This window comes from Pseudoalteromonas pernae, from assembly GCF_039831865.1.
In the GTDB taxonomy this organism is placed as follows: domain Bacteria; phylum Pseudomonadota; class Gammaproteobacteria; order Enterobacterales; family Alteromonadaceae; genus Pseudoalteromonas; species Pseudoalteromonas pernae.
Genome location: NZ_JBDODM010000006.1, coordinates 115344 through 173014 on the forward strand (window position 1 = coordinate 115344; position 57671 = coordinate 173014).

Annotated in this window: 58 protein-coding genes (1 of these 58 only partly in view); 29 read left to right on the forward strand and 29 right to left on the reverse strand. The window is 44.6% G+C overall.

What is annotated here, in order from left to right; all coding sequences use genetic code 11:
* Nucleotides 1–79: 79 nt before the first annotated feature.
* Complete coding sequence (locus V1358_RS14530) at nt 80–328, forward strand: TIGR03643 family protein (RefSeq protein ID WP_347393995.1); 249 nt, start codon at nt 80–82, stop codon at nt 326–328.
* 1 nt (nt 329) lies between these two features.
* Here V1358_RS14530 and V1358_RS14535 read toward each other — a convergent pair whose 3' ends face one another.
* From V1358_RS14535 to V1358_RS14550, 4 genes are read right to left on the reverse strand one after another with little or no spacing between them, the layout of a single operon-like run.
* The gene (locus V1358_RS14535) at nt 330–1133 is read right to left on the reverse strand and encodes a DUF1338 domain-containing protein (RefSeq protein ID WP_347389949.1); all 804 of its coding nucleotides are present in this window, start codon (nt 1131–1133) and stop codon (nt 330–332) included.
* A gap of 39 nt (nt 1134–1172) precedes the next feature.
* Nucleotides 1173–2633, reverse strand: coding sequence for a succinylglutamate-semialdehyde dehydrogenase (gene astD, locus V1358_RS14540; protein ID WP_347393996.1), 1461 nt, complete (start codon nt 2631–2633; stop codon nt 1173–1175).
* 9 nt (nt 2634–2642) lie between these two features.
* Nucleotides 2643–3677, reverse strand: a complete 1035-nt coding sequence (gene astA, locus V1358_RS14545; protein ID WP_347389947.1) for an arginine N-succinyltransferase — start codon at nt 3675–3677, stop codon at nt 2643–2645.
* Between the two features lie 24 nt (nt 3678–3701).
* Nucleotides 3702–4910: an aspartate aminotransferase family protein gene (locus V1358_RS14550; RefSeq protein WP_347389946.1), complete on the reverse strand. Its 1209-nt coding sequence runs from the start codon at nt 4908–4910 to the stop codon at nt 3702–3704.
* Nucleotides 4911–5071: 161 nt separating this feature from the next.
* Between V1358_RS14550 and V1358_RS14555 the strand changes: the two genes are divergently transcribed.
* Nucleotides 5072–5500, forward strand: coding sequence for an Lrp/AsnC family transcriptional regulator (locus V1358_RS14555; protein WP_347389945.1), 429 nt, complete (start codon nt 5072–5074; stop codon nt 5498–5500).
* A gap of 36 nt (nt 5501–5536) precedes the next feature.
* On the opposite strand, the gene V1358_RS14560 is transcribed toward V1358_RS14555, so the two are convergent.
* From V1358_RS14560 to V1358_RS14570, 3 genes are all read right to left on the reverse strand, one after another.
* Nucleotides 5537–6409, reverse strand: coding sequence for a mechanosensitive ion channel family protein (locus V1358_RS14560; protein WP_347389944.1), 873 nt, complete (start codon nt 6407–6409; stop codon nt 5537–5539).
* A gap of 85 nt (nt 6410–6494) precedes the next feature.
* Nucleotides 6495–7415: a hypothetical protein gene (locus tag V1358_RS14565; protein WP_347393997.1), complete on the reverse strand. Its 921-nt coding sequence runs from the start codon at nt 7413–7415 to the stop codon at nt 6495–6497.
* Nucleotides 7416–7532: 117 nt separating this feature from the next.
* Complete coding sequence (locus V1358_RS14570) at nt 7533–9695, reverse strand: M3 family metallopeptidase (RefSeq protein ID WP_347393998.1); 2163 nt, start codon at nt 9693–9695, stop codon at nt 7533–7535.
* Between the two features lie 414 nt (nt 9696–10109).
* Here V1358_RS14570 and V1358_RS14575 point away from each other — a divergent pair, with 414 nt between their 5' ends.
* The 7 genes from V1358_RS14575 (at nt 10110) to V1358_RS14605 (ending at nt 16903) form a co-directional block, all read left to right on the forward strand.
* Nucleotides 10110–11321, forward strand: a complete 1212-nt coding sequence (locus V1358_RS14575) for an EAL and HDOD domain-containing protein (protein ID WP_347389941.1) — start codon at nt 10110–10112, stop codon at nt 11319–11321.
* A 120-nt stretch (nt 11322–11441) separates the two neighbouring features.
* A complete protein-coding gene (locus V1358_RS14580) occupies nt 11442–12605 on the forward strand; it encodes a DUF418 domain-containing protein (RefSeq protein WP_347393999.1) in 1164 nt (387 codons plus the stop codon).
* Between the two features lie 48 nt (nt 12606–12653).
* Nucleotides 12654–13745: an ABC transporter substrate-binding protein gene (locus V1358_RS14585; protein ID WP_347394000.1), complete on the forward strand. Its 1092-nt coding sequence runs from the start codon at nt 12654–12656 to the stop codon at nt 13743–13745.
* A gap of 103 nt (nt 13746–13848) precedes the next feature.
* Nucleotides 13849–14943, forward strand: coding sequence for a 23S rRNA pseudouridine(2604) synthase RluF (gene rluF, locus V1358_RS14590; protein ID WP_347394001.1), 1095 nt, complete (start codon nt 13849–13851; stop codon nt 14941–14943).
* Nucleotides 14940–15524, forward strand: a complete 585-nt coding sequence (locus V1358_RS14595; RefSeq protein WP_347394002.1) for a GDSL-type esterase/lipase family protein — start codon at nt 14940–14942, stop codon at nt 15522–15524. The genes rluF and V1358_RS14595 overlap by 4 nt, the downstream gene beginning before the upstream one ends.
* Nucleotides 15525–15704: 180 nt before the next feature.
* Nucleotides 15705–16583, forward strand: coding sequence for a polyphosphate kinase 2 (gene ppk2, locus V1358_RS14600; protein ID WP_347394003.1), 879 nt, complete (start codon nt 15705–15707; stop codon nt 16581–16583).
* Nucleotides 16584–16597: 14 nt separating this feature from the next.
* Nucleotides 16598–16903 (forward strand): hypothetical protein, encoded by a 306-nt coding sequence (locus V1358_RS14605; protein WP_347389935.1) that lies wholly within the window; start codon nt 16598–16600, stop codon nt 16901–16903.
* Nucleotides 16904–16953: 50 nt separating this feature from the next.
* On the opposite strand, the gene V1358_RS14610 is transcribed toward V1358_RS14605, so the two are convergent.
* Entirely contained in the window at nt 16954–20016 is a 3063-nt protein-coding gene (locus V1358_RS14610; protein ID WP_347394004.1) for an efflux RND transporter permease subunit, read from the reverse strand.
* The gene (locus V1358_RS14615; RefSeq protein ID WP_347394005.1) at nt 20017–21105 is read right to left on the reverse strand and encodes an efflux RND transporter periplasmic adaptor subunit; all 1089 of its coding nucleotides are present in this window, start codon (nt 21103–21105) and stop codon (nt 20017–20019) included.
* 117 nt (nt 21106–21222) lie between these two features.
* Here V1358_RS14615 and V1358_RS14620 point away from each other — a divergent pair, with 117 nt between their 5' ends.
* The 3 genes from V1358_RS14620 (at nt 21223) to V1358_RS14630 (ending at nt 22929) form a co-directional block, all read left to right on the forward strand.
* The gene (locus tag V1358_RS14620) at nt 21223–22107 is read left to right on the forward strand and encodes a LysR family transcriptional regulator (RefSeq protein WP_347389932.1); all 885 of its coding nucleotides are present in this window, start codon (nt 21223–21225) and stop codon (nt 22105–22107) included.
* Complete coding sequence (locus tag V1358_RS14625; protein ID WP_347394006.1) at nt 22100–22402, forward strand: MGMT family protein; 303 nt, start codon at nt 22100–22102, stop codon at nt 22400–22402. Before V1358_RS14620 ends, V1358_RS14625 begins: the two co-directional genes overlap by 8 nt.
* Before the next feature lie 269 nt (nt 22403–22671).
* Nucleotides 22672–22929 (forward strand): hypothetical protein, encoded by a 258-nt coding sequence (locus V1358_RS14630; protein ID WP_347394007.1) that lies wholly within the window; start codon nt 22672–22674, stop codon nt 22927–22929.
* A gap of 204 nt (nt 22930–23133) precedes the next feature.
* Here V1358_RS14630 and trhA read toward each other — a convergent pair whose 3' ends face one another.
* Complete coding sequence (gene trhA, locus V1358_RS14635) at nt 23134–23760, reverse strand: PAQR family membrane homeostasis protein TrhA (protein ID WP_347389929.1); 627 nt, start codon at nt 23758–23760, stop codon at nt 23134–23136.
* A gap of 272 nt (nt 23761–24032) precedes the next feature.
* On the opposite strand from trhA, the gene V1358_RS14640 reads away from it, so the two are divergent.
* The 14 genes from V1358_RS14640 (at nt 24033) to V1358_RS14705 (ending at nt 34765) form a co-directional block, all read left to right on the forward strand.
* Nucleotides 24033–24311 (forward strand): hypothetical protein, encoded by a 279-nt coding sequence (locus V1358_RS14640; RefSeq protein ID WP_347389928.1) that lies wholly within the window; start codon nt 24033–24035, stop codon nt 24309–24311.
* A gap of 532 nt (nt 24312–24843) precedes the next feature.
* Nucleotides 24844–25401 carry a sigma-70 family RNA polymerase sigma factor gene (locus tag V1358_RS14645; RefSeq protein WP_347389927.1) on the forward strand — a complete coding sequence of 186 codons (558 nt, stop codon included), beginning with the start codon at nt 24844–24846 and terminating at the stop codon, nt 25399–25401.
* Complete coding sequence (locus V1358_RS14650; RefSeq protein ID WP_347389926.1) at nt 25394–26053, forward strand: ChrR family anti-sigma-E factor; 660 nt, start codon at nt 25394–25396, stop codon at nt 26051–26053. Before V1358_RS14645 ends, V1358_RS14650 begins: the two co-directional genes overlap by 8 nt.
* Entirely contained in the window at nt 26053–27003 is a 951-nt protein-coding gene (locus V1358_RS14655; protein ID WP_347389925.1) for a YbgA family protein, read from the forward strand. Before V1358_RS14650 ends, V1358_RS14655 begins: the two co-directional genes overlap by 1 nt.
* Nucleotides 27003–28394: a deoxyribodipyrimidine photo-lyase gene (gene phrB, locus V1358_RS14660; protein WP_347394008.1), complete on the forward strand. Its 1392-nt coding sequence runs from the start codon at nt 27003–27005 to the stop codon at nt 28392–28394. The genes V1358_RS14655 and phrB overlap by 1 nt, the downstream gene beginning before the upstream one ends.
* Entirely contained in the window at nt 28387–28815 is a 429-nt protein-coding gene (locus V1358_RS14665; RefSeq protein WP_347389923.1) for a nuclear transport factor 2 family protein, read from the forward strand. Before phrB ends, V1358_RS14665 begins: the two co-directional genes overlap by 8 nt.
* Complete coding sequence (locus V1358_RS14670; protein ID WP_347389922.1) at nt 28812–29519, forward strand: SDR family NAD(P)-dependent oxidoreductase; 708 nt, start codon at nt 28812–28814, stop codon at nt 29517–29519. Before V1358_RS14665 ends, V1358_RS14670 begins: the two co-directional genes overlap by 4 nt.
* Nucleotides 29516–30772, forward strand: a complete 1257-nt coding sequence (locus V1358_RS14675; protein WP_347394009.1) for an NAD(P)/FAD-dependent oxidoreductase — start codon at nt 29516–29518, stop codon at nt 30770–30772. Before V1358_RS14670 ends, V1358_RS14675 begins: the two co-directional genes overlap by 4 nt.
* Nucleotides 30773–30830: 58 nt before the next feature.
* Complete coding sequence (locus V1358_RS14680) at nt 30831–31544, forward strand: DUF1365 domain-containing protein (RefSeq protein ID WP_347394066.1); 714 nt, start codon at nt 30831–30833, stop codon at nt 31542–31544.
* The gene (locus V1358_RS14685; RefSeq protein WP_347394010.1) at nt 31544–32809 is read left to right on the forward strand and encodes a class I SAM-dependent methyltransferase; all 1266 of its coding nucleotides are present in this window, start codon (nt 31544–31546) and stop codon (nt 32807–32809) included. Before V1358_RS14680 ends, V1358_RS14685 begins: the two co-directional genes overlap by 1 nt.
* On the forward strand, nt 32781–33287 hold the full coding sequence (locus V1358_RS14690) for a DUF2878 domain-containing protein (protein WP_347389919.1): 507 nt from the start codon (nt 32781–32783) through the stop codon (nt 33285–33287). Before V1358_RS14685 ends, V1358_RS14690 begins: the two co-directional genes overlap by 29 nt.
* Before the next feature lie 62 nt (nt 33288–33349).
* Nucleotides 33350–33853 carry a chalcone isomerase family protein gene (locus tag V1358_RS14695; RefSeq protein WP_347394011.1) on the forward strand — a complete coding sequence of 168 codons (504 nt, stop codon included), beginning with the start codon at nt 33350–33352 and terminating at the stop codon, nt 33851–33853.
* Nucleotides 33850–34368 (forward strand): DUF3833 domain-containing protein, encoded by a 519-nt coding sequence (locus V1358_RS14700; RefSeq protein WP_347394012.1) that lies wholly within the window; start codon nt 33850–33852, stop codon nt 34366–34368. Before V1358_RS14695 ends, V1358_RS14700 begins: the two co-directional genes overlap by 4 nt.
* A gap of 121 nt (nt 34369–34489) precedes the next feature.
* A complete protein-coding gene (locus V1358_RS14705; protein ID WP_347389916.1) occupies nt 34490–34765 on the forward strand; it encodes an HU family DNA-binding protein in 276 nt (91 codons plus the stop codon).
* A 310-nt stretch (nt 34766–35075) separates the two neighbouring features.
* Here V1358_RS14705 and ilvN read toward each other — a convergent pair whose 3' ends face one another.
* From ilvN to V1358_RS14745, 8 genes are all read right to left on the reverse strand, one after another.
* The gene (ilvN, locus tag V1358_RS14710; protein ID WP_347389915.1) at nt 35076–35576 is read right to left on the reverse strand and encodes an acetolactate synthase small subunit; all 501 of its coding nucleotides are present in this window, start codon (nt 35574–35576) and stop codon (nt 35076–35078) included.
* On the reverse strand, nt 35576–37300 hold the full coding sequence (locus V1358_RS14715) for an acetolactate synthase 3 large subunit (protein WP_347394013.1): 1725 nt from the start codon (nt 37298–37300) through the stop codon (nt 35576–35578). The genes ilvN and V1358_RS14715 overlap by 1 nt, the downstream gene beginning before the upstream one ends.
* A gap of 358 nt (nt 37301–37658) precedes the next feature.
* Entirely contained in the window at nt 37659–38666 is a 1008-nt protein-coding gene (locus V1358_RS14720; RefSeq protein ID WP_347389913.1) for an isocitrate dehydrogenase, read from the reverse strand.
* A 213-nt stretch (nt 38667–38879) separates the two neighbouring features.
* Nucleotides 38880–40586 (reverse strand): hypothetical protein, encoded by a 1707-nt coding sequence (locus tag V1358_RS14725; RefSeq protein ID WP_347394014.1) that lies wholly within the window; start codon nt 40584–40586, stop codon nt 38880–38882.
* Nucleotides 40561–40953 (reverse strand): DUF3192 domain-containing protein, encoded by a 393-nt coding sequence (locus V1358_RS14730; protein WP_347389911.1) that lies wholly within the window; start codon nt 40951–40953, stop codon nt 40561–40563. Before V1358_RS14730 ends, V1358_RS14725 begins: the two co-directional genes overlap by 26 nt.
* 59 nt (nt 40954–41012) lie before the next feature.
* Nucleotides 41013–41816 (reverse strand): 5'-3' exonuclease H3TH domain-containing protein, encoded by an 804-nt coding sequence (locus tag V1358_RS14735; protein WP_347394015.1) that lies wholly within the window; start codon nt 41814–41816, stop codon nt 41013–41015.
* Nucleotides 41816–43159, reverse strand: coding sequence for a nucleotide 5'-monophosphate nucleosidase PpnN (ppnN, locus tag V1358_RS14740; RefSeq protein ID WP_347394016.1), 1344 nt, complete (start codon nt 43157–43159; stop codon nt 41816–41818). Before ppnN ends, V1358_RS14735 begins: the two co-directional genes overlap by 1 nt.
* Nucleotides 43160–43184: 25 nt before the next feature.
* Nucleotides 43185–44720 carry a GGDEF domain-containing protein gene (locus V1358_RS14745; RefSeq protein ID WP_347394017.1) on the reverse strand — a complete coding sequence of 512 codons (1536 nt, stop codon included), beginning with the start codon at nt 44718–44720 and terminating at the stop codon, nt 43185–43187.
* Nucleotides 44721–44894: 174 nt separating this feature from the next.
* Here V1358_RS14745 and V1358_RS14750 point away from each other — a divergent pair, with 174 nt between their 5' ends.
* A complete protein-coding gene (locus V1358_RS14750) occupies nt 44895–46664 on the forward strand; it encodes a M61 family metallopeptidase (RefSeq protein ID WP_347394067.1) in 1770 nt (589 codons plus the stop codon).
* 32 nt (nt 46665–46696) lie between these two features.
* On the opposite strand, the gene V1358_RS14755 is transcribed toward V1358_RS14750, so the two are convergent.
* The gene (locus V1358_RS14755) at nt 46697–47482 is read right to left on the reverse strand and encodes a glycosyltransferase family 25 protein (protein WP_347394018.1); all 786 of its coding nucleotides are present in this window, start codon (nt 47480–47482) and stop codon (nt 46697–46699) included.
* Nucleotides 47483–47670: 188 nt separating this feature from the next.
* Here V1358_RS14755 and V1358_RS14760 point away from each other — a divergent pair, with 188 nt between their 5' ends.
* The gene (locus V1358_RS14760; protein ID WP_347394019.1) at nt 47671–48648 is read left to right on the forward strand and encodes a GGDEF domain-containing protein; all 978 of its coding nucleotides are present in this window, start codon (nt 47671–47673) and stop codon (nt 48646–48648) included.
* A gap of 501 nt (nt 48649–49149) precedes the next feature.
* Here V1358_RS14760 and V1358_RS14765 read toward each other — a convergent pair.
* The 9 genes from V1358_RS14765 to hisG form a co-directional block, all read right to left on the reverse strand.
* Entirely contained in the window at nt 49150–49653 is a 504-nt protein-coding gene (locus V1358_RS14765; RefSeq protein ID WP_347394020.1) for a hypothetical protein, read from the reverse strand.
* Between the two features lie 84 nt (nt 49654–49737).
* Nucleotides 49738–50346 carry a bifunctional phosphoribosyl-AMP cyclohydrolase/phosphoribosyl-ATP diphosphatase HisIE gene (hisIE, locus tag V1358_RS14770; RefSeq protein ID WP_347394021.1) on the reverse strand — a complete coding sequence of 203 codons (609 nt, stop codon included), beginning with the start codon at nt 50344–50346 and terminating at the stop codon, nt 49738–49740.
* Nucleotides 50337–51116 (reverse strand): imidazole glycerol phosphate synthase subunit HisF, encoded by a 780-nt coding sequence (hisF, locus tag V1358_RS14775; RefSeq protein WP_347394022.1) that lies wholly within the window; start codon nt 51114–51116, stop codon nt 50337–50339. The genes hisIE and hisF overlap by 10 nt, the downstream gene beginning before the upstream one ends.
* Nucleotides 51098–51832, reverse strand: a complete 735-nt coding sequence (gene hisA / locus V1358_RS14780; RefSeq protein WP_347394023.1) for a 1-(5-phosphoribosyl)-5-[(5-phosphoribosylamino)methylideneamino]imidazole-4-carboxamide isomerase — start codon at nt 51830–51832, stop codon at nt 51098–51100. The genes hisF and hisA overlap by 19 nt, the downstream gene beginning before the upstream one ends.
* A gap of 9 nt (nt 51833–51841) precedes the next feature.
* Nucleotides 51842–52432, reverse strand: a complete 591-nt coding sequence (hisH, locus tag V1358_RS14785) for an imidazole glycerol phosphate synthase subunit HisH (RefSeq protein WP_347394024.1) — start codon at nt 52430–52432, stop codon at nt 51842–51844.
* On the reverse strand, nt 52429–53490 hold the full coding sequence (hisB, locus tag V1358_RS14790; protein WP_347394025.1) for a bifunctional histidinol-phosphatase/imidazoleglycerol-phosphate dehydratase HisB: 1062 nt from the start codon (nt 53488–53490) through the stop codon (nt 52429–52431). The genes hisH and hisB overlap by 4 nt, the downstream gene beginning before the upstream one ends.
* Nucleotides 53491–53515: 25 nt before the next feature.
* Nucleotides 53516–54607, reverse strand: coding sequence for a histidinol-phosphate transaminase (gene hisC / locus V1358_RS14795; protein ID WP_347394068.1), 1092 nt, complete (start codon nt 54605–54607; stop codon nt 53516–53518).
* An 11-nt stretch (nt 54608–54618) separates the two neighbouring features.
* On the reverse strand, nt 54619–55914 hold the full coding sequence (gene hisD, locus V1358_RS14800; protein ID WP_347389899.1) for a histidinol dehydrogenase: 1296 nt from the start codon (nt 55912–55914) through the stop codon (nt 54619–54621).
* 7 nt (nt 55915–55921) lie between these two features.
* A complete protein-coding gene (gene hisG / locus V1358_RS14805; RefSeq protein WP_347389898.1) occupies nt 55922–56821 on the reverse strand; it encodes an ATP phosphoribosyltransferase in 900 nt (299 codons plus the stop codon).
* A gap of 347 nt (nt 56822–57168) precedes the next feature.
* Here hisG and V1358_RS14810 point away from each other — a divergent pair, with 347 nt between their 5' ends.
* The gene (locus tag V1358_RS14810; RefSeq protein WP_347389897.1) at nt 57169–57381 is read left to right on the forward strand and encodes a hypothetical protein; all 213 of its coding nucleotides are present in this window, start codon (nt 57169–57171) and stop codon (nt 57379–57381) included.
* 6 nt (nt 57382–57387) lie between these two features.
* On the opposite strand, the gene V1358_RS14815 is transcribed toward V1358_RS14810, so the two are convergent.
* Nucleotides 57388–57671: the 3' portion of a hypothetical protein gene (locus tag V1358_RS14815; RefSeq protein ID WP_347389896.1), read on the reverse strand. The gene runs 118 nt beyond the window's last position; only the last 284 of its 402 coding nucleotides appear in the window; the start codon falls outside the window, past its right edge; it ends in the stop codon at nt 57388–57390.

Genomic DNA, 57671 nt, shown 5'->3' on the forward strand with positions numbered 1-57671 from the left:
TTAAAAAGTAAAGTTGAGTTGCCCTGTGATCGCTTCATCACATAGTACGTTTAACTATCAAAACGCTTGAGAGATGAATATGTTAAATGAAAGTGATAAGTCTCGTGTAATTGAAATGGCATGGGAAGATAGAACGCCTTTTGAAGCCATTGAACATTTGTATGGTCTAGATGAAAAAGCGGTCATTGCCTTGATGCGCAATGAACTCAAAGAGTCGAGCTTTTGCTTGTGGCGTAAAAGGATGTCGGGAAGAAAAACCAAACATCAGGCCTTGCGTAGCCCCGATATAATTCGGGGTTACTGCAAGACCCAATACAAACACAGATAAATTATCGTGCGTTTGTGCTTTCAAAGATTTTATCAGCAGATGCTGCTACAAACCCTGTGTAGATCTCTCCATCAGGCTTTAAATAGCGCAGTGCAAATTCATAGAAGCAGCTAGGAACGGCGTATTCGCCATCGCTAAATGCGACCTTTGCATCGTCTGCAAGGGTAGATGATTGCTCAAGTAGCACCTCTGGTGAACCTTTGATCTCACCGCCAGACGTGTTCAGGGCAAAACCTGCATCTTTAAGCTTTTGGTTCACTTGTTCGATAGTATCGAACTGAGCTAGGTGGTTAATGCTCACTGTGAAGTGGTTGGCGCGATAACCCCAAGCTGCCATCCAAGCAGCGTATTCACTCTCTTCTAGCAATGTTTTATACATCTCATGGCTCACTTGCCAGTGTGTACCTGAGTATAAAAAATTGTCTGCAGTCACCGCATCTTCGTCAATTTGCTCAACCATTTGGTGAACGACTTTTTGCAGCTCTTCAGAGCATTTTTCAACTAACAGCTCAGAGATAAATACTTTAGGTTGAGTTGGATCTGAGTGCTCGTAGTGCTTCGCGTACAGCTTTTTCGCTTCAAAATGGTACTCACCACATTCTTTGTAGCCTACAGCTAAAAAATGAGCTGCTAGTTTCTCTAAACCCACTTTTGGTAGGTTGAAAGTACGCAAGGCAATATGATCGTTGATCACATCGTCTTGTTGTGTCGAACCCAAAAGCTCATGAACTTTTACCGCTGATGGGGTTACTTCAAGGTAGTTGTCCCAAAGCTTTTCAAATAGTGTGTTTACATCGTTGTGCATGTTTGTTCCTTAACGCGTAGTTGCGTGAATTATTCTTTATTAAAGCATTAAGCCCGGCGCTAATTTTTCTGGTAACGTGCTTTTTGGAGCTTCTACAGAAGCAACAGGGTAGGCACAGTAATCTGCTGCGTAATACGCACTGGCGCGGTGGTTGCCGCTGGCACCGATACCACCGAATGGCGCTGCACTTGAAGCGCCAGTGATTGGACGGTTCCAATTCACAATGCCTGCGCGGATACGCTTTAAAAAGTAATCATAATCTTGTTGTGAATCACCAAGTAGACCTGCAGAAAGACCGAACGAAGTATTGTTTGCTTCATTGATTGCTGCATCGAAGTCACTATAACGATACACCTTCAGAAGCGGGCCGAAGTGTTCTTCATCGGCCATGGTGATGTTTGATACATCGACGATACCCGGCGTAACAAAACCCGTACTTTCATCAAGATGCTTCATTTCTAATAAAGAAGTAGCGCCTTGATTGATAAGTTGCTCGTACGCGTTGCGCATGCCTGCCGCCGCTTTAGCACTGATCATTGCACCCATAAATGGTTGCTCTGGCGCGAAGCTGTCGCCAATTTTGATGTTTTTGGTTACTTCAATTAGGCGCGCGAGAATCGCATCACCTTGCTCACCGGTTTCAATAAACAAACGACGTGCACATGTACAACGCTGACCTGAAGTAATAAAGGCTGACTGCACGATATCGTGAACTGTGGCATCGATATCACTCACACCTTTGATGATCAACGGATTGTTACCACCCATCTCAAGAGCAAGGATCTTACCAGGATGACCACCAAATTGTTGATGCAGTAAATGACCTGTTTGCGAGCTACCGGTAAAGAATAGGCCATCAATATCTTGGTGCGAAGCCAGTGCTTTGCCTGTTTCAATCTCACCTTGCACTAGGTTTATCACACCCGCAGGAAGGCCAGCTTTTACCCATAGTTCAAGCGTGTGTTGCGCCACTTTTGGCGTCAGCTCAGATGGTTTGAATACCACAGTGTTACCCGCAAGGATTGCTGGAACAATGTGTCCATTTGGCAGATGGCCAGGGAAGTTGTAGGGGCCAAATACGGCTACTACACCATGAGGTTTATGACGAATAAAGGCTTGCGCGCCTGGCATTGGATTTTCAACTGTGCCCGTGCGCTCGTTATACGCTTTGATTGAAATGGCGATTTTGCCTGTCATTGCGCCTACTTCGGTGCGTGTTTCCCAAACTGGTTTGCCCGTCTCTTCAGCAATGGTCACAGCTAGGGCTTCGGCATTTTCTTTAAGCTGTTCTACAAAGCGCTCTAACAGTGCGATACGTTCTTCAAGACTGGTTTGCGCCCAAGAAAATTGTGCCGCGCGTGCACTTTTAACCGCAGCATCAACTTGTTCAGCGCTGGCACCTTGTCCTTGCCAAATTTGTTCGTTCTTGCTTGGATTAATAGAAGTAAATGTTGGGCCAAGACCTGCGACCCATTCGTTATTGATTAATTGCACTTGCATAACCATTCCTTAACGACTAGATAATGCGAAAAAACGAACCGAATCACCTTGTGATACACCAAGGATTTGGGCTGTTTGCGCATTTAAATAAAGTTGATGTTTGATGTCACAGTACTGCACTGCATCAGAGAAGATTGCTCGAAAATCTTTGACCTTGTCATTACAAATGGCCCAAGTTGTGCCTTGTGGGCGCAAATCTTCTTTGATTAAAACCGGACATACCTTTGATTGACGCACTGTGGCGATGTTACCAAGTTTGGCTTCTATGGTTGGGCCTGCGTCGAATAAGTCGACATAACCACGATGTTCAAAGCCTTCGCGTTGCAACAAGCGCAGCGCTGGTGCGGTATTTTCATGTACTTCACCGATCACCGCTTGTGCTTGAGGGCTCAATAGGCTCACGTATATCGGGTATTTCGGCATCAGCTCACTGATAAAGGTTTTATCCCCTAAACCAACAAGGTGATCCGCTTGCGGAAACTCGATAGAGAAAAAGTGCTTTTGCAGCCACTGCCAAAACGGTGAATGACCGTCTTGGTCACTGACACCGCGCATTTCTGCGATGATGGTGTCACTAAAGCGGTCACTGTGTTCAGCCATAAAGAGAAAGCGAATGCGAGATAGAAAACGCCCAGTTAATCCGCGGCGGTAATCCTCCCGTAAGAACAAAGTGCATATTTCAGAGCAGCCCGTGTAGTCATTACACATAGACAGTGTTTCTACTGTGTTGTATACGTCTAGGCTAGGGCTGTGGTGTACTGAGGTTGATACGCGGTAATGGTACAGAGGAACACTCAAACCAACCGCCGCTTCTATACCTGTGGTACCGACTATCTCGCCTGATTCGGTATCTTCTAATACAAATAAATAGCCTTCGTCGCCGGGGCCTTTGACTGACTTAGCAAAGCTGGCTTGCGCTCGTGCAATTTTTGCTTGTAGAAGGTCGTCATCGACAGGCAAGGAGGTAAATCCATGCCCAGACTCGATGGCGATTTGCTTTAACGCGGCGAAGTCATCGCCGCATATTGGTCGTAAAACTAGCATGATTAATATCGCCGCTAGCAGCGATTATTGCGCTGCAACAACCTGAGCAACCGCTTTTTCAAAGCGGGCTAGACCTTCTTTGATATCGGCTTCAGGAATAACTAAAGAAGGAGTGAAGCGAACCACATCCATACCCGCAACTAGGCTCATAAGACCATTGTCGATTGAAGCGTTAAGGAAATCGCGTGCTTTACCCTTATAGTTATCGTTTAATACCGCACCTAAAAGCAGGCCTTTACCGCGTACTTCACTGAAAACATTGTATTTATCATTAATCGCAGTCAGTCCATCACGGAATAGTTGTTCACGGACTTTAACGCCCTCTAGCACCGCTGGTGTGTTTACAGTATCAAACGCAGCTTCTGCAACAGCACATGCAAGTGGGTTACCACCATAAGTTGAACCATGCGTGCCAGGCTTGAGGTGCTCGGCAATTTCTGTTGTTGTTAGCATGGCACCAATAGGGAAACCACCGCCAAGTGCTTTTGCTGTGCTCAGGATATCAGGTGTAACACCTAAACCTTGGTATGCGTATAAATGACCTAAACGGCCCACACCTGTTTGTACTTCATCAAAAATAAGCAGGGCATTGTGTTTGTCACAAAGCTCACGTACTGCTTGAACAAATTCAGCGGTAGGCGCAATGATGCCGCCTTCGCCTTGCAGTGGCTCCATCATTACCGCACAGGTGTTGTCATCAATGAGTGACTTGAAAGTCTCGATATCATTGTAATCACAATGAACGATATCACCTGGCTTTGGACCAAAACCATCAGAATAAGCTGCTTGACCGCCAACGGTAACAGTGAAGAAAGTACGGCCGTGGAAACCTTTGTTAAAGGCAATAATTTTTGATTTCTGTGCGCCGAATTTATCAAGAGCCCAACGACGAGCTAGTTTAAGCGCTGCTTCGTTTGCTTCTGCACCTGAGTTAGCGTAATACACTTTGTCAGCAAACGTTGCGTCAGTAAGTTTCTTAGCTAAACGAAGAGCAGGCTCGTTAGTCATGACATTAGATAAGTGCCAAAGCTTTTCGCCTTGCTCTTTAAGTGCCGTAACCAAAGCTGGATGACAATGGCCAAGGCAATTTACTGCGATACCGCCAGCAAAATCGATAAACTCTGTACCGTTTTGGTCCCACACGCGAGAGCCTTCACCTTTCACAGGGATCACTTCTGATGGGTTGTAGTTAGGTACCATTACTTCATTAAATAGTTCGCGGTTTACTTGCATGACACACCTTCAATATGAGAGTTAGGAGACCTTTTCACTGCGGCTCCTAATTATAGTAGATTGTTATGCCACTATAGTGACGCCTTTGTGTATAAAATTGCAGTGTCATATTGATAAATTTGCGTATAATGAGCATCAAATTGACGAAAACGGTTATCAAAATGATTAGTTCGCAAGACGAAAAGCTGTTGGCGATGCTCAGAACTAATGCCAGAGCCAGTGTCTCTGACTTAGCAAGAGCGCTCGATTTATCCCGTTCAACGGTGCAAAGTAGAATGCAAAAGTTGGAAGAAACAGGTGTTATTAAAGGCTACAGTGTAGAATATGGTGATGCATATTTGTCGTCCATGGTGTCGGCGCACGTATCTATAAAGGTTAAGCAAAAACTGACGACCAAAACCAACATTGAACTCAAACATATTGATGCAATCACTGAACTTTATGCAATTAGTGGTGAGTACGATCTTATTGCCGTAGTGCAGGCACAAAGTCTAGAAAAGCTGAGTCATTTATTGGATGACATTGGCAATTTAGATGGGGTAGAAAGAACCACGTCTTCGGTGATTTTGGAAACCAAGTTTAAACGATAAAAGAGCGTATCATCGCTCTTTTATCGTACGCGTTAATTAGTCTCGCTTAAGCAGTAATTCGCCGTTCAAATGTATGTCGCGTTGCGGGAAGGCTATTACTACATTGTGCTGTGCGAACATTTTGCAAATGGCAAAGCGAATGTCACTTTTTACTTTACGCACATTGGACTCAGCTTCAGCGTTTACCCAAAATACTGCTTCAAATATCAAGGCACTGTCTCCGAAGTCTGCAAAAATCACTGTTGGGGCCGGGTCTTGCAATATCGCTGAGTTATTTCGCAGGACCTCTGACAATAACTTCTCCACTTGCTCAACATCACTGCCATAAGCAACACCCACACGCACAAAGGTGCGGGCCATGGTGTCCATCAATGTCCAGTTGATCACCGTGTTTTCGAGTAGTTGACTGTTGGGTACGAGCAGGTGCACGCCATCGTTGCGGCGGATGCGTGTGGAGCGAGTGTTAATCGTTTCTACCACACCTTTGGCGTCAGCAACTTCTAAGAAATCCCCAATGCGAATAGGGCGCTCCCATATCAGGATCCAACCACTGATAAAATTATTAATGATGTTTTGAGCACCAAAGCCAACACCGATTGCCACTGCACCGGAGACAAAGGCAAAAGCCGTAAGTGGAATATTAAGCACTTCTAGTGTGGTGAAGGTAATAATGATGATACACAGCACCAGATAAATACGTTTAAACAGCAGCGCAGCATCAGGTCCGATGCGCTTACTAACGATCCGCTTGTGGATGAGCTTACCGACGTAACGCACCAACAACCACACAAACAAAATAAGCAGTGGAATTTGAATCAGTTTAGCAACGGTGAAATCCGAGCCACCATAACTAAATACAACGGTTTCAAGTGCCTGACTCAGGCGCTCTAAAACAGGGCTTTCAATCAAGGTAGGTGTCCTTAAACGAAGAGTAATTATTAAAGTTGTTATACATCAACTATATATCAAATTACTGCGAATGTGAGCAGTCAGATCACTGGTCCACGGTTTTGAGCTCTACTTTTTGTAAAACTTGTTCGTCGAGTTTAAACACATACACATTGCGGCCGATGCCTTTAAATTCCTCGTCGGCAATCACAACTGTATTGTTGTCATAAAAGGTCACCGCTTCTTTTTGTGTGACTATACCTAAATTGATTTTTTGTACATTGCCAGAGAAAAAGTCATCCCCTTGCCAAGAATCAAACAACCATAAATCCGTGCTATCTAATAACGCCAGTTTGCTTCTGTCTGGACTCATAGCACTGGAGGTGATCCAGCACAGCTTTTCTGCTGTGGTGCAAGTTTCAAATGAACTGATAAAGTGGGCTTCATAGTTATCAGCGTGATTACCGATACGATAAAGATTAGTTTTACCGTCAAATGGACTCGTTCTATTTTTTGTGAACAAATACAAATGGTGCTTATATTCAACAAAGGCTTCTAGATCAAAATTTTTGCGATCCGGTGTAACTGGTGCATCCCACAAATCTTTGTAAGTGAATTTAATGATTTCCGCTTCAGTGGTGTCGCCTTTGATATCGATTGGATTTTCGATTTTGTAGATAGTTAACCAACGGCGATTGTTTTTATTGTTACCAAAGTCGCCCAAAAAGAAATGACCAAACTCGTTTTGTGTCATGTCTTCCCAGTCTATGTTTTTGGCATTGGTGACTTCGATGCGCTTGGCAATTTTACCTTTTTCATCCACTTGGTATAGGAATGGCCCGTCACCACCATCATTTATGGCCCACAGGTTGCCACGTTTATCAAACTCGATACCTGAGACTTCTTTTAGTTTAGGGTCAAGTGTCGTGTATTTGTGCTTGTAGAGTTGATAAGACAAATAGCCACCCACAGTCAGCACAATAAGTGTGCTGATTATCAGCAGTGAAAGAAAAGATTTTTTGATCATATAGATACCGATACCGCGTTGAGGGGCGAGTATACCAATCGATATTGTTTATTGCTTTAGCGGACATAAAAAAACGCGACCTAAGTCGCGTTTTTATAAGATTTTAAAAGCGGTTGCTTACTTGTCATCACCATCAACAAGACCACGACGTTTTAACAGCGCGTCGGTGGTAGGTTGTTGGCCACGGAACTCAACATAGCTTTGCATCAAGTCACGGCTGTTACCGCGCGACAATACCTCTTTACGATAATGGTCGCCGTTTTTGCGCGTTAAACCACCTTCGTTTTGCATGTGTGCAAACGCATCTGCTGCGAATACTTCTGTCCACAGGTATGCATAGTAACCCGCACTGTAGCCACCAGCAAAGATGTGGCTGAAGTAACACGTTTTGTAGCGAGGTGGTACAGGGTAGTAATCAATACCATGGCGCTCAAGTGCTGCTTTTTCGAATTGGGCAACATCTTCAATTTGAGTACCAGGCGCAATTGAATGCCACTCCATATCAAGTAATGCAGCAGCTAAGTACTCAGTAGTGTCGAAACCTTGGTTGAAGGTATGTGACTTAAGTAGTTTCTCTAGCAGTTCTTGAGGAATAGGTTCGCCAGTTTGGTAGTGTTTCGCATAGTTTGCTAACACGCTTGGTTCGATATTCCAGTCTTCGTTTGCTTGTGAAGGGAATTCGACGAAATCACGCGCCGTCGCTGTACCTGCAAGTGAAGGGTATTTTACGTCTGAGAACAATCCATGGATTGCATGACCAAACTCATGGAACATAGTTGTTACTTCAGAGAAGGTCATCAGGGTAAGTTGGCCTTCAGCTGGTTTAGGAATATTCTGCGCGTTATAAATTACCGGCTTGGTGCCTTCTAAGTGATTTTGGCCAACATAAGAGCTCATCCACGCACCGCCGCGCTTACCTTCACGAGCATATGGGTCAAGGTAGAATAAACCTACCGAGCTGCTGTCTTCGTTGAACACTTCCCATACAAACACGTCTTCGTGATAGGTCGGAATGTCGTTGCGCTCTTTCATGGTGATACCGTAGAGCTTATTCATAGCGAAGAACAAACCATCGTTGATAACGGTATTCATTTCGAAATATGGCTTCACTAAGCTTGCATCGATATCAAACATTTCAGCGCGCACTTTAGCGCCGTAGTAAGCCCAATCCCATGGCTGTAATTCAAAGTCTTTACCGTCTTTTTCGATAGCGGCTTGAATCATTTCGGCTTCTTTTTTCGCTTTCGCCACTGCTTTAGGAGCTAGGTCGTCAAGCATAGTAAATACTGCGCCTGGCGTTTTCGCCATACGGTCATCAAGTTGGTAGTGAGCCCATGACTCAAAGCCAAGTAGCTGCGCTTTCTCGGCACGTAATTGCGCTTCTTTGATAGCGATTGGACCATTGGTTTGCTGTGCTCGCATCGCCGATGCACGCCACACTTTTTCACGCAGTTCGCGGTTCTCTAGGCTTGAAAGAATTGGCTGGCGGGTCGTGTTAACCAGAGTGATTAGGTAACCTTCTTTACCCGCTTTTTCAGCAGCGGCTTTTAGACTGGCGATTTCGTCTGCGCCTAAGCCTGCAAGTTGTGCTTCGTCAGTCACTAAAATAGTATCTTCTTTGAAGGACTTGAGTACGTTTTGTGAGAATTGTGTGCTGAGTTTCGAAAGCTCAGCGTTGATTTCACGCATGCGTTGTTTTTGGTCCGCATCCAGATTCGCGCCCGCGCGAACAAACTGCTTGTAGTAGTATTCAGTTAAGCGCTGGTCTTCTTTGCTTAGTTTGTCTTTTTCCTTGTAGATAGCGGCGACACGATCAAACAAATCTTTATTCAGATAAATGTTGTCGCGGTGTTCAGCCATGATAGGCGCCATTTTGGCTTCAATGCGCTGATATTCTTCATTTGAAATGAGGCCTGACAAGTTATTAAATGCCGCGCGAACTCGCTTGAGGATTTCTCCTGATTCTTCCATCGCCACAAGGGTATTTTCGAAAGAAGGGCGGCCCGGATTTTTAGCTAGCGCGTCGATTTCGATCTTCTGCTCTTCAATACCTGCTGCAAACGCTGGCTCATACATGTCCATCGTAATTTTGTCGAATTCAGGTGCCATATATTGCAATGGGCTTGGGCGTAAAAATAGATTTTCCTGCGCGACTTCTTTAGCTGGTGCGCTTTGTGCGGCAGTTGGCTTTTGTTCTTGTGAGTTAGTAGCTGGTTGTTCGCTACACGCTGATAGAAGCGTTGTTGCAGCGATTGCTGCAGCAATAACGGATAAACGCATTGTTTGCTCCATGTTGTAAGTGTTATGTCGAGATTCTAATAAGCAATCAGCCAATGCAGGGCACCGGCGAGCCTTCACTATGTGTGTCGAACAAAAGGATAGCGCACAATTTCGCTAACGTTTCAATCACACCAAAACAAACACCTTACTGTGCTTAACAAAGAACAACAAGTCGCTTGAGCTTATTTCGCGGCGATTAATCGTAATTTTCTCTCATAAAGGTTCGCACTCAGGATTTTATTAACTATGCTTTTTTAGGTGGGTTACTAACCCTATGCTTTTGTTCGATTGTTTGGTTTTATCAGCGCAGTATAATGATTAACTGGTTAAGCCTACAAAGCAAAATCAGACTCACACATCAGTTTGAGTTGGCATTGAGGCTAATAAGAAACGTATCTTACAAGGAGACTCGATTTGGATGTGTTTGTAGCTCGACAAGCGGTATTTAATAAACACAATCAGGTCGTTGCTTACGAATTATTGTTTCGCGACAGCGCTGAGAATAGTTTTCCGGATGTTGAGGACAAGGTCGCTACGGCCAAGCTTATTTGCGATAACCAATTAAACCAAGGGCTATCTTTTATTACAGGCGGTCGCAAAGCCTTAATCAACTTTGGTGAGCAATCTCTCAAAGAGCGTCTAGCTGACTTCCTCCCCAATGACAAAGTTGTCATTGAAATTCTTGAAAATGTTACTCCTGATGAGGAGCACTATCAGCTCGTAAATGAGTTGTTCCACAAAGGCTTTCGTCTTGCCCTTGATGATTTTAAATATGAGCCCCGCTGGGAAAAGTTTTTAAAACTTGTGCGTTTGATTAAATTCGATTTGCGTCATTCTACATTTGAAGAGATTGACCAAACCATGGAGTTGTTGCGCAAGTATCCAAAGATTAAATATTTAGCGGAGAAAGTAGAGACACAAGACGAGTACGAGCAAGCAAAACGTCGTGGCTTCGAGTTTTTCCAAGGGTATTACTTTGCCAAACCGCAAATGGTCGCTCAAAAAGATTGCTCAACGCGCTCGCCATTAGTAATGGCAATCTATGCTGAGGCCCTGCGGCCAAATTTAAATCTCAGTAAGTTGGCTGACATTTTTAGTCAGGACACAGGTCTAGCATATAAGCTGTTGCGATTTATAAATTCAGGCTTATTCCCACTGCAAGAGCGAATCGACTCTATCAAACAAGCTTTAGTCTATCTTGGTGAAGAGCGCGTGAGGCGCTTCGTTGCCCTGATTGTGACCGCACACATTTCTCATGAGAAGCCATTGGAACTGACTCGCTTATCTTCGATTCGGGCACGTTTTTGTGAGTTGGTAGCCAAACGCCACTTTCCAGCAGTAGCGAATAGCGCATTTTTAGTGGGGTTGTTCTCATTGATTGACGCCATGCTCGATAGGCCCATGGAAAAAATAGTTGATAATTTGCCATTTCCGGACGAAATTGCGCAGGCTTTGACAGGAGAAAATAACACGCTGTTTTATGTCCTTGAACTTGTCAAAGCTTATGAAAGTGGCAGTTGGTGGGCGATGCAAAAGGCCTGTCAGCCCTTGAATATTGGTGATAAAGAATTGCCCAGTATGCATGCTTCTGCGATCACTTGGTCGCAAATGTTCGATCAACTCTAATCTTTTGATGTAAATCATACCCGTATATAAAAATAGTTACTGAGCTCAAAATCGCCTTGTCTTACAAATACTTTACATGCATGGTATCGCTTTGTTTGGAACTGAAGCAGGAACTGCACCTTGAATAACCATCGGCTATTCGACTCTGATCAGGCAATGGAAGCCATTATGCCGATGACTGGGCGACGCGTTGACCTCGATATTTTACGAGGAATTGCGATATTAGGTATTTTTTTCTTGAACGCGCCTTTTTTCGTGAATTTTGAATATGGCTATGTGTCACCAACGCCCGACAACTTGCTTGATATTGCATTACGTAGTGTTCAAGCGGTAATACTAGATGGACGTTTCCGTGGTTTATTTATTGTACTGTTTACCATCGGTTTAGTCGCTCAATGGTCAAAGTATTCTGGGAGCAATTCGCCTTCTATATATTTAACTCGCCGTCTTAAAGTGCTGTTGGTATTCGGTATTGTCCATAGCTTTTTTATCTGGGCGGGCGACATTTTGCTTGGGTACGCTATTGCGGGTTTGATTGCCCTTAGCATGCTTAACGATGAGCTTGAGGGCATCAAGCGCAATGGCTTGTTGTTCTGTGGTTTGGGGGCGGTATTACTATTCGGTATCGGAATATTGTCAGACATGCCGATGTTAACCTATGAATCTCAATACTATCAGCAGTTTCTAGCTGCATTTACTGGTGATTTTTTTGCAACGAGAGCTGATAACGCGCTGAACGCAGGGCTCATGCTGCTTGCATTGTTAATTGGTGTGCTGTGGTTAGAGTTAGGCTTTATGTTGTTAACCATCTGGGCTTGGCGCAGTGGCTGGTTAACACGCCCTTGGTCTAAAGAGCACAAAAGCGCACTCGTATGGGTGATAGTGATTTGCGCACTCGTTAGTGTATGGCACTTAGTGGAGCAAACGGATTTCTCACAAATACTCGCTATGGTCGCAACATCTATCAGTGGCTTCGTTACAGCCATCGTGGCGTTGCATATTTTAACTTCGTATTCATTCCCTCGCACCTTTATATACCGTGCTATTGCCAATGTCGGTAGGATGTCGTTGAGCTGCTATTTGGCGCAATCTATCGTGATGGTCACACTTGTGCATTTTTATGGTGACGTTTTCGCGCGAACATTTGTGTTACGAGATTATATGGGCTTAGCTTTAATGGTCATGGTGCTCATGGTGCTGGTATGTAATGTGTATTTACACTTTTTTAGGCAAGGGCCCGCAGAGTGGCTCTGGCGTTTTATGTCCCTAAAATCTAGAATATAGTGAACGTGTACAAGTAAGTATGCAAAGTATGTGACCTTGGAGCATTGAATGAACTGGTGTAAGTCGTTGTTGTTAACTTTAGGACTCGCGTTTGCGCCGCTGATATGCGCCAAAACCAGTGTATTGCTCATCAATCCTTCACACTCAGATGATCCTTTTTGGCGTAAGGTAGAAACTTTCACCGCTTATGCTGCGCAAGACTTAGAGATGAAGTTCGACGTGATTTACGGCGACGCGCACCGCGAATTTCAGCAACAGAACTTGCAAGAATATTTAGCCAAAAACCCTGCTCCGGATTATGCCATTTTAATCAATTACCCGGGTGGAGACGGGCAGTCGATGAAACTGCTCGAAGCCCACAAAGTCTTTTACATTACACTTGAACAAACCCTTTCAGAAAAAGAGCGTGAAGCCATTGGGCTACCTGGAGAGAAACTAAAATACTGGCTTTCAGAGCTTAGTCATGACAATGAGCAAGCAGGTTCTGACTTAACCCAAGAGCTCATCCGCCAAGCCAAGGCTAAAAATATGAACCACGTATCGCTGGTGGCAATTGGTGGTCATTACGGGGCAGAGACTGACCACCGAGTTCGAGGGATGGAGCACTTTCTATCACTTGAAAAGGTGCCTCTGAGTCAATTGGTGCACGCACAATGGCGCGCAGATTTGGCAGCTAAGCAAACCACTCTACTTTTACGCCGTTATCCCGAAACTAATATTATTTGGAGCGCCTCAGATGAAATGGCCATGGCTGCGTCTGATGCCGCTATTTTAGCTGGTAAGCATGTGAATAATGATATTTTTATTGGTGGTTTTGACTGGTTACCTGCGGCGTTAAATAGAATCGAAAAACAGCAGCTTACAGCTTCTGTCGGCGGCCATTTTTTAATGGGGGCGTGGGCGGTCATTAAAGCCTATGACCACGATAAACTCGGTGAAAAAGCGCGGCTCCCAGCCAATATCAGTTTTAAGTTAGCAATTGCCAATGCGGATAACGTATTGCGAATAAAGCCACTTGTAGAGCCTCTGAACTGGCGAGACATCGATTTCAAGCAATATACGCGTACTCACAACTCCAGTCTGACGGACTACCCGTTTGATGTGTCTAGTATTTTGGAACAGCATTTTACGTCGCAATAGCTATTCTTTTTGCATTATTTACACTGAACTGCACCAGTAAATTCGGATTTTTTACAGCGACTCTATTACAATAGGCACAATTGAACGTTTATTTGTAGAAAAAATGAGCTTGCCAACACGCCTTAATAAATACATCAGTGAAACCGGTTTTTGTTCTCGCCGAGAAGCCGACACGTTAATCAGTACTGGCCGAGTAAAAGTCAACGGCGGCGTGCCGCAAATGGGTGACAAAGTCAGCGATGCAGATGTGATCTTGATTGACGGTAAACCGCTAAAAGCTAAACCTAAGCGTGTGTATATTGCGTACAACAAACCGGTGGGCGTCACATGTACTACAGAGAGCAAAATCAAAAGTAACATCGTCAGCGCTATTAATTACCCTGAGCGTATTTTCCCTATAGGACGATTAGATAGGCCGTCCGAGGGCCTTATTTTTCTCACAAATGAAGGTGATATCGTCAATAAAATCCTGCGCTCAGGGAACAACCACGAAAAAGAATATGAGGTTCAGGTAGATAAGCCGTTAAATCAACGTTTTGTTGAACGTATGGCGGGTGGCATTCCTATTCTTGGCACGGTGACCAAAAAATGTAAGGTTGAGCAAGTGGGCAGTGATCGCTTCCGCATCATTCTCACCCAAGGATTAAACCGTCAAATTCGTCGTATGTGTGAATACTTGGGCTATGAGGTGACTAAGCTCAAGCGTACGCGCATCATGAATGTCACTCTTGAGGGTTTAAAGGCCGGCCAATGGCGCCATTTAAGTGAGTCGGAGATGGCGACAATCAATGATTTGATTGCTGATTCTGGCAAAACAGAAGAACACTCTCAAGACATCAATAAAGTCATGAAAAAGCCACACCAGCAAAATGACCGTGACCCTGAATTTCGCCCATCAAAGCGAACGCATAGCGACAATTTTTCATCGCGCGGTGATAAGCATGAACAGCGCCAAGGTCAGAATTTGAGAACAAACGAGCGAGCATCGCACAAACCTGATGGTAAACGCGCCGGCGCACCAGCCAACAAGACAGGTGGCAAGCCAGCAAAGAAACCATATGGTAAGTCAAATGAAAAGTCGTATACCAAGCCGTCTGGCAAACCCAGTAACAAGCAAGGTGGCCAGACTCGTGACAAAGATAAACCAGCAAAGACCAACCAAAAGCGCATTGGTGGCACATTGAGTTTAAAAAAATGAAACGTCTGCTCGCGTTAGTCTATGTTGTATTGTTAGTTGCATGTTCAGACTCGAGCCAAGTTTCGCTGAGCCGCGATGCAACTATTATCGCATTTGGTGACAGTTTAACGGTCTCATTAGGCGCGAAAAATACCACTTATCCGCAGCACTTAGCGCAATTAACGGGCCTAGAAGTTATCGCCAGTGGTGTTTCAGGTGAGCAAACTCAGGGTGGATTAGCTCGCTTAGAAGCGGCACTTGAGGCAAATCCTGCCGATGCACTGGTACTGCTAGAAGGTGGCAATGACTTTTTGCGTAATCAACCAATGAATGTAGTTAAAGCTAATCTGGGCGCCATGATAGCGCTGGCGCAGCAGCGCGGCTTGCAAGTCATCCTTGTAGCAGTGCCGCAAAAGTCGCTGTTTCTAAGCGACGCACCAATATACCAAGAACTGGCTGAGCAGTATCGGGTGGTTCTTGTGGCCGATACCCTCAGTGAATTACTTGCCGACAATGAGTTTAAGTCAGACCAAATCCATCTCAATGACCAAGGATATATACGATTGGCTGAGGCCATCGCACAAAAGATTGTCGTTAGATAGTTACTTCTTAAATTCCCCCTCATTAAATATAGTAAACTGCACTTTGAACCCGATATGGGTTCAAAGTTAGATTTAGATCAACTCGCTTTTCTCCCATTCCCATATAGTTACCTTGAAAGTACCTATTAAGAGAACAAAATCTACCGAGTTTTCAACCGAGTTATCTATCAAGGAGTCTCTATGCAGACAATCAATGTCGAGCATTCACCCTCAAAGGCTATTAACAATGCTAAGAAAAGCGTTGTTTTCGATTTAAACGCCAAAAATCCAGGGCTCAAGTGGAATGCGGACGGCAACTATCCCTACAAGCGCAAAATGGACGTGGTTGAATATGAGCGCCATAAACATGAGTTACAAATTGAACTGTTAAAAATGCAGGGCTGGGCAAAGGAAACCGACCAGCAAATCGTGATCTTATTTGAAGGACGTGATGCGGCGGGCAAGGGCGGCACCATTAAACGCTTTATGGAGCATCTTAATCCTCGTGGTGCGCATGTCATCGCTCTAGAAAAGCCCACAGCTCGAGAGCGCGACCAATGGTATTTCCAGCGTTATATCAATCATTTACCAGCAAAAGGAGAAATCATTCTGTTTGACCGCTCTTGGTACAACCGAGCCGGTGTTGAAAAGGTCATGGGCTTTTGTGACGACCAAGAGTATTTAGAGTTTATGCGTCAAACGCCTCAGTTGGAGCGCATGCTGGTAAACAGTGGCATCAAGCTCTTTAAGTATTGGTTCTCTGTAAGCCGTGAAGAGCAATTTAGGCGCTTCAAATCACGCCAAAGTGACCCATTAAAGCAATGGAAATTGAGCCCCGTTGATATGGCATCGTTGTCGAAATGGCACGATTACAGTGCCGCAAAAGATGCCATGGTATTTCATACCCATACTAAAGATGCGCCGTGGACGCAGATCCGCTCTGACGATAAAAAACGCGGTCGAATCAATTGTATGCGTCACTTCTTAAGTTGTCTTGATTATCCGGGAAAAGACGTGGATGTAGTAAACCGAGTAGACCCTTTGATAGTGGGTGAACCAAGCAAGATGACGCAACGATAAGTAGGGGCACAAATATGGCAAAAACCGTCTCAGTATATGAAGAAAGACTCAATAAACTTGAAAAAATTATCGCTAAAAGTAAAAAGGAAGTAGAGCGCACTGCAGAGATTGCGAAGGTGGCCTCAGAGCGTGCACAAGCAGCGGTCGATAAGGCGCTTGAAGCTGAACAAATTGCTGAAAAAGCAAAAAAACAGCTCAAGCGAGCAACAAAAGAACTTAAAGAAGCAAAGGTGTTAAAAATAGCGCAGAAAAAAGCTTCCAAAAAATCTGCGATTAAGCGTGCTAAGCGCCTGGCGAATAATAAAAAAGCCAAAAAGTGAGTGCGTAACATAGATGAAAAGGGCTTACTGGTGTAAGCCCTTTTGCGTGTTTATCTTTTATGGCTTTGGATGCCAAAGAACTTGCAGTAAAGCACCGGAATAACTATCAAGGTCAGTACTGTAGCAAAGCCTAGCCCAAACATGATGGTGACTGCCATTGATTTGAAGAACACATCAAACAGTAACGGGATCATCCCAAGAATCGTGGTGATTGCAGCCATGGCTACGGGTCGAACACGTGACACACCCGAGTCAAACACCGCTTGATAAGGATCTTTACCTGAATCCAGCTCTAGGTTGATTTGGTCCACCAACACAATCCCGTTTTTGATGAGCATGCCGGAGAGGCTCAACAAACCAAGCAACGACATAAAACCAAATGATGCATTCATGCTTAATAACCCAGCACTGACACCGACGATTGCCAGTGGCACTGTGGTCCAAATTACCAGAGGTTGGCGCACTGAGTTAAACAGCAGCACGGTGATTGCAAACATGCCTAAGTAACCTAAAGGTAACGAGCCAAAAATGGCACTGCGTGCTTTGCTGGAAGACTCAAATTCGCCTCCCCATTGCAATTCGTAACCATGCGGTAGTTCAATAGCTTCAATGTCTGCGCGAATGCGCGCGAACAGTTTGGCAGGTGTTTCATCACCGAGTAAGTCATGATCGGCCATTACGGTAAGCGTGCGTTTTCGGTCGCGACGCATAATCAGAGGGTCTTCCCAACGCACTACAAAATCATCGACTACTTGTGTTACCGGCACGAATACTCCTAGAACAGGGCTGTATATTTGTAAGTCACGCAAGCTTTCCACATTCAAACGCTCTTCAGCTGGACTGCGAGCAATTATCGGCAGCAATTGTGTGCCATCACGGTATAGACCAACCTTTTTTCCGCTCACACTGGTGAGTAATAATTGGTCGAGATCGCTTTTACTCACGCCCAGTCGACGTGCCTTTTGTTCATTAAGAATCGGGCGAATTAACTTGGAGCGTTGACGCCAATCATCGCGAATATGGTAGGCGCCACCATCAGCTTCAAGAATAGCTTTGGCTTGTTCACCTAATTGGCGCAATATCACAGGATCAGGGCCGCTAAAACGTGCTTCAATTTTGGCATCCGTTGATGGACCAATTTCCATGCGTTTAATTTTTAGCTTAGCGTCGGTAATGTGATTGCGTTCGTATTCGCGCACTGCATCTATCATAGTGAGCACAGCGTCACGGTCTTTCACACGGACAATAAGCTGTGCAAACGCTGCGTATTGCTTTTCTGGCGCGTAGGTCAGCATAAAGCGCGGGGCACCTTGGCCGATAGTGCTGGTCACTTCTTCTACTAAATCTTGCTCTAGTAGAAACGCCTCTAGTTCTTCTACGCCCGCGCTGGTGGTGCGAATATCAGCACCTTGATAGTGCCAATAGTCAATGTAAAACATCGGTGTGTTTGAAGCAGGGAAGAAAGATTGCTTTACGGAGCCAAAACCTACTACCGCAGCCATTAACAGCATCACCATTAAAACTATGGTGGTTTTGCTATAGTGCATTGCACGACTTAAGATGAATTTATAGGCGTTAAACAGGGCACCTTGGTAAGGGTCTTCATTTTTATCGTCAGCGCTTGACTTCAACTGCTCTTTAAACAATAAGTCAGCGAAAAATGGCGTGAGAGTAATGGCTGTAACCCAACTCAATAGCAAGGAAATAAACAACACCCAGAACAAGCTGCCAGCAAACTCACCGCTAGCATCCGAACTAAGGCCAATAGGCGCAAACGCAGTAATGGCAATCACCGTGGCACCGAGAAGGGGCCATTTTGTCTGACCAACGATATTCACAGCCGCTTGTAATTTAGTTTGTCCACGCTTGAGATTGATTAAGATACCTTCGGTAATGACGATGGCGTTATCAACTAACATCCCCAGCGCGATAATCAAGGCTCCCAGTGATATGCGCTGCAAGTTAATCCCAAACAAGGCCATAAAGATAAAGGTGCCAAGCACTGTGAGCAGCAATATTCCGCCAATAAGCAGGCCGCTTTTTACCCCCATGAATACCAAAAGTATGACGATAACGATGGCGACGGCTTCAAATAAACTGAGAATGAAACTAGAGACTGAGTTCTCAACTTCTTTGGGTTGGTTATAAATAGCATCGATTTCCATGCCATGTGGGCGCTGATATTCCAACTCTTTTAAGTGAGCATCAATTCGTGCGCCAACATCAACCACGTTTACATTGCTAGCAAACGACAGGCCCAGCAATAGCGCTTGTTTTTCGTTGTAGCGCACTATGTGATTCGGTACTTCTGCATACTCACGATACACCTTGGCAACATCGCCAAGATAAATAAGTTCGCTTGCCCCTGGGCTTGAAATCAATAGGTGCTCAAGTTCACTAACATTATCGAATTCGCCAGTTGGGTGCAGACGAATAGACTCGCCATCAACCATGACGCGCCCTGCATTGGATACAGTATTTTGAGCTTGTAGCAACGAGAAAATATGGTTAGGGCTGATCCCTAGTTGCGCCAATTTGTGGGTAGATATCTCAACTATCACTTGGCTTTGTTGCTCGCCAGCAACACTGACTTTGCCCACGCCATCTACCAGTACGAGTTCGCGTTTGAGGTAATCTACATAGTCTTTTAGTTCGTCGTATGAATAACCGTCTCCGGTTACAGCGAGCGTTACACCGTATACATCACCAAAGTCATCCATGACTTTGCTAGGGTATACACCTGGTGGCAAAGATGCAGATAAATCGTTGATTTTACGACGTAACTCATCCCAAATTTGCTTTAAGTCTTCTTTGCGATAGTTACTTTTCATCTCTACGGTAATTTGGCTCTTACCGTTTGATGAAATAGAGGTGACGTAGTCTACATAAGGCAACTCTTGAATGGCATTTTCAATCGGGAAAGTCACTTCTTCCTCGACCTGACGCGGCGACGCGCCGGGGTAAAGGGTGATCACCATGGCCTTTTTCAATGTGAATTCAGGGTCTTCGAGTTGCCCAAGTGAAAAGTAGGAAACTGTACCGCCAACTAGCAAGAATAACGCAAACATCCAACTAATGACTTTGCGCTCCATAGCGAGAGAAACCAAATTCATTTACAGGCCTCGCTCTTTTTGCCACGGTCTTACTTTCATGCCTTCTTTGAGGTAATGCACGCCAGCGGCGACGATTTGCTCTCCGGATTCAATGCCTGAACGTACTTCAATGCCATTTTTATGTAGCTGACCAACTTCGACGGCGCGTTTGCTTACTAATCCCATTTGCGGATCGTACACCCATACAAAACTGTTATTTGTTGTGTCTTGTTCAGGATCTGAGAATACCGCTTCTGCTGGTAGCTTATGCCATGGTTTAACGTTCTTTGTGATCTTACTGATGTCTATATATACATGGCCTGTCATGCCAGCAAGTAAATTAAAGTCCTCAGGGACTGGCAATGAGAACACTACTTTATAGGTGAGTGTCGCTGGATCGGCTTGGGTATCGTATTCTTTGATAGTGAGTTTGTAGGATTTATCTGGGAAGCCATCAAAAACCACAGTAGGTTGATAGAGTGTTTCTTTGTCCACGCGTGCTACAAGTTTTTCTGGCACCTGGATTTCAACATCCATCAAATCGCGTGTTTCCAAGCGTAAGATATTTTGCTTGGCTTGAATATTCTCAAAGTTTTTTACAAAGACCTTTGCCACTGTGCCTGCAAATGGTGCGCGTAACTCAGAGTTTTCCAAGTTTGTCTTAGCAATATTGAAAGCAGACTCAGCGACGCGTGCGTTTGCAACGGCTTGGTCTAGTTCAGCTTGGCTGGCAATTTTTTTGTCGAACAAAGCTTGAATACGTTGTAATTGTGATTGCGCTAAATCGTAACGTGCTTTGCGCTCGTCATACTGAAGTTGAAAATCTTCGGGATCTAATTTCGCCAACAGTTGGCCTTTTTCCACTTCAGCACCAGCAAGTACTGGGAACTCAATCAGTTCACCATTAACACGAAATCCAAGGTATGAACCTTGGTGCGCAACAACCTCTGCTGGAAAACTGCGCATGATACTCTCATCACTTTGGCCTACCGTTAACAGTTTGACAGGGCGAACCGGTGGAGGCTCAACTGCTTGTTCTTGCTGTTCAGAACAGCCGAAAATGGAAAAACAAAAGGTTAGAATAGAAACAGTACAAAGTGCACGCCGCATTATTAGTAACTCCCTGCATCATTAGCATAAGGCGATAGTCAGTGTAGTAGCAAAGGGTACTTTAGGATAAACTGAATTAAAAATTATAAATAACTTTAAACAAGATAAGGTTTGTTTATGAAGTTGGCTTGGCTGCAGGTACTTGATGTGCTCTCTCGTAGCCGCTCTTTAAGTGATGCGGCACAGCAATTACACAAAACACAACCGGCATTGACTATGACGGTAAAAAAAATAGAGGAAGAAGTGGGCTTTGCTGTTGTAGATAGGGCGGGGTATCGATTTAGTCTTACGCCACAAGGTCAAGCATACTGTCGACGCGCACAGCAAATATTGCAAGAGCTAGAAGGCTTGGATGAGTTTAGTAGTGAATTGGCCAATGGAAATGAACCCATATTCCGCTTGAGCTACGAGCAGGTATGTGTGAGCGAAGAAGTCAGCCGCGTACTCAAAGATTGTTATCACGAGTATTCGCACACTGAGTTCGTTGTCGATAGCGGGAAACGCTTTAGCTCTCTTGAGCAAGTAAACAAAGGTCAGTGTGACCTTGGTATTGGTCCTTGGTTTGACATTTTCCACGCCAGTGGCGATTTGGAGAGTGTTCCTTTGGGCACTATCAAGGTGGGGTTGGTAGCGTCGCCAAAGTTAGTTGCTAATGCGCAACTTACTTCTAAAGAGCTGATGCAATACCCCTGCATGTCAATTTACGAAACAGGGTTACGTTTCGAACATGAGCCCTTGTCATTTCTGAACAAGGTAGCGATGATGAAAATCGACGATATTTTTGTGTTGCGGTCACTACTTCTCAACGGTACAGGGTGGGCCTTGATGTGTTTAGACTTGTGCCAACAAGAAATTGATTCAGGCCAATTGCATGTGTTGGAACTGAGCGACAGAGAGTATCTTTTCCAAGCACAGATTCGAGCGTTTCGTCGCCATTCTCGACATCATGGTCCGGTGGCAAGGAGTGTATGGCAACGGTTAAAGGAAATAGCCCATGAATAAACAGGAGATGATCTATCAAGTGGTATCGGCTATTCCCCATGGCATGGTGTGCAGTTATGGTGAAGTAGCCAAGCGAGCAGGACTACCGGGTTATGCTCGATATGTTGGCCACACCATGAAAAACCTACCTAAGGGTAGTCGGATACCTTGGCATCGGGTGGTGAATTCGCAGGGGAAAATATCTTTTCCTTTTGGCAGTGATAGTTTTATCAAGCAGCAAGAGGCTCTGCGCAGTGAGGGCATCTTAGTGAACAAGGGTAAAGTCAGCATGACTAAATATTTCTGGCGGCTGTAAGCCGCTGAGGCCAGTATGCCTTTCTTACTAATTTCTTTTCTTATTTTGATTAGCTATTTCATGACATTGTTCTAGTGGTTAAATCCACTAAATTCGATGTTAAAAACGCTAATAGTTAGTCATTGTAGTTTTATTAACACTCTTGGCTCATTCGAAGACTCTATAAAAAACCATTAAATATCAACGTTATAAAAAATATTTTCATAATGGCACAACCTTTGTAATAGGTATTGCGACTAACTTAATAACACATTAACAGGAACACCATTATGAACACCTTAACTAAAGCAGCTATCATCGCTACAACTTTAACTTTCAGTATGAGCGCAAGCGCTAATTCACTTAGTGATGAAATTGAGCGCGCTGTAAAAGAAGCGGCTACACAAGCACTATCTGCGCTGGTAAACACGCAAAAAGCGACTATCACACAGCAAACTAAAGCTTTGTTCGAAAGCTCGTTAAAAGGTCAAGAAACTGAGAAAAAACAGCAGCAAGACAACAAAACTGGTGAAGAAAATGACGCCTAATCTAGCATTACTCGGATTGATGTTATTGCCTGTCGCTGGTTTGTTTGGCACATATCTTGGCTTTAGCGTTTTTCGTCATCTCGGTGTATTGATTAAGTAGTACTCACCGAGATTGATAAGGCGTGTGTGCTTCAACGGACTGAACAGCAAACGAGAACACACACGAAGACCTTTATCACATAGAAACGAATTACAAAGTGTCGTTTAAATCACATACAAATAAATGGCTAGAAAGTGGCATAGGCAGGCAATTAACACAAAAATGTGCCAAATAGCATGGCTAAATTGCTTGTGTTTCGCGCTATAGAATACAGTGCCAACACTAAATAAAACGCCGCCTAGAACCAATAACCACAATGCCGCACCAGGCAACGCAAGATAGAGCGGATAAACAAACGCTAACGCAATCCATCCCATCACTAAATAAGTAGCCAGCGAAACTCGTGGCCTTGGCACTTTGGCAAACAGCTTAAAGATCACTCCAAATGCAGCTAAGCCCCATATACACAACATGCCAGCTACGGCCCAATAGCCTCCGAGTGCAACCAGCAGAAACGGTGTGTAGGTACCTGCAATTAAGAGGTATATAGCACTGTGATCAAGCTTTTTAAGTAGTGCACGTGCTTTTTGTTTTGCACTGACGTGATAACAAGTAGAGCTAATAAACATCAACAGCAAACTCACACCGTAAATAAGTGCGGCCACCATTGATGTGGTGCTTTGGCTTTGCATCAACATAGCAACCAATGCCGCAACAGATAGCACGGCTCCAATACCATGACTGAGCCAATTAATTTTTTCTTCGATAGGAGAATAAGCAGAGGTGTTCATATCGAATTACATTCCCAAGAACAAAATTCAGGGCTCACTATAACTATTCAGCGTACACTTGTACACTGAAATTTAAAGTGGTTAAAATGACGAACTTGACTGTTAAATAGACCATTTTTTGGTCTTGATATGTTTATTGCAATCATCTACATAAATTGAAAATACATTAAAAGTGCAAATAAAACAACAGCTTAAAATTTATTTTCGTAATGGCACAACCTTTGTAAAAGATAATGCGACTAACTTAATGAACCATTAATAGGAAGACCATTATGAACACTTTAACTAAAGCATTAATCGTTACAACAACTTTAACTGTGAGCATGGGCGCAAGTGCAAACTCTCTTACAGATGATATTGAACGCGCTGTGAAAGAAGCTGCCAATGAAGCGCTAGCGACATTAGTAAACACGCAAAAAGCATCGCTTGAGAAAGCGACTAAAGAGCTATTTGAGCGTTCAGCTGATCAACAGCGCCAAGCGAATTCATCTCAAATGAACGCGCCTCAAAACAACAATAAAGCAACTAAGGGCGATAATGATGCCGCTTAATTTTGCACTACTTGGCCTATTGCTACTCCCAGTGGCAAGTCTGTTAGGCACCTACTTAGGCTTTAGCCTATGTCGTTATCTCGGTTGGTGGATAAAGTAGTACCCCAAAACCGAGCTGCCTGTGGTAGGTTTAACTGTAATTCAGAAAAGAAGAATCACCATATATCCGCTTTGTTATTGAAAATAAATACAAAACCTCCATAATTTAGCAAATGTCCTTTGAACATCCCTTCATCCTATTCCATACTAAATACAGTCATTGATCGTCCAAAGACGAGTTTATTTTCAGACAACTTTGTCGTGTTGGCACTTAGCATAGATGTTTATGTATTCTAATAAGTTAGTGGATCTGTAAGTTGCATCAGAAATTAAAAAATAAGTGATCTGCAACGTACTCTTTGACGTAAAGAGTATTAATAAATCACTGGTGAGGTAGCAGATGGCTTTGCAATCAGCTTTTACAGCGACGAAAGAGCCGCAAAAAAGGTTTGCTTGTCAAACAAGCGGCGACAACAAAAGTGAAGGACAAAGTATGACTTCGACAGAGCATCTCGGTGATGCCTTGGTAAAGGTTGCAAACCAACGCGACAAGGCCGCGTTTGCTCAACTTTTCGAGTACTTTGCCCCTAAAATCAAGCGCTTTGGTATAAAGCAGTTCAACAACGAAGCGTCAGCAATGGAGTTAGTTCAAGACACGATGACGTCGGTTTGGCGCAAAGCGCACTTATATCATCCGAGCAAAGGAGCGGCGACGACCTGGGTCTACACAGTTATGCGTAATGCATCTTTCGATGCGCTTCGCAAAATCCGCTCCAATAGAGAAGATACGTTGAGTGAAGATATTTGGCCAATGATACACGCCGACGATGATGACGCGGTATTTTCTGACCATTTGGAATCTAAACTCCTCAAACAATATTTGGACATGTTGCCTGCAGCACAACAAGAGGTTGTGAAGGGCGTGTATTTGCAAGAAATGTCACAAGAGCAGTTAGCAAAGCAGTTAGGCGTACCAGTCGGGACAGTGAAATCACGGTTACGACTCGCGCTCTCAAAGTTAAGAATTCACATGGGAGCTGACCATGATTAAGTTTCACCCAAATCTAGAGCTACTGACGCAATTCGTGCAGGGCACATTACCTGCATCTTTGAGTGTAGCTATCTCGGCGCATCACGAAATGTGTCCCAAATGCGCTAAGCATGTTGCAGACATCGAGGCAAAACAAGCCGACAACGTATTCGATGACACGCAACAAGAAGCTGCGCCATCTCTAGACGATGTGTTTAGTTCGATGATGACCGATATCGTCGCTGACGCTGACATTGATGAGTTCGCGATAGAGAGTCGCAAAGAATTAGCGTTTGGCGAGCGCAAGGTGACTTTACCACGTTCTCTTAGCCACATAGGGATGTCGCGTTTTGTTCAAGCCGGAAAGCTAGCACGTTCTCGTTTAGATTTAGATGAAGGCAGCATTCGTACGAGCTTACTTTACATTGCGCCTGGCGGCAGCATCCCTGAACATACGCACACAGGTTTTGAGCTAACCTTATTACTTGACGGTACGTTCAGTGACGAACATGGCGAATATGTACCAGGCGACTTTATATGGCTTGACCATGAGCACGACCACACACCGATGACTGAAAATGGGTGTCTGTGTTTGGCAGTGGTTAACAGTGCACTGCACTTCAACAAAGGCTTAAGTAAGTTATTGAACCCAATAGGTGAGCTTATCTACTAATGAGTAACGACGTTAAAATTGGTATCAGTGCTTGTTTAAGTGGCGAGAAAGTAAGATTCGATTCTGGCCACAAGCGCTCAAACTTTTGCATGGATGAACTTGCAAGGCACGTAGATTACGTGCCTTTTTGTCCTGAAGTTGCTATCGGTTTACCCATCCCCCGCCCAACTATCCGCCAAGTGCGTAAGGGTGACGTGATCACAGTATGTCGCCCCGATGGTACAGGCGAAGTGGGCGACAAACTTACCGAGTACGGCCAGCGCATCGCGAAAAACTATGGCGACAAATTAGATGGTTTTATTTTTTGTGCTAAAAGCCCAAGTTGTGGCATGGAGCGCATAAAAATATATAACGAAGCAGGGACTGGAAACACGTCGGAAGGAGTTGGTTTTTTTGCACAGCAAATTATGGAACATAACCCATTACTGCCGTGTGAAGAAAACGGTCGTTTAAATGATATGCACCTGCGTGAGAACTTCGTTATGCGGGTTTACGTGTATCACAGTTGGCGCAAATTGAGCGAAACGCCTCTCACACCGCACCGACTCACTCGCTTTCATGCCATGCATAAATACCTGTTGATGAGCCACAACTATCAAGCCTATCGTGATTTAGGACGTTTACTGGGTTCACACGAAGGGCAAAACTTTGAAGAGATTGCGCAGCAGTATATTGCTGGGCTTATGAAAGCGCTTAAAAAGCCTGCATCTCGAAAGGCACATACCAACACGCTGATGCATTTACAGGGGTATTTTAAACAGCAACTAAGCAGTGACGAAAAACAAGAACTGCGTGCTGCTATTGAAGACTACCGCCAGGGGTTGGTGCCTTTGTACGTGCCTTTAACTTTGCTCAAACACCACCTCACTGTGAATCCGAATCCCTATTTGGCACAGCAAGTGTACTTCAACCCGCACCCTAACGATTTAAAATTACGATACGGTATTTAATGAATCCAGTTTTTTGGTTTAGGCGCGATTTGCGCCTTTATAGTAACGAAGCCCTGATAGATGCCATAAACAGTGGTGCAAAGCATGCGCTCTTTGTTGTCTCGACACAACAGTGGTCTGGTCACGATATGGCTGCGATGCAAAAGGACTTATTACTGCGTCGCGTCAACTATATCGGTCAAGCACTCAGTGAATATGGAGTAACCCTACATATTCTTGAAGTACCTTTATTTAAAGATATTCCCGGTGAGTTACAGAAACTCTGTGAACAACATAGCTTTTCACATGTATTTGCCAATCGCGAGTATGAAGTAAACGAGCTAGAACGAGATAAAGCATGCGCTAACAGTGGTATCAACTTGGTGTTATATGATGGTGATGTCATTGCCAAGCCTGGAACTGTCACGACCAAAAGTGGGGAAATGTTTAAGGTTTTTACTCCTTTTAAACGAGCATGGTTAAGTCAATATGAGTGTGAGCAGTTTACACTGCCGCAATGGCCATTAACCGAAGGCGCAGAGCCAGTGAATTGGCAGACCCCTACATGCCTAAAAGGAGACGGTAGCTCACACAAATGGCCTGTTGACGACGAGGCGCTTAGCTCTATAGTGACGCGCTTTATTCACGATAAGTTTGCCAAATACCACGACTATAGAGATTTTCCCGCAATTAAAGGCACTTCAGGCCTGAGTCCGTATCTCGCACTCGGTATCGTCAGTGTGAAACAGCTGTTGGTTAACGTTCAAAGCCAATACCCGGATGTTTTACAAAGCGCCAAAAGCAATCTTTTTAGTTGGGTTAACGAATTGATTTGGCGTGAATTCTATCGCCATCTTATTTGCGCCTTTCCTAATCTATGCAAGCATAAAAATTTTAATACTAAATATGATTCATTGCAGTGGCAGCAAGACGACCATCACTTTGAAGCATGGTGTGAAGGGCGAACAGGCTATCCGCTTGTTGATGCGGCCATGCGCCAATTGACCCAAACAGGCTGGATGCACAATCGCCTGCGTATGGTTGTGGCTAGTTTTTTGACCAAACACCTACTTATTGATTGGCGCCGCGGAGAAGAGTTCTTTATGCGTCATCTAATCGATGGTGATTTAGCGTCAAACAATGGTGGTTGGCAGTGGGCCGCAAGCACAGGATGTGACGCACAGCCTTATTTTAGAATCTTTAACCCGATAACCCAAAGTGAACGCTTTGATCCAGAGGGCGAATTCATTCGTAAGTTTCTACCAGAGTTAGAAAATATCCCAACTAAGTATATTCACTTTCCGCACCAGTATTTGGCTGCAACTGCCTCGAAGAGTTATTGGCCGGCAATAGTGGATCACAAAGCGGCACGTGAACGTGCATTAGCAAGGTTTAAGGTGACTGATGAGTGAACGCGTTGAACAATTCGTAGCTATGTATCAAAGGCTGGACAAAAACAGCTTGTCTCTTCTTGATGACATCTATGACAAAGATATCCATTTTATGGACCCGCTACATGAAGTACGTGGCCTTGATAGTTTGTATAAGTACTTTGCAAATATGTACGCCAACGTCAGCAGCTGTGCGTTCAATATCAGTGAGTTTTATGAGCTTGATGAAACGGCGTTTATTTACTGGACGATGACCTACCGTCACCCGCGTATTAATGGTGGACGAGAGGTTGAGGTTAAAGGTCACAGTTTATTGCGCTTCGCCAACGATAAGGTGATATTCCATCGTGATTATTTCGATGTAGGTGAATTGCTTTACAGGCGTTTGCCAGTGATAAATAAGCTCATCAAAATGATTGACAAGCGGGCAGGTTCATCATGAACGTATTGATAACAGGGGCAACATCGGGTATCGGCGAGGCACTCGCGCTGAAGTACGCAACAGATGCACATGTGTTTGCCTGCGGCCGTTCACAAGACAAGCTTGATGAACTCGCACAGCACGACAATATCACAGCGGTACGTTTTGATATCACCGACTTGGCAGATATAAAGCAGCAAGTCGAGTCGCTCCCAGAGTTCGATATCGTTGTGCTTAACGCTGGTAGCTGTGAATACATAAACGACGCTAAACATTTCGATAGCGCTTTGTTTGAGCGCGTCATTAAAGTGAACTTGATAAGCCTAGGTTATTGCTTGGAGGCTATGCTGCCCAAAATTAAATCTGGCGGTCAACTTGCTATTGTTTCGTCGAGTGTCACCTATCTGCCGCTAACGCGCAGTGAAGCTTATGGCGCATCCAAAGCGGGGGCAACGTATTTAGCCAAATGTTTAGAAATCGACCTACCTGATATTGATGTCAGTGTTGTGCATCCGGGTTTTGTAAAAACGCCGCTCACAGACAAAAACGACTTTCCTATGCCCATGGCTATAACTGCTGAGCAAGCAGCACAATACATGTATAAAGGATTGAAAAAGCGTCACAAAGAGATTCATTTCCCGAAAAGGTTTACCCTATTTTTGAAGTTACTGCGGGCGTTACCGTGGTTTATTTGGTCAAAGTTAGCAAAAGGAATGGTGCGGTGAAAGAAATCGCAATTATTGGTAGTGGTATTGCTGGATTGACCAGTGCGCACTTACTCGCAAAGAAACACAAAGTTACAGTGTTTGAAAAAAATGATTACATCGGCGGACATACCGCTACGGTTGACGTTGAAATGGACGGCGAAACCCTTGCTGTCGACACTGGGTTTATTGTCTTTAACGACAGAACCTATCCATATTTTGAAAAATTACTGAGCGCAATTGGCATTAACAGGAAACCCACACAGATGAGTTTCAGTGTTCACAACCTAGATACTGGGTTTGAATACAACGGCCATACATTTTCAACTTTATTTGCCCAAAGGCGTAATATCTTGCGTCCTAAATTTTGGCATCTATTGTGGCAGATTGTGCGCTTCAACCGTATCTGCAAAGACATTTATCACAGCGGTAGTTACCAAAAAGGCCTCACTCTTGGGCAGTTTTTAGACCAACACAAGTTTAATGATTTCTTTCGTAATCATTACATTTTGCCCATGGGGGCGGCAATCTGGTCAACGTCTATTAAAAAAATGAATGATTTTGGTATCGAATTCTTCATTCGCTTTTTCTACAACCATGGTCTGTTGGATATTACTAATCGCCCTCAGTGGTATGTAATTCCTGGCGGATCGCGCGAATACATTGCGCCACTTACCGAACAGTTCAAAGACAACATTGAATTGGGCGCTGACATTGCCAAAGTGCAAAGAAGCAATGGCAAAGTGCAGATCCATTTTCAAAACGGTGATCAACAAGAGTTTGATGACGTGGTGTTTGCCTGTCATTCAGACCAAGCTCTTGCTTTATTAGCAGACCCTACAGAGCAAGAAAAGCAAGTGCTAGGCGCTATTCCTTATACGCCTAACTCGGTGGTGTTGCACACCGATGCGACGTTATTACCGAAGAGGAAAGCGGCATGGGCGAGTTGGAACTACCGCTTAGATAACAACACTGAGCGTGCCGCGGTAGTGACTTATCAAATGAACATTTTGCAAGGCATTGAGTCAAGCAAACCCCTTTGTGTGACACTGAATTGTGACGACGCTATTGATGACAACAAAGTGCTACGTAAATTTACGTATCATCATCCAGTCTTTAATAGCGAAAGCTTAGCAGCGCAACAACGCCGCGATGAAATAAATGGCCACAACAACAGCTATTTCTGTGGTGCCTATTGGTATAACGGTTTTCATGAAGACGGTGTGCGCAGTGCTGTGGATGTGGCTAAACTTTTAGGAGTCAACTTTGAGTAGTGCCGAGGCGCCAATCAAGATTGAAACCGAGTTAGACCATACTTGGCACAGTGCCATTATGCTAGGTGATGTGCGTCATCGCCGATTTACTGTGGCATCACATAAGTTTAATTACCCGCTCTACATGATGTGGGTGGACTTGGCACATCCTGAACAGCTCGACAATGTTCATCCTCTACTCGGAACGGGTAGAGGCAAATTGCTACGATTCAAGGAAAGTGACTATGTGCCATTTCAACAAGGTGATGTTAAAGAGCGAGCGATTAAACAACTGCACACACTCAATGACAGTATTGAAGTTGAATCTGTGTATTTGCTAGCGCAACTACGTTGCTTTGGGGTGTATTTTTCGCCTGCCAATTTTTACTTCTTTAAAGAGGTCGGAGCGACAAGCTTTTCCTACATGATGGCGGAAGTAAGCAACACTCCTTGGAACGAAAGGCACTTTTATTTAGTTGATTTGCATACTAAAGTGAACTTTAAGAAGAGTTTCCACGTATCTCCTTTTATGAATTTGGATATGCATTATCACTGGGTTGTTAAAGTACTTTCTCGGTCCTTGCTTATCCACATTGAGAACAAACGTCAGGACGAACTTCTTTTCGATGCGACCATGCGCTTGCAACGTCAAATGTTAGACAAAAAAGCCGTGAGTCAGCTGCTCAAACGCTTCCCGGCAATGAGCTTAAGCATCGTCAAAGGGATCTACTGGCAAGCAGTGAAATTATTTTTAAAACGAGTGCCTTTTTACGCTCACCCTGGGAATAAATGATGGATAGAGTTACTGAGGTTAAAGTCAGCCCAAACCTTAATTGGCGAACTAAGTTAGCGAAGAAGTTAGTTTTCGGCGCCTTGAATACCATAGAGCATGGTTGTATCGAGGTTCATCAAAGCAATGAATCAGTTACCTATTTTGGTGATCAGTCATCTCAGCTCAAGGCTGTAGTCAGCGTGGTTGACCCTAAGATGTATCACGCCTTTGCGTTTTCCGGCAGTATAGGTGCCGCGGAGTCATACATTGAAGGGCATTGGGAATGCGATAATCTGACACGCCTAATCGAGATTTTTGTGCTCAATCAGGATCAGCTTGACGCTTTTGAAGGCCGTTTTGCGCTGGTAAGTGGACTAATTTACCGCCTTAAACATTTACGCAATAAAAACAGTAATAGTGGCTCCAAGCGTAACATTGTTGCTCACTATGATTTAGGTAACGAGCTGTATGAGTCATTTTTGAGTGACGAGATGCTGTATTCATGCGCTGTGTATCCGCAACAAGATGCAAGCTTGGAGCAAGCGCAACAACACAAACTTAAATTGATTTGCGAACGAGCGCAGCTCAAAGACGGTGACCAAGTAATTGAAATTGGCACAGGTTGGGGCGCTTTTGCAATCTATGCTGCAAGTCATTACAACGTTCATGTCACGACAACAACCATTTCTGAAGAGCAGCATGATTATGTAGCCAAGAAGATTCGTGATCTGGGTCTCGAAGACAAAATCACTTTGTTAAAGCAAGACTATCGTTTACTTGAGGGCAAGTACGACAAACTCGTGTCTATCGAAATGATTGAGGCGGTCGGTCATGAGTATCTCAGTGGGTTTTTCAACAAGTGTAATAGCTTGCTCAAAGATAATGGTGCGATGTTGTTACAAGCGATCACTATCAACGACCAACGTTACAGTACTTACATCAAACAAACCGATTTTATTCAACAATATATATTCCCAGGCGGCTGCTTGGTGAGTATCGATGAAATGAGCCGTCATTTGCGCCATGGTACAGAGTTGGTGATGCACGAACTGCATGACATTGGCTTGCACTATGCACGTACTCTCGCTGATTGGCGTGAACGCTTTGACAAAGCATGGCCGCAACTTCAAGGGCAGAAGTTTAATAAAGCCTTCTATCGATTGTGGCATTATTACTTGGGGTATTGTGAAGGGGCATTTCGTCAACGCGCAATAAGCACCGTTCATTTGGTGGCTCGCAAACAAGGATTTAAGAGTAATGACACCGACATTGCGCTTAGTTACTAACTTTGTTCTATTTCAAAGCAGCTGGTGGGCTGCTTTTTTTTTCCAAAACAATGCTGTGCCGGTCATGCTGGCGTTGGCAGCGATCATGTTTTGGATGTCTCAGGTCCGCAAAATCGATCTGTATCTGTGTGCGACCGTGGTGATTGCCTGTGCATTAGAAATTGCTGCAAACCAGCTAGGTCTGATGAGCTTTTCAACCCCCTTGCTGCCGCTGTGGTTATGTATACTTTGGCTATGCTTGCTCTTAACTATCAATCAATCACTACGTTTTATTAATTCCTTGTCTTTTTGGCAATGTTTTGCCCTGTGTTGGGTGGCGGCTCCGTTCAGTTACCTTGGAGCGGCGAAATTTGGCGTTCTCACCATTAACTATCCATGGTGGCAGTTCTATCTTATTTACGGCGCGATGTGGGCGGCGACCTTTTCAGTAATAGTCATGATCAATAGGCGCATGCTTAACGTATTGAACACAGACTAATTAGTATTAACGACCTTACCATGTTTGCATACATGCGATGGCGATGCTGTGAGGAATTATTAATGAGAACACTCCTGTTACTTTTAGCCCTGTGTTTGAGTGTCAGTACTTGCGTTCGCGCGAGTTCATCTGACAGTGACATGGTTGCTGTTGGAGAGGGCGTTATGACGTATATGTTCTGGGATGTGTATGCAGCCAAGCTATATACACCCAGTGGTGAGTACCAGTTTGGTCAGCACCCCATGCGTTTAACGCTTACTTATTTACGTGATTTCAAGGCAAAAGACATTGTTAAAGCCACCAAAGATCAATGGCGTCATTTAGGTAAGCCGGAACATGTGCAAGCTTATGGCCCGGTTATTGAAGACCTGTGGCCGGATATTCGCAAAGGGGACTCACTGAGTTATGAAACAAGTGCTGAGGGGGTAGGCGCATTTTATTTCAATGGCGAACTCCTCACAGAGATAGAAGACAGTAACTTCAGTGATGCATTTACTGCTATCTGGCTATCTCCTGATACCAGTGAGCCAAAACTTAGAAAACAATTGATAGGAGCTAGCGAATGAAACATGTGTTGCTAGGAAGCTTGTTATTATTACTGTGTGCGTGCAGTGCTTCCATTGAAGATTATGAAGGGACTGAACCAAAATTTGATTTTAGAACTTTCTTCGATGGAGAGTTAGTAGCCTACGGAATAGTGCAGGACTATTCGGGCATGGTGACGCGACGATTCAAAGTCGACATGCAGGCCACTTGGCAAGGAAACTTGGGCACTATCGACGAGCAATTCTACTATCAGAACGGGGAAGTCGGTGAGCGCATATGGAAAATCACGCTCAAGGACGACGGCACACTGACAGGTGAAGCTGGGGATGTGATTGGTACTGCCAAAGGTATTACTCGTGGTAACGCTTTTAACTGGCAATATACACTGGAAATCCCTTATGATGGGGATACCATGGAAGTGGACTTAGACGATTGGATGTATCTTGTCACCGAAACAAGGTTGATCAACCGCACGTCTATTGTTAAGTTGGGTATGGAAGTTGGCGAAATCACGTTAGTTATCGAGAAACGTTAACAAATAAGGCGTTTCAGCGAATTTTTTTCATAAAAATGTGTGGTTTGCAGTTGCCAAGTTAATAAAAATACTTAAATATAGGTCTTGCTAAGGCAAAAAAATAACGAATAGGAATCAAACAATGAATAAAGCTCAATTAGTCGAAAAAATTGCCAACGATGCTGAAATCTCAAAAGCAGCGGCTAGCCGTGCGTTAGATGCATTTACTGGTGCAGTAACTGACTCTTTGAAAGACGGTAACTCTGTAGCGCTAGTAGGTTTCGGTACTTTCTCTGTAAAAGAGCGTGCTGCTCGTACAGGTCGTAACCCACAGACAGGTGCAGAAATCCAAATCGCGGCTGCAAACATTCCTAGCTTCAAGCCAGGTAAAGGCCTTAAAGATTCAGTAAACGCGTAATTTACCGAATTTTGATAAAAAGGGCCGAGAGGGCCCTTTTTTTATGTTTGTAACTTTCTTGAAGCGTAAAATAGTCGATTCCGTCAGCACCACGGTACTAGTCGCACACCTTTAAACATCACAAATACCACATAAAGATACATGTCGTGGGCATAATCACTTTCGAATATTTAGTTCACCACAATCATATTGGCATATCTGTGTAATAGACCCATCTACGATTTAGGTTAATAGAGAAGCGTGTAGGGCCCAGAGTGAGCCTCAGCCTTTTAACTGCAACAGCAATCAAAAGGCTAATCACGATATGAAATTAGCCACCCTTAAGTGCTTTGTCACCGCGGCCCAAGCCAATTGCGCCTGAACGCACCATTTCAATGATGTCGGTCTCATGACGTAAGGTGTCGAGGAAAGACTCTAATTTCTCAGTGCTCGCCGCTAATTGCAGTGAATAGCTTATACGGCCCATGTCTAAAATGGCGCCGCCAAAGACATCAACAACACGCGTCACCGCAGCACGGGTTGTCTCATCTTGGGCCACCACTTTCACTAATAACAATTCACGTTCGATGTGACTTTGCTCGGTTAAATCGATAACTTTAAGTACATCAACCAGCTTGTTTACTTGTTTAAGAATTTGCTCAAGTACGCGGTCGCCGCCTTTAGTAGTGATAGTAATACGTGACAGTGAATCATCATCAGTTGTGCCAACGGCAAGGCTATCTATGTTATAGGCGCGCTGTGAAAACAAACCCACGATGCGTGACAACGAACCTGGCTCGTTCTCTAATAGGATTGAAAGTATACGACGCATTATGCTTTTACTCCTTTTTTCAGCCACATATCATCAACTGCACCTAGTTTGATTTGCATTGGATATACATGCTCGAGTTCATCGACACGCACATCTAAGAACACTAATCGGTCATTAATAGACATCATTTTCTCGATTGCAGCATCGAGTTCATTGGGATGATCAACGCGAATACCGACATGGCCATAGCTTTCTGCCAATTTCACGAAGTCAGGCAAAGATTCCATGTACGAAGAGGAGTGGCGACCGCTGTACATCATGTCTTGCCATTGACGAACCATACCCAAGGAGCGGTTATTTAATGACACGATTTTGACCGCTAAGTTATATTGCAAGCAGGTTGAAAGCTCCTGAATATTCATTTGAATCGAACCATCACCCGTAACGCAGATAGATTCTTTGTCTCTAAAGGCTAACTTCACGCCCATTGCCGCTGGTAACCCAAAACCCATGGTGCCAAGACCGCCTGAGTTGATCCATTGACGAGGGTGTTTGAAAGGGTAGTACTGTGCAGCAAACATTTGATGTTGACCAACGTCTGAGCTGATGTAGGCATCACCATTAGTGGCTTGGTACAGCTTCTGAATAACCGTTTGCGGTTTGATTTTTTCTTCACCTGGGGTGAAGCTCAGGCATTTTTGCTCGCGCCAACTAGTAATTTGGCGCCACCAATCTTCTTGTGCGTCTCGGTCAATACCTTGAGAAGATTTTGCAATGGCTTCTAGCAGTTGGTCGAACACTATGTCTAAACTACCCACAACAGGAATGTGGGCACTAATGGTTTTTGAAATAGATGTCGGGTCTACGTCAACATGCACTATGGTCGCATCAGGACAAAACTTCTTCACATTATTGGTAACACGGTCATCAAATCGTGCGCCCAACGCTAAAATAACATCAGCATGGGCCATTGCTTTGTTTGCTTCTAAGGTGCCGTGCATCCCTAGCATCCCAATGAAATTAGGGTGCTCACCGCTGATCCCGCCTAAGCCCATTAGCGTGTTTGTACAAGGAGCATTAAGGGTTTCCACCAGCTCCGTCAGTTTGTCGCTGGTATTGGAGAGGATCACACCACCGCCTGAATACACCACTAATTTCTTCGCCCCTAGAATCGTGCTCACTGCTTTTTTAATTTGTTTGGGGTGACCTTTTGAACTTGGGTTGTACGTACGAATAGTGACTTCATCAGGCATAACAAAGTCAAATTTTGTCGCGGGGTTAAGGATATCTTTCGGGAGCTCTACAACCACAGGGCCAGGGCGTCCAGTACTTGCAATGTAAAAGGCTTTAGCCAGTATGGTTGGGATATCTTGCGCACTGCGGCAGTTAAAACTGTGCTTTACAATAGGGCGTGAGCAACCCACGATATCTGTTTCTTGGAAAGCATCATCTCCGATAAGGTTACTGGGCACTTGGCCCGAGATAACCACCATGGGGATCGAGTCCATGTAAGCAGTAGCAATACCTGTAACGCAGTTTGTGGCACCGGGGCCTGAGGTGGCAAGGACAACACCGACTTCGCCAGTGGCGCGAGCGTAGCCATCAGCCATGTGTGTTGCAGCTTGCTCGTGGCGAACGAGAATATGCTCGATATCCTCTTGCTCAAATAATGCGTCGTACAAGTCTAAGACTGACCCCCCAGGGTAGCCAAAGATATAATTTACTCCAAGTTTCTTCAATGCGGCGACAACTAGCTCCCCGCCGTTGAATTGCTGCTTACTCATCCTCATTCCTCAAAAAAAAACCCCCGCATAAAGTGCGGGGGTTGTTTCGCTTATTTGAAAGCTCACGCATGCCCCGCGGTCTTTGAAAAGACCACCACGAGGATCACTACGAGAACTGACATTGTTGACATGTTATACCCAAAGGCCCTGTGGCCTGTGTGCTTAAAAAACGTTAACCCTATTGTTAATTTTTTAGACAACTAATGTCAACCGTAAAAATTAATTTTTTAGATAAGTTATTCGTGAAATTAATTAATAGTTACGCTGTGAGGATAATTAAACCTTTCTATCTTTTTGAGATGAAAAAAAAGACCCGCATTTAGCGGGTCTTTAAACAAATTATATGCTTATACTGTTATTACAGACGTTCAATAACCGCAGCAGTGAAATCTGTTGTGCCGTGCTCACCGCCTAGATCGCGTGTTGTACGATCGCCAGATTTGATCACGTCAGCAACGGCTGCGCGAATACGCTCAGCGGTGTCGCCCATACCTAGGTACTCAAGCATTTGAATAGATGCAAGAATAACAGATGTTGGGTTAGCTAGGTTTTTACCTGCGATGTCTGGCGCACTGCCGTGAACCGCTTCGAAGATAGCTGCATCTTCACCGATATTAGCGCCTGGAGCCATACCAAGACCGCCAACTAAACCTGCACATAGGTCTGACAAGATGTCACCGAACAAGTTAGTCGTAACGATTACGTCGAACTCTTCTGGGCTCATTACTAGTTTCATACATGTCGCATCCACAATCATTTCTGCAGATTCGATATCTGGGTAACGCTCAGCAACTTCACGTGCAACTTTAAGGAATAGCCCCGATGTTGACTTAAGAATGTTCGCTTTGTGAACCGCAGTTACTTTTTTACGACCTTCGCGACGTGCTAACTCGTAGGCAAAAGTAACGATCTTCTCAGCGCCTTCGCGGGTGATTTTTGACATCGCTTCCGCTTCGCTACCGTCTTGTGAAACAACCTGACCAAGACCTGAGTACATACCTTGCGTGTTTTCACGTACAGTGATGATGTCGATGTTATCGTAACGCGCTTTAGTGCCTGCGAATGATTTAACCGGGCGAACGTTTGCGTAAAGGTTAAATTGCTTACGCAGTGTTACGTTGATTGAAGTAAAGCCTTCACCAACAGGTGTAGTCAGTGGGCCTTTTAATGTGATCTTGTTGCGTTCAATGGCTTCAAGCGTTGCAGGTGGTAATAGTTCACCAGTTTTTTCTAGTGCTGCTAGACCAGCGTCTACGAATTCATAGTCGAACTCACAACCCGCTGCATTTAGAATTTCAATTGCAGAATCAATGATGCTTGGACCGATGCCATCGCCTTTGATGACCGTAATGGTTTGCTTAGCCATTTTACGTATTCCTTAAACTGATAGAAGTGACCGACACCAATACCAAAAACACACCGCCCATGCAGTGTGTAATGAAAAGCTAAAAAGTGGTGTCGGAAATTTTACGTGAGAATTCAGGGGCGAATTTAGCAGTAAACCCCCATTTTTTCCAGTATATGGCTTTTAAATATATATTATATCCGACATAAATATGGTGAATTATGCTGGAATTTTCTACACCCCATTGTAGGGTGCGATAGATAAAGCTTGGGTGATAAGCGTTTCCAGTTGGATACTCGGTCCTTGACACTCAATCATGGTATTTTTTACCAATTGTTGTTGCCATGGCTCGATACTGTGCCCATGCCCGTATAAATGAAAAAGCACCAGCTTAAAGGTAAAACAAATGCGTGCATTGGTGTTAAGTTCATTGAATGGCAGTTGCTCACTTTGGATCAATGCCGTAACCCACTCACTTTCTCCTAAGTGTTGCACCAAGTAAGCGCGTAATGCCTCTTTATTGTATTCGGTGACGCCAAGCAGCGCAGCAATAGGTCGAGGCGCATGCTCATCAAAGGGTAACTTAAGTGGGTCAAGCGCGCTGGTGCGTGATAATTTCGTCCCTGCTTCTTGAATAAAGTAATTGAAATAACAAAGATACAATGCACTGAGTCGCTCTGAGTAAACGTTTTGCATCTTTTCACTCATAAACGCGACCAGCTTGTGAGTACAGTCTACGCGGGCCTTAATAAAAGCTGCCAAAGGATGTTTAAGTACTTGTACCTGCTGCTCCAACAGCACACGAGTGATGAAATCACCTACCTTGTACAAACCGACCATGCTTAGGGCGTGGCGCAGTGTTCCAGCACTTTGGTATGTACGATTGTACGCTGATGCTTCTTGCATTATGCGTTCAATCAACTGTGGATGTTCGGCAACACATTTCTCTATTTCAGAATATGAATGAGCCTGACTCAGTTGCTGTACTAAGACACGATTATCTACTGTACGCAGCGAAGCTTTCGACAATCGTTGAACGGGTGCACCCACACGTTCAAGCAAGTCATTCACGTCATCGTAAATTTCGCATTGTGAAACATACTGCCAATGGGGCTGTTTAATAATACGGTAACGGGGTTTATCCGTTCTTAAGTCCGAAAAAACGTGTTCGTTGTCTGGGTGTTGGCCCATGTAAATAAAGCACTGGTCGCTGCGCTGAGAGTAACTCCCAAGCAATTGCGGTGATAAATACTCAATTATTTGTGTGCATAAAGATTGAATATCGGTTTGACGCGTGATTTTGTAAATGTAGGCACATGCATTAAAGAAATGTACACCTTCTTTAGTTGCGGTTGCTGTGGTGTAATTTCCTAATAGTTGTGCAAGAGCGACCATACGGGTATAGCCGTCATACAATTGCGCATTTTGTTTATTGGTGATAATGCGCTGATATTGCTTCGACTTGGCGAGAATTTGCACCAAGGCCGGGTGCTGTTGGGCGTTAATATCCAACATCTTTATACTTAATAACGTGCTGCGTTGAAGTTGTTGGACTTCTCGTTCGCTTAACGGTGTGTTTTGAGCACGTTTGTTGATAACACCTAATACTGACAAATCCGCACTGAGTATGGCCATCATCATTAATTGACAATCTTTTGCTTGATACCCTTGTGACTTGGTTAAACAAGCAAGTGCGGCGATGCGTTTGATGTGCAAGCGTGTGGCATAAGGAAATTGTGTTAGTTCGCAAGATAACAGCCACTGGAACAGGCTGCTGCTATTGTTGTTGAGTGTACTTAATCGTTCACTCAATACGAGAAGAGCAGGGTATAGGCTTGGCCATTGCGACTTATCGCGGGTAGCCTTGTGCAGTTTGGCTATGTAATTTACTAATTTACCAAGTTCTTGCACATGGTTAGGATTGTAAGTCGACTTTGTCATAGGCGAGTTCAGCCTGTTGCCCCCAAACTAATAGCTTTTTATTTTTAAACAATAGCCCAGTGCACTCATCTTTGGTGGTGATGCCATCGGCTTTGACATGTTGTGTGCGATAAAAAACGATTTGATAAATATCGTCACCGCGGCGCTTAACAAAGGTTAAGTCCGGTGTGCCGAGTGTTTCTAGCACTTCTTCTATGTGGATAGGTGTGGAGGTATCCAATTTCGCGATAAAGCGTTTGTTGTAGGCTTCTCTGTCTTGCCACACCATAGCTCCGGGGTCATCTTTATATAGGCTCATTACAAGGGCTGCAATGACTGCATATACACCGATACCCAAAATTATGTATTTGAGAACCTTACTCCACATCTACTTTCTGCCTTTGCACCGATAACTTGAGCCAGTATACCCATTAAGTAGCGACATTGCTAAGATTGCTGCGTTGTCAAAATGATATGCGCAGCGTCCTCGCGCACACGTAACTGCTTTAAAGATATACCTAAATCGATATCAGTTCGCAATGAAACCAAGGCAAGTGCACGAACGTAGTCTGACAAGTTTCGCGTTAATAGTTGCTGAACTTTGCCATCGGGCTGTTCTTGCAAGGCGATGGCAACAGTAGGATAGGTGTGCAACAGTGTTTGTGCTGATTTCGCGCCTATGCCACTGACCCCAGGAATGTCGTTAGTTTTATCACCTACCAACGCAAAGTATTGCCAAAGTTGCTCAACGCCAACGTTGTATTTCTTCTCGATATCCTCGCGAGTACGTGCCGATTTATTGAAGTAGTCATAGACAATCACGCCCTTGTCAATGAGCGGCAAATAGCCTTTGTCGGTAGATACTATGATGACCTGCAAACCCTGAGCACTGGCTTTCGCCGCCAATGTTGCGATAACATCATCTGCTTCTTCGTTTTCTGCGCGAACAACATTTACCTGTTGTTGGGTGATGGCGTCAATAAAGCGCGGAAGTTGCTGCTGTAAGGCTGATGGCATAGGTTTTCGAGAGGCTTTATAGCCTTCATAGAAATCGTAGCGCCAGCTGGTATCACCATCAAATGCGGCCAGTGCATAGTGAGGTTGATGCTGGCGGTTTAGTTTTTGAACTGCGTTAGCTGTGCGTTCAATAGCGTGTGTGATGGCTTGTTCACTTTGCGGGCCGTACTGGCTTTCACAGACAGCGTATATGCGCCGAATTAAATTCAGCGCATCAATAAGTAATAATTGCATTAGGTCCGAATTGTATAACAGGGGATGTAGGTACTGCCCGGTAATTTCATGCGCCCCTGACGCACAAATGCGCTGAGCAGCGCGTCCATTTTTTTCATTAATTCAGGGTCACCCGACAATTCAAACACACCATGTCGTTTAATTGCACGGATCCCTTCATCTTTTACATTACCAGCTACAATACCAGAAAAAGCGCGTCTTAGGTTGGCTGCTAACTGTTGCTTGGGCTGTGCTAAGTGTAAATCCAATGCCGCCATATTTTCATGCGTAGGTGCAAATGGGGCTTGGAATTGCGGATCGACACGCAGCGTCCAATTAAAGTAATAAGCATCGCCTTCTTGTTTGCGATAATCGCGCACTTGCTTCATTTTGGCTTTGAGCGTACTGGCCACTAATTGTGGGTCGTCGATTATCACCTCAAATTTATCGAGCGCTTCTTGTCCTAACGTTGATTCAACGAAGGCGACGATTTCATCAAAGTACTCTTTACTTTGTGCTGGACCCGTCAAGATAACTGGTAGTTGCTGTTTAGCATTATCTGGATGCAATAAGATACCAAGTAAATAGAGTAACTCTTCGGCCGTACCCGCACCACCTGGAAAAATGATGATGCCATGCGCTACGCGAACAAAAGCTTCAAGTCGTTTTTCAATGTCTGGCAGGATCACCAATTCGTTGACAATAGGGTTCGGTGGCTCGGCCGCGATGATACTTGGCTCGGTTAACCCTAAATAGCGTGGGTTACTGATCCTTTGTTTTGCATGGCCGATGGTCGCGCCTTTCATCGGGCCTTTCATCGCGCCTGGTCCACAACCCGTGCAAATGTTCATACCGCGCAGACCTAGTTGATAGCCCACTTCCTTGGTGTATTTGTATTCGTGCTCAGCGATAGAGTGACCACCCCAGCACACCACCATTTTCGGATCGGCGTTGACCTCAAGTGCACCGGCGTTTCGAAGCATATCGAATACCATGTGAGTAATGGCTTTGGGATCATGTTTTTCCATGATGTGATGCTTTTGACAAATAAAGACAATGTCTCGGATCACCGAGAAGATATGTTCGTGGATACCGCGGATGATCTCGCCATCCACAAACGCAGTTTGTGGCGGATTAGTGAGTTCAATCTTGATACCGCGCTCACGGACGATGAGACTGATATCAAAATCTTTGTAACTGTCATATATCTCCGCACTAGAATCAGTATGACTACCAACATTGAGAACAGCTAAGGAACAGTTGCGAAACAGTCGGTAGCGCTCAGTAGTCGACGTTTCTAACAAATCGACTTCCAATTGAGAAAGTAAATTTAGAACACCAGTTGGGTTGAGCTGTATTTTCATAGCCTACTCCTTTGTGAAACACGGGCTATTTCTTGATTATCAAGCGATCACGGCCACCATTTTTTGCCTCATACAGAGCTAGGTCTGCACGGTCAAAGGCACTGAGTGCGGTGTCGTTAGCCAGAATTTGGGTGGCACCAATGGAAACGGTAATTTGAACTTGTTCGTTTTTGAATTTAAAGGGGATACCTTTAATGCTACTACGCAGTTTATCGAGTGGGCGCACAACATTGCCAATATCAACATTAGGCATAATTATCACGAACTCTTCACCGCCAAAGCGGGCAATAAAGTCGGTACTGCGAATCGCTTTTTTCATTGCGGTGGCCAACACAAGTAGGGTTTTGTCGCCGGCGCTGTGACCATATTTGTCATTGATTGATTTGAAGTGGTCAACGTCAATCACTACCAAGCTGACCGCTGAATTGGTGCGGCGAACTTGCTCTAATTCGATTTCGAGACGTTCATCAAAAGCTAATCTGTTAGGCAACTTGGTAAGGCTGTCTTGCATCGACATAATGCGCTGACGCTCGATGGTTGTTTCATAGCTCTCAACTTGCTGTTCAAGGTCATTAACGCGAGATTGCATGGACTGTAAGCCTTCTTGCAAGGCATCGCGTTGTTGCGCTTCAAGCTGTTCTTTACTTAACAGTTGCTCTGTTAAGCTTGCTAAACGCGACTCCACAGTGACTTTTAATTCAGTGATGTCAGTCGCTTTCTCGGCGCTCATACTTAGCTCTGAGATATTATGATCAATCTGTTTATACACATCATTGATTTTTGAATCGAGCTTGCGCGACTTATCTGTAGTGTTGGTTAGTATCTGCTGTAAGTCGGCCAAACTTTGGTTCAAAGATGCTAAAAAATGCTGCGCAGAACGGCGTTCTTTACCCAAACTCAAAATAATAATACGCATCAGCTCAATGCTGGCATTGAGCAGCTGCTCAAGCTCTGATGCATTATTGATATTTGCTTTGATGGTACGAACGAGTTCGGCAAACTCGCCTTGTACACTAACTTCGCTGGTAATTTGCGTCAGCTCAGTAACAAAGTGCTTAATGTCATCATTGTTTGTGTTGTCTTCGCCTTTTTCTTTAGCGTGCAGTACTTCATCGTAGATGTTGACTAGACGCTCGAATAAAGGCAAAAAATCCAGTGGCGATGTGGCATTGGCCAAGTGCTTGTTAAGTAACTCACGCAGTGTTCTACGTGATTCGTCAGGCAAGCCTTTGCGTTGTTGGAGCCGCACGCCTGCTTGGTTGATGCTGGCCTGTAGCTCGCGATACTGGGCGTCAACATTTGCCTCATGGCGAGATAGCAGGCTATTGAGCTCGTGAATAACGGGGCTCAACTCTTTGTAATTAGAACCATTTTGCAGAAGACGCCTAAAACCGGCTAGGCGGTTGTCTAACTCTATATCAATCCCTTTACAGACCAACGAAAGTTTAGCGATAAATTGGGTAAGCGCACCAACTTGTTCCTGTCGCGTAGATTCGATCGTTTGCCTTTGTGAAATGGCTGAATTCAACTTTTTTCGTAAAGCTTCAAGCTGTTCAGTCACGCCTTCTTTTCCTTAGTCACAATTATATTTTTCAGTGTATAACATATTTTTATGCATTACCGTTTTAACTATTGTTTTTTTCTTGAGATTCCGTGATTAAACGCAAAAAATTGTTTCGATTGCTTGCGCTTTGATAGGCTATTTGCACTGAATTTGATGTACAGGTGTTCCGTGATTAGAAACGTAATTTCCGCAAGCTTACTTTTTCTCAGCCAGCAAGCATTAGCTGACACACATTATCAACTCGATATTACGCAAGGCGCTCATCATTTAGGTGACGTTAAAGTATCGTTTGATAAAACCGGTCAAAGCTACATTGATGCTAAATTTCCAGCATGGCGTACTGGCCGCTACAACATTTTAGACTTGGCAAATGGCGTGCGCTATTTCGAAGCCAAAGATGAAAATGGCGACGCTCTCAAATGGCAAAAAATAGATAAAAGCACGTGGCGAGTTTTTCTTGATGAACCTACTAAGGTGACTTTAAATTATCAAGTCTATGCGAATGAGCTTGGTTTACGTGCTCGTCATATCGATGACACCCATGCATTTATTGATGCCTCAGGTTTCTTTATGTACAGCGAAGCCACACGTAACGACCCTGTAACGGTGCAATTAAATGTGCCTAAGTCGTGGCGCTCGGTGTCGGGCATGGAAACGGGCAAAAATAAACACCAGTTTGTGGCACCTAACTTTGATGTGTTAGTTGATTCTCCAATTGAAACCGGTATCAATGAATTTCACACCTTCACCGTGGATAACCGTGACTATGAATTAGTCATTTGGGGCGAAGGCAACTACGATAGCAAAAAAATGGTCGCAGATTTAACCACCTTGGTGAAAACGGGCAATGTTATTTGGGATGACTACCCGTATGAGCGCTACGTATTCATGGTACATGCGACATCAGGTGCGCGTGGTGCTACTGAGCACCTTAATTCTACGATAATCCAACGTCAGCGAGACAAATTCGCAAAACGTGAAGATTACCTTGGCTTTATCGCCACTGCTGCTCATGAGTTCATCCACACTTGGAATGTTAAAGCCTATCGCCCAGCAGGGATGGTACCTTATGATTACATCGAGCCCAATTACACCCGCCTATTGTGGTTGGCAGAGGGCTCAACAAGTTATCTTGAAGATCATTTGTTATTGCGTGCAGGATTGATGACCAAAACGGAATTTTTCAAAGATTTAGCAAAGCGCATAAATCGTCATCTTCTGACGCCAGGTCGCGATACCCAAAGTGTTGCGCAAACGAGCTTTGATGCGTGGATAAATCAAGGTGGTGATCATGGTAAGAATTACAGCACCAATATCTATTCTGAAGGTTCGTTATTGTCGATGGTTTTAGATCTAAAACTCTTGAATGACTCTAACACCCAAGTGAGCTATCGCGATGTGCACCGTGCGCTTTACAATAACCACAAGTTACCTCAGGGCTTTAACGAACAAGATGTGTTGTCCATTTTACAGGACGTAAGCGGCCAAGATTACAGTCAATGGTGGGCGCAAAATGTTGATGCGCCTATGCAAGTAGACTTCGATGCATTGCTTAATTTAGTCGGTTTAGAGCGTGTGTATCCAGATGATGCCAAAGCGATTGCGAGCCTTGACGCTAACACCTCGTTGGACAAAGGGTTGCTTAAACTCGAACATGTTCGTCGCGGTGGTGCAAGTTGGCAGGCGGGACTAACAGCGGGTGACGTGATTGTTGCCCTTGATGGTCGTCGAATTAGTACTGACCTTGCAACGTCTTTAGGTCAATACAAGGCTGGGGATGAGGTGACAGTGAGTTACTTCCGTCGCGATCGTTTGCAAACCGCGACGTTGCTGTTAGGTGAACAATTCGATAAAGATGCCAAAGTGCAACCAGTGGCTGCACCTACCGATGAACAAAAAGCAATGTTTAAAGCGTGGGTTGGTGTAGACCTTATTGACTAAGGCTACCTAGTATCGGTATCTGCTGTCGTGTTTTATGGATTCGTGGCAGGTGCCGATAATGGCACTTTGTTCTGTACTTTTAGTTTACAAATCAAGGAGCGACGGGCCATCAGTGTGCGTGGCCAGTTTTGTAAAGCCAACCACTGCTTTTGTAACACAAAGGCTTTCGGTTTATTGCGGCCTCTACAGGCGATGTCACTGTCAAAAAAGTTGTCTTGTACAACAGGGTATGGCTGTATTGCAGCAACATCCACACCCGTTTCCCAAGTGTGTTGAATGTCGGTATCTACTGGGCGATAAAACTTTTGCGAATGGGCTAACATGCGTTTCGCTCCACTTCGGGTGATCACGTAGGCACAGCAGCCACTGAGAGGTTTATCATGCACCACTAACGTCTGCTTTGGTGAGAGCAATTGCCCATATTTGATAGGGCGCTCGCGACCTTGATAGTTGCACAGTTTGATGATGTCTACAGGTAGCGCATTATTCATTGTAGCTTCTATAGCAGTTTTGATCGTACCGATTGCGGTAAAGTCGTCTTCTAGAACCAAGGCATAGTCGTATTGAGAGTCAAGGAGTCGTTGCCAACACTTCCTATGACTCAGATAGCACCCAATCTCGCCATCGCTCAAAGGGCGGTAAAATTTCTTTCTGTTTGCATGTAAGTCCACAACTGCGTGCTTTTGCGGCACACTCAATTCGCGGCCATTGACCGCATCGATTCGTTCAAATGTCAGTGCTTGATTAGCCAATTGTTCACTCGCACGAGCGAGTCTGTCATCACTGCCTTTTAAATTAATTACGTAGATGGGGAACATATTAGTGCTACTGGGAATTTTAGTTACGTTCGAGTGTGGAGGGCAAAAAAGTCATCGCCATGAAAATGAAATGACAGTTGAGTGACACACGCTAAGTATTCACTTGTTCAGCATCGGTTAAATTATGTTAACTGCTCCACAGTAGACTAAAATAAATACAATTGATGGTTGCAAACAGAACATTTGAAATGTTTCCAAACTCCCGAGTTGAACACTTCTATAAACAGTGTGAGTTTTTTTTAGGGTTTTCTGGTGTTTCATGGTGGCTGATAGACTTAGAAGATAACCCAGATACCTTTTATTGTAATAAAACTATGTGCGACACTTTTCATCTTGAAAATGACAAGGTGATGCATAGTGTCACTGAAACTTGCCCGATTGCAGGTGATTACAACAAGTTCATCGCGTTGAAAAGTACTAACAAAGCCCGCAAAGTGCTTCAAGATTACAGTGACCTGCGTGCAAATAAGTGCAGTGAATACAACAACCGCTTTCCTTATTACGACGAAGTCACCGAAAAGGTTAACTATTTTACCAGCCGAGCAAAAGCCTTATGCCGCAATGAGCAGGGCGAAGCCGTCATTTTATTGGGGATTATAGAACCTGAGGTCACGAGTGAGATCTTGTACAAGCAAGCCACAGTAGATGGCTTAACAGGTCTTAAAAACAGACGTGAGTTTGATAACCAGTTAGCCTTCCTACTTAATTTAGCCCGCCGTGAACAAAGATATATTTCCTTGATTATGGCTGATATAGACTGTTTCAAGTTGTATAACGATAGCGCAGGACATTACGATGGTGATGAATGTTTGCGCACAATCGCACGCGCTTTTTTCAATGTGTGTAATCGCGAAACCGACATAATTTGCCGTTATGGTGGTGAGGAGTTTGCCGTTATCACTTATGGTGAAAAAGGTGGAGTAGAAAAGCTTGCTGAGAACATCGTAGAAGAGATTGCTAATCTCGGCATCAATCATCCCGCACCGAAATACGATACCGTAACCATTAGCGCAGGCTTTATTTCAATCATTCCGGAACTATCAACTACAACTAAATCCCTCATCGAAATGGCGGATGCAGCGCTGTACACAGCTAAGAAAAACGGCAAAAATCAGGCTGTGGATTACCACAAGCTCGGCGCTAGGTGCAATAAACTAGGTACTTGAAAGCAAGCCATATAATCCAACGCTTTGACTAGTCTTTGTATTGACCATTCATTCCAGCCGATATACTCATCTTACAATAAGATGGCCAATATAGGCCATAGTCCTATGATGTTAAGCCATAAATCGAGAAAATAAGGTGCCGTAATGGAAGTGGGATGCACAAGGGTAAATTGGCAGTTCTATCTTTTTGCACTAAAGTTAATTTTGTGTTGCAAAGGTTAATGGTTGTTTAATGCTTAAGTGGTGTCGCGATATAAGACCCCAATCTTAGCGTAACTCTAACCAAACCTTATTTGGGGTAATTTAAATTCTCGAACCTGCTGGTTGCTCGGAATCAAGACCAGAATAGATGTAACTAACACAGAAGGGATTTTCACGTCATGATGCGTGAAGTACTCTAATTCTATGAATCACCGTTGGGTGGTAACAGGCTGTAAAACATAAGCATGACAACAAAGCCGGGATGAGCCCCGGCTTTTCTTCGTAATATAAACGTGTTTTTTACTTCGCTTTACCAATGTCGTAGGACGTCATCCACGGAGTTGAGCGAGAGAGTGATTTCCCGGTATGGACAGATATAGCCGGTTTGCTTTCTTCTAACACAAAGGTGGTACGTAGCGAAGTTTCTGATTCCTTTTGTTGTTCATACCAACCTTCACCTAAACATTGGCGAGTGAAATCAATTGCTTGTTGATGTACTGCGACAGCAGCCTCTTTTTCTTTGTACGTTTGTTGGCAGCTGTACGAATAAGTTGTTTCATTTAAAGCTGAGATTTGGCAGCTATCGCCAACTAGATTGTAGCGTGCTTGCCAACTATCAATAAATTTCGATTGTGTACGGGTAAGCTTTAAACCCGCAAAACGATTGTCGTACGCACCTAAAAGCGCGTCTATTTTTTCACATGCGCTGAGGTTATCAACTTGAGCTTGCAGTTCTTTTTGCGCTGGGCCTGCGCATCCTGCGGTGAAAATAAGTGCAGCGAGAGTAGGATAAAGTGCTTTCATGCCAAAGAGTTCCTTAATTGGGATGGTGCTAGCATACCCAAGGTCGGCACTCTCTGGCAATGGCAAATACCCAAGTGCAAGGTATCAATGGCGAGATTGTAGGCGAGCGACTACATCAGCCAAGGATAAACCTTGACGTTGCAGTAACACTATCAAGTGATAGAGCAAATCTGCTGATTCGTCAGTAAGCTCGTTATTGTCATTTTTCATTGCCGCGAGGGCTACTTCTACGCCTTCTTCTCCCACTTTTTGACAACTGCGCGCAAGTTCCTTGGCAAACAACGAAGCCGTGTAGCTACTTTTGGGATCTGCATCTTTTCGGTCAATGATAATTTGTTCTAGTTCAGCCAAAAAACCAAGGCTAGGCTTAGCATCGCCGAAACAACTTTGGGTGCCAAGATGGCAGGTTGGTCCATCTGGGTACGCCATAACTAAGATTGAGTCTTGGTCGCAATCTGTATACACAGCTTCAACATTTAAAAAATGACCCGAACTTTCACCTTTGGTCCACAAACGCTGTTTTGAGCGCGAATAAAAGGTCACTTTTTTTTGTTCTAAGGTATGAGTGAGTGCCGCTTGATCCATAAAGCCCTGCATAAGTATTTGCCCAGTGACATAGTCTTGAATAATCGCTGGAATTAAGGGTGATTTAGAAAAATTCACATCACTGACATTGCTTAAATCTATTCGCATAATCGAGTCGCTATGTTGTTATTGGCCAAGTGTTGTTTTAACTCGCCCATATTAATTATATTTTTGTGGAACACACTTGCAGCAAGCGCACCATCCACGTTCGCTTGGGTAAATACGTCACTAAAATCACTGATTTTACCAGCCCCGCCTGAGGCAATCAGTGGTACATGACAAATTTCTCGTACCTTGGCTAGTTGCTCGATGTCATATCCATTACGTACACCGTCTTGGTTCATACAGTTTAGTACGATTTCTCCTGCGCCGAGAGCTTGAACTTGTTCAACCCACTCAAGTGTATTGTAGCGGGTGCGTGAAGAACTGTTAGGATCGCCAGTTAACTGATAAACCAAATACTCACCGGTTTGTGCATCGTAAAAGCTATCGATACCCACAACCACGCACTGTTTACCGAATTCGTCATGCAGTTCGCGGATCAGTTCAGGGCGGGCAATAGCGGGGCTGTTAATACTGATTTTATCGGCGCCGCTTTCAAGCACGCGCGCCGCATCCGCAACTGATTTTATACCGCCAGCAACACAAAAGGGGATGTCGATATTGCGGGCAATGTGTTCAACCCAATTCACATCCAGTAGGCGTTTTTCGACGCTGGCGCTAATTTCATAAAAGACCAATTCATCGGCACCGGCATCACTGTACGCCTTTGCAAGGTTAAGGATGTCGCCTACAATTTCGTGGCCTTTAAACTGCACACCTTTTACTACTTGGCCATCTTTGACGTCTAAACATGGAATTATGCGTTTTGATAACATGCCAAAGCCTCCTCAACCGTAAATGCACCATCAAGCAATGACTTTCCGAGAATTACTCCCTGAGTGCCAATTTCCTTTAAACGACGTATATCATCTAGTGAACTCACGCCACCCGATGCTTGTATACGCAGTTTTGGATTATGTGCCTGCAGCTCTTCGTATAAAGCAAACGACGGGCCTGTCATAGTGCCGTCTTTACTGATATCGGTGCATAAAAAGTCGATGACACCGAGGTCGGCGTAAAAATCTACAAGCTCGAACAAGGATACGTCCGCACTTTCTAACCAACCGTGCGTTGCCGGCATCCAACCTTGTTCAGTCTTGTTCACGTCCAGAGCGATAACGAACTGCTGCGCGCCATAGCGCTGTATCCACTGGGCTACTTCATTTTTATCATTGACGGCTTTGGAACCAATGACCACTTGTGCGGCTCCCGCTTCAAGCCATTGTGCGACATCTTCAACACTTCTAATACCACCGCCGACTTGGTAACCGACACCAAGCGCTTTGGTCGCTTCTTGAATTTGTCGCCACTGTTTTTTGTCTGGATCGCGCGCACCTTCCAAATCAACCAAATGCAGCTTTTGTGCACCTTGTTGTTGGTAATCCATTAGCCTTTGCGCTAAATCGAACGGGTAGAACTGAGCAGTGTCATATTTACCTTGATACAAACGCACGATTTGTTGTTGTAATACATCTAATGCTGGAATAATCATATTGCTTCTTTACGCCTGCCAATCAATAAAATTTTGAAGAAGTCGGGCGCCCACTTTGGCGCTGCGTTCAGGGTGAAATTGCATACCCGCGAAGTTGTCTTTGGCAACGATTGCTGAAAAGCGTTGCCCATACTCGCTGGTGGCTAGAGTTGCGTCATTCACTTGGTGAGCAAAACTGTGCACAAAATACACCTGATCCGACTCTTTGAGACCTTGAGTCAGCGGGTGCGCCTTGGCGATGTTCAGCTGATTCCAGCCCATGTGTGGTGCGCTCAAATTGCCTACTTCAAGTTCGCTTACTTCCCCTGGAATAATGCCCAGGCATTGAGTATCACCTTCTGCGGTGTGCTCGCATTGCAGTTGCATCCCCAAGCAGATGCCCAAAAGAGGGCGTTGATACTCATCGATGGCCTGTTGCCAGCCGCCTTCAACCAATCGCGCCATTGCTACTTTTGCGTGACCAACTCCCGGTAAAACGGCGCGTTCATACTGACGCAATTGTTGGGCGTCGGTGATAACTTCAACAGGCGTGCCCAAACGCTCAAAGGCAAAGCGTACGGAGTTGATATTGGCGCAGCCAGTATTGATGATGGCTATCATAGTACCCCCTTAGAGCTCGCCGTTTGTTGTGCGGCATCTTTGCTGATAGCGGTGCGTAGTGCACGCGAAAAAGCTTTAAACAAGCCTTCTACTTGATGGTGACAATTGCCATCTGACACGCTCAGAATGAGAGACATCGCTGCGTTATCGCTAAGGCTTTTGAAAAAGTGTTCGACCATTTGCACGTCTAAATCGCCCGCTTTTTCGCGGCTAAAATTAGCGTTTAGGACAAATGAAGCGCGCCCTGACAAATCAATTTGCGCTTCGGCTTTACATTCATCCATGGGCAGCGCAAATCCGTAGCGGGCGATTTGCGACTTGGAGCCAAGCGCTTGGCGCAATGCTTGGCCAAGGGCTATGCCCACATCTTCAACGAGGTGATGCTCATCGATATGCAAATCGCCTGAAGCTTGGATATCTAGGTAGATATTTACATGAGTGCGAATTTGGTCGAGCATGTGATCAAAAAAGCCCAAACCTGTGCTTATTTCGCCACTTTTGTTGGCATCAAGATTAAGTGCCACGCTTATTTGGGTTTCCTTAGTGTCGCGCTTTACCGCACCTTGACGATTAGCTGTGGTTAGTTGAGTGACGATTTGTGGCCAATTGTTGTCGTATAAAATACCTTGCATGCACAGGTTTTCGGCTAACTGGATATCTGTTTGACGGTCGCCAATCACATATGAATTTGCAATATCCACCTTACCAGAGCGCATTAAATCAACCAGCAAACCAGTTTTCGGTTTGCGGCATTGGCAGTTGTCGCCATCGAAGTGAGGGCAAATTAGTACATCTTCAAAGACGATGCCTTGCGAGGTGAAAATAGCCATCATTTTATCGTGGGGTGCATCGAAATCAGCTTGTGGAAAGCTATCTGTGCCCAAACCATCTTGGTTTGACACCATGACGAGCTTGTACCCCGCACCTTGTAATGCCAGTAATGCGGGGATGACATTGGGCAACAAGGCAAGTTTTTCTAAGCTGTCCACTTGTTTGTCTGTGATAGGTTCTTCAATCAAAGTGCCATCACGGTCGATAAATAGGTATGGGTTACTCATTGTTATTCCTGTTTTTGCCTTGTTGTTATTTGTTCACTTGGGTTATGGCGTCTAGCCAGGCTTTTACTTCACTGAGCTCTTGCTCGTTGCCTATTGAAATACGCAGCCAATTGTCTTCGCCGTACAGTACGAATGGGCGCATTACCACACCGCGTTCATACGCTGTTGCGATAGCTGCTTTATCCTTGAGCTGTAGGGTGACAAAGTTACCTTCACCACTGAGCACCGTCTTCACTGCGCTGCTCTCGCGTAGCCATTGTTGTAGGCGTGCTTTCAATGAATTTAGAATACCCACTTGGCGGCGCATTGAGGCAATGTTCGAGGTGCTTAGGGCCTGTGCCGCAATATCGGCAACAACAGTCGATACAGGATAGGGCGCCAGCACTTTGCGCAGCGGTGCTAAAAGCGCTGTGTTGGCCAAGGTAAAGCCAGTGCGCAGCCCCGCTAACGCAAAAGCTTTTGAGAGTGTTCTTAATACCACGACGTTAGTGTAATCATTGATCAGCGACACGGCGCTGAGCTCAGGACAAAACTCAATATAAGCCTCGTCAACAACCACAATGGCAGTTTGCGATAATTGCTCAGCTATTTGAGCTATTTTGCTGCTTGGGACTATCGCTCCAGTGGGGTTATTTGGGTTACATACAAACACTAGCTTAGCATCACCCACTTGTTCACAAATAGCCTCAGCGTTGGCCTGTTGCAACAGTTCTTGGCTCAGACTATTGATGTTGACGTTGTGAGTGTCTGCGGTCACTTTATACATGCCATACGTTGGCGCGAATAACGCGATACTGTCTTTGCCCGGCTGGCAAAATGTACGTACCAACAGCTCAATGCCTTCATCGGCACCGCGTGTCATCACTACTTGTTCTGGCTCTAAGCCGACATAAGCGCTGTAAGCATCTAGCACTTGTTGAGGCTGAGGATCCGGGTAGCGGTTGAACTCAGTTTTTGTTAGCGCATACTCTCGGGTGTATGGGCTTTCATTGGCATTAAGCCATGTTGAACCCGTTAGCTTTTCGCTCTTTGCAGAGCTATATGCTGTTAATTTAGCAATATTTTCTGGCAGTAGGCTCTGAGGGAACTGCGCGCTGTCATCGCTTTGTTGTTTCATCGCTTCGTTGCTCACTGTAATGCTCCTAAACGCACACGAACGGCATTGGCATGTGCATCAAGGCCTTCCGCTTCTGCCATGGGGATAATCGCTTTTGCTAAGTCTGCAAGACCACTTTTGGTGACCGTTTGCACTGTGTAAGTTCGATAAAAATCCAGCAGACTCAGGCTCGAGTAAACTTTTGAGTAGCCGTAAGTGGGTAATACGTGGTTTGTTCCCGACGCGTAATCGCCTGCTGACTCGGGTGTAAAATCGCCCACGAAAATAGAACCGACATTTTTGATCTTTGGTAAATACTCAGCACTCTCCGCAAGTTGCAGTATCAGGTGCTCTGGACCGTATTCGTTTGAAACAGCCACTGCTTGCTCGATGTTGTTTACTTTGATCAGTGCCGAGTTTTCCAAGGCAGCTTTAGCGATGTCAGCGCGTGGTAATCGCTCTAGCTGCGAAGCCAATGCTTTTTCTGTGGCGGCTATCACCTCGTTGCTATCGCTTAGTAAAATCACCTGCGAATCAGGACCGTGTTCGGCTTGAGACAACAAATCTGCGGCAATAAATTCACCCTTAGCACGGCTATCGGCAATGACAAGTACTTCCGAAGGACCTGCGGGCATATCGATCGCTAGCCCAGGAACTTGTTGTGCACAGAGCTGCTTTGCCATGGTCACAAACGAATTTCCCGGCCCAAATATTTTGTTTACCTTTGGTACACTTTGCGTTCCGTATGCCATTGCTGCAATCGCTGGGGCACCGCCAATTTGCAGTACTTGAGAAATCCCGCATAAACGTGCTGCGTACAAAATTGCAGGGTGTATACGCTGCTCGCCTTTTACCGGGGTTGCGAGGACAACAGTTTGTGCGCCACTGATTTGCGCCAGCACACCTTGCATCAATACAGAAGAAGGTAACGGTGCGCTACCGCCAGGCACATAAATGCCAACAGCCTCTATCGCTTGGTAACGAAGCTCGCAAGCAACTCCAGGCTGCGTGCTTAAACTCATATTTTTCGGTACCTGAGCAAGGTGGAAACGACGAATGTTATCGTATGCCTGCTTGATTGCACTTTTAAGTTCAAGTGTGAGTTGTTCATCTGCGCGCGTGAAATCATCTTCACTGCACAGTAATGGAGCATCTGAGCTTCGGCCATCAAAACGATCGGCATAGTCGCGAAGGGCAGCATCACCTTCGTTTTTTACTCGCTTTAGTATTTCCTCACACACAGGACGCACATCGTCTGCTGCTGTCACGGCTGGTCGCTGCAAAACCTGCTGCTGTTGTGATTCGGATAACGTATTCCAATCTATCATGGTGTGCTTACTCCATCATCTTCTCAATTGGCATCACCAAGATTGAATTTGCACCTAGGGCTTTAAGCGACTCCATCGTCTCCCAAAATAGCGTTTCTGAGCTGACCATGTGTAACGCTACGTATTCGTCACTGCCAGCAAGCGCTAGTAATGTAGGTTGCCCTGTGCCAGGTAATAACGCACACACTTCATCCAATTTAGATTTCGGTGCGTGCATCATGATGTATTTGCTTTCTTTGGCTTGTTTCACACCACGTAAGCGCGGCATGAGTTTATCGATAAGGGCTAGTTTTTCAGGATCTTGTAGGCTTTCATTTTGGATAAGGCAGGCGTTTGATTCTAATATTGTGTCGCCTTGCATCAAGCCATTGGCTTCAAGTGTGGCACCAGTGGAAACTAAATCACAAATAGCGTCTGCCAATCCAGCACGTGGGGCGACTTCAACCGATCCTGTTAACATCACCACACTGGCATCAATGTTTTCACGCTCAAGGTATTGAGTCAGGATTTCTGGGTAGGTAGTGGCAATGCGTTTTCCTGCAAACCAACTTTTATCCTGCTCGCCTAGCTCCTGTGGCCATGCCAGAGCAAGACGGCAGTAGCCGAAGTCGAGAGTAGAGAGCTTCTTTACTGAACTTGCGCTGGCGCCGCGAGCGCGTTCTGCTTGCACCTCTTCCAACACGTTTTCGCCAACAATACCCAGATCACACACGCCATCCATAACTAAACCTGGGATGTCGTCATCACGCACACGGAGCACATCGATTGGCATATTGGTTGCGTGCGCAATCAACCTTTGCTCGCGAAGGTTTAGCTTAACGCCAAGTTGTTTTAATAGATTTTGGCAGTCTTTTGAAAGACGTCCTGATTTTTGGATTGCGATTCGTAACCGATTGTTATTGCTCATAATTCATTTCCTTAATTTCAAAAACTAAAAACCCCGAGGAGACCTCAGGGCGAAAATGAATTTGGTAGTGATTACGCGCCGGAGGTTCCTTTTAGGAATAACCCCCCAGCGAAATACCTGACAGGCTATTCGGTGGTGTGATGATGATGATGAATAGTTGTCAGTGTAAATGTCATGGTTCTGTCTCTAACTCTGTAAACATTGGTTGTCGTTGATTCGGTTATTAGATAAACATATTCTTATGTTGTTGTGCAACCATTTTTTACATGAGATTAAAGAATAAGCTATAACTGCCGATAATAGGGTGTGGTTTTATGCCTGTTGTAGGGCAGTACAAAGGAGTTTGTATGGATATCATGATCCCGTTTCTTGGGCGAATAACGCGCTTAGATGTGCAGCACAAAGGGGCATTTCATGTCGCTGGTGTAAAAGATGACAAAATAGACAAAGTACGTAATGACCGTAAACGGGTTAAAGAACAACGCGGCCAAGAGACCTTGTTAGACGAAAAAGACAAAAAAGGTAAGGAAGATAATCCTCACCTTGATATTTGGGTGTAGGGTGAATTAAAAGTACAGATGTTCTTTTATTTCACCAGCCACCTTTATCTCGCATTTGTCTCCTGACTTTTGCTGAGAGCTTTGGATTACCCCCGCAATTGCCCCAAACGCACCACCTTGATTCTGTAATACCGAACCGAAATAACAATATCCCGAAATATCATGATTTTGATATTGTGCACTCATGTTGAGTGTTGGTGTGTACGGAGCAAATCGACCATTCATAACAGGGTCACCATTGACGCTCAATTCTAGGCGATTTTTATCGACATCATAGACGCCACCAAAAG

What these genes read in the sequence shown, in the direction of transcription:
- V1358_RS14530 (WP_347393995.1), top strand. Translation starts at nt 80, where the DNA reads ATGTTAAATGAAAGTGATAAGTCTCGTGTAATTGAAATGGCATGGGAA.
- V1358_RS14535 (WP_347389949.1), bottom strand. Translation starts at nt 1,133, where the DNA reads ATGCACAACGATGTAAACACACTATTTGAAAAGCTTTGGGACAACTAC.
- astD (WP_347393996.1), bottom strand. Translation starts at nt 2,633, where the DNA reads ATGCAAGTGCAATTAATCAATAACGAATGGGTCGCAGGTCTTGGCCCA.
- astA (WP_347389947.1), bottom strand. Translation starts at nt 3,677, where the DNA reads ATGCTAGTTTTACGACCAATATGCGGCGATGACTTCGCCGCGTTAAAG.
- V1358_RS14550 (WP_347389946.1), bottom strand. Translation starts at nt 4,910, where the DNA reads ATGCAAGTAAACCGCGAACTATTTAATGAAGTAATGGTACCTAACTAC.
- V1358_RS14555 (WP_347389945.1), top strand. Translation starts at nt 5,072, where the DNA reads ATGATTAGTTCGCAAGACGAAAAGCTGTTGGCGATGCTCAGAACTAAT.
- V1358_RS14565 (WP_347393997.1), bottom strand. Translation starts at nt 7,415, where the DNA reads ATGATCAAAAAATCTTTTCTTTCACTGCTGATAATCAGCACACTTATT.
- V1358_RS14570 (WP_347393998.1), bottom strand. Translation starts at nt 9,695, where the DNA reads ATGCGTTTATCCGTTATTGCTGCAGCAATCGCTGCAACAACGCTTCTA.
- V1358_RS14585 (WP_347394000.1), top strand. Translation starts at nt 12,654, where the DNA reads ATGAACTGGTGTAAGTCGTTGTTGTTAACTTTAGGACTCGCGTTTGCG.
- rluF (WP_347394001.1), top strand. Translation starts at nt 13,849, where the DNA reads ATGAGCTTGCCAACACGCCTTAATAAATACATCAGTGAAACCGGTTTT.
- V1358_RS14595 (WP_347394002.1), top strand. Translation starts at nt 14,940, where the DNA reads ATGAAACGTCTGCTCGCGTTAGTCTATGTTGTATTGTTAGTTGCATGT.
- ppk2 (WP_347394003.1), top strand. Translation starts at nt 15,705, where the DNA reads ATGCAGACAATCAATGTCGAGCATTCACCCTCAAAGGCTATTAACAAT.
- V1358_RS14605 (WP_347389935.1), top strand. Translation starts at nt 16,598, where the DNA reads ATGGCAAAAACCGTCTCAGTATATGAAGAAAGACTCAATAAACTTGAA.
- V1358_RS14610 (WP_347394004.1), bottom strand. Translation starts at nt 20,016, where the DNA reads ATGAATTTGGTTTCTCTCGCTATGGAGCGCAAAGTCATTAGTTGGATG.
- V1358_RS14615 (WP_347394005.1), bottom strand. Translation starts at nt 21,105, where the DNA reads ATGCGGCGTGCACTTTGTACTGTTTCTATTCTAACCTTTTGTTTTTCC.
- V1358_RS14620 (WP_347389932.1), top strand. Translation starts at nt 21,223, where the DNA reads ATGAAGTTGGCTTGGCTGCAGGTACTTGATGTGCTCTCTCGTAGCCGC.
- V1358_RS14625 (WP_347394006.1), top strand. Translation starts at nt 22,100, where the DNA reads ATGAATAAACAGGAGATGATCTATCAAGTGGTATCGGCTATTCCCCAT.
- V1358_RS14630 (WP_347394007.1), top strand. Translation starts at nt 22,672, where the DNA reads ATGAACACCTTAACTAAAGCAGCTATCATCGCTACAACTTTAACTTTC.
- trhA (WP_347389929.1), bottom strand. Translation starts at nt 23,760, where the DNA reads ATGAACACCTCTGCTTATTCTCCTATCGAAGAAAAAATTAATTGGCTC.
- V1358_RS14640 (WP_347389928.1), top strand. Translation starts at nt 24,033, where the DNA reads ATGAACACTTTAACTAAAGCATTAATCGTTACAACAACTTTAACTGTG.
- V1358_RS14645 (WP_347389927.1), top strand. Translation starts at nt 24,844, where the DNA reads ATGACTTCGACAGAGCATCTCGGTGATGCCTTGGTAAAGGTTGCAAAC.
- V1358_RS14650 (WP_347389926.1), top strand. Translation starts at nt 25,394, where the DNA reads ATGATTAAGTTTCACCCAAATCTAGAGCTACTGACGCAATTCGTGCAG.
- V1358_RS14655 (WP_347389925.1), top strand. Translation starts at nt 26,053, where the DNA reads ATGAGTAACGACGTTAAAATTGGTATCAGTGCTTGTTTAAGTGGCGAG.
- phrB (WP_347394008.1), top strand. Translation starts at nt 27,003, where the DNA reads ATGAATCCAGTTTTTTGGTTTAGGCGCGATTTGCGCCTTTATAGTAAC.
- V1358_RS14665 (WP_347389923.1), top strand. Translation starts at nt 28,387, where the DNA reads ATGAGTGAACGCGTTGAACAATTCGTAGCTATGTATCAAAGGCTGGAC.
- V1358_RS14670 (WP_347389922.1), top strand. Translation starts at nt 28,812, where the DNA reads ATGAACGTATTGATAACAGGGGCAACATCGGGTATCGGCGAGGCACTC.
- V1358_RS14680 (WP_347394066.1), top strand. Translation starts at nt 30,831, where the DNA reads ATGCTAGGTGATGTGCGTCATCGCCGATTTACTGTGGCATCACATAAG.
- V1358_RS14685 (WP_347394010.1), top strand. Translation starts at nt 31,544, where the DNA reads ATGGATAGAGTTACTGAGGTTAAAGTCAGCCCAAACCTTAATTGGCGA.
- V1358_RS14690 (WP_347389919.1), top strand. Translation starts at nt 32,781, where the DNA reads ATGACACCGACATTGCGCTTAGTTACTAACTTTGTTCTATTTCAAAGC.
- V1358_RS14695 (WP_347394011.1), top strand. Translation starts at nt 33,350, where the DNA reads ATGAGAACACTCCTGTTACTTTTAGCCCTGTGTTTGAGTGTCAGTACT.
- V1358_RS14700 (WP_347394012.1), top strand. Translation starts at nt 33,850, where the DNA reads ATGAAACATGTGTTGCTAGGAAGCTTGTTATTATTACTGTGTGCGTGC.
- V1358_RS14705 (WP_347389916.1), top strand. Translation starts at nt 34,490, where the DNA reads ATGAATAAAGCTCAATTAGTCGAAAAAATTGCCAACGATGCTGAAATC.
- ilvN (WP_347389915.1), bottom strand. Translation starts at nt 35,576, where the DNA reads ATGCGTCGTATACTTTCAATCCTATTAGAGAACGAGCCAGGTTCGTTG.
- V1358_RS14715 (WP_347394013.1), bottom strand. Translation starts at nt 37,300, where the DNA reads ATGAGTAAGCAGCAATTCAACGGCGGGGAGCTAGTTGTCGCCGCATTG.
- V1358_RS14720 (WP_347389913.1), bottom strand. Translation starts at nt 38,666, where the DNA reads ATGGCTAAGCAAACCATTACGGTCATCAAAGGCGATGGCATCGGTCCA.
- V1358_RS14725 (WP_347394014.1), bottom strand. Translation starts at nt 40,586, where the DNA reads ATGACAAAGTCGACTTACAATCCTAACCATGTGCAAGAACTTGGTAAA.
- V1358_RS14730 (WP_347389911.1), bottom strand. Translation starts at nt 40,953, where the DNA reads ATGTGGAGTAAGGTTCTCAAATACATAATTTTGGGTATCGGTGTATAT.
- V1358_RS14735 (WP_347394015.1), bottom strand. Translation starts at nt 41,816, where the DNA reads ATGCAATTATTACTTATTGATGCGCTGAATTTAATTCGGCGCATATAC.
- ppnN (WP_347394016.1), bottom strand. Translation starts at nt 43,159, where the DNA reads ATGAAAATACAGCTCAACCCAACTGGTGTTCTAAATTTACTTTCTCAA.
- V1358_RS14755 (WP_347394018.1), bottom strand. Translation starts at nt 47,482, where the DNA reads ATGTTCCCCATCTACGTAATTAATTTAAAAGGCAGTGATGACAGACTC.
- V1358_RS14760 (WP_347394019.1), top strand. Translation starts at nt 47,671, where the DNA reads ATGTTTCCAAACTCCCGAGTTGAACACTTCTATAAACAGTGTGAGTTT.
- V1358_RS14765 (WP_347394020.1), bottom strand. Translation starts at nt 49,653, where the DNA reads ATGAAAGCACTTTATCCTACTCTCGCTGCACTTATTTTCACCGCAGGA.
- hisIE (WP_347394021.1), bottom strand. Translation starts at nt 50,346, where the DNA reads ATGCGAATAGATTTAAGCAATGTCAGTGATGTGAATTTTTCTAAATCA.
- hisF (WP_347394022.1), bottom strand. Translation starts at nt 51,116, where the DNA reads ATGTTATCAAAACGCATAATTCCATGTTTAGACGTCAAAGATGGCCAA.
- hisA (WP_347394023.1), bottom strand. Translation starts at nt 51,832, where the DNA reads ATGATTATTCCAGCATTAGATGTATTACAACAACAAATCGTGCGTTTG.
- hisH (WP_347394024.1), bottom strand. Translation starts at nt 52,432, where the DNA reads ATGATAGCCATCATCAATACTGGCTGCGCCAATATCAACTCCGTACGC.
- hisB (WP_347394025.1), bottom strand. Translation starts at nt 53,490, where the DNA reads ATGAGTAACCCATACCTATTTATCGACCGTGATGGCACTTTGATTGAA.
- hisC (WP_347394068.1), bottom strand. Translation starts at nt 54,607, where the DNA reads ATGAAACAACAAAGCGATGACAGCGCGCAGTTCCCTCAGAGCCTACTG.
- hisD (WP_347389899.1), bottom strand. Translation starts at nt 55,914, where the DNA reads ATGATAGATTGGAATACGTTATCCGAATCACAACAGCAGCAGGTTTTG.
- hisG (WP_347389898.1), bottom strand. Translation starts at nt 56,821, where the DNA reads ATGAGCAATAACAATCGGTTACGAATCGCAATCCAAAAATCAGGACGT.
- V1358_RS14810 (WP_347389897.1), top strand. Translation starts at nt 57,169, where the DNA reads ATGGATATCATGATCCCGTTTCTTGGGCGAATAACGCGCTTAGATGTG.